Source organism: Maribacter orientalis (genome assembly GCF_900109345.1).
Lineage (GTDB): Bacteria > Bacteroidota > Bacteroidia > Flavobacteriales > Flavobacteriaceae > Maribacter > Maribacter orientalis.
Map to the genome: position 1 here is coordinate 115,343 of NZ_FNZN01000008.1, position 48,138 is coordinate 163,480.

Sequence of the window (48,138 nt, forward strand, 5' to 3'; positions counted from 1 at the left end):
CTTGACGACGTAATTGCAAATGCTACCAACACAGATTTTAATTCATATTTCTCAGAAAAAATTAAAGAGCCTATTGGTATGCAAGGTTTGTTTATAAAAGTTGGATACAATAATATTTTCTTTAGCTCAGCTAGAAGTATGGCTCGATTCGGAATTTTAAATTTAAACCAAGGCACCTGGGATGGTACGCCGATTTTAACGGATACAGCTTATTTTAATTCTATGACCAATTCTTCTCAAGACTTAAACCCTTCTTACGGTTATTTGTATTGGTTAAATGGAAAGAGCAGTTATCGAGTACCAGGTTCTGAAGTTGAATTTACAGGAAGCTTAATACCCAATGCACCTGCAGACTTATACGCTGGCTTAGGAAAAAATGACCAGAAACTATATATGGTACCAAGTTTAGATTTAGTAGTGGTACGAATGGGTGGAGCTAGTACTGAAATTCTATTAGGCCCTTCAGGTTTTGATAATGAACTTTGGGGACTGATTAATGAAATCATCCAATAAGTTCAAAATTGATGATCTCATGTAATTTTACAAATAACTTAAGAACGTTATTTAATATTAACTAGTAACAATTCTTATTTTTGTAAAAAAAATTGATGGATTTTAGAAAAATAGCCGAAAAAAGATATACCACAAAAAAATACGATGCTTCTAAGAAAATTTCGGAAGCACACATCGAAGATTTGAAGCATATTCTTAAGCTTAGTCCATCTTCTATTAACAGTCAGCCTTGGCTATTTACTTTTGTTTCACATAAGGAAACAAAAGATGCATTAGCAGAAGCATCTTTCTTTAACTCCCCAAAAATAAGCAATGCCAGTCATCTAGTCGTTTTTAGTGTTCAGGATAATCTTGAACAATTCGAACGTCATGTAGAAGAAAATTTAGCTGAAGGTTCTATAAATTACTACAAGCAATTTCTGAAAGACCAACCTGCTGAAAAAACCATTAACTGGCTAACTCAACAAGTTTATTTATCTCTAGGTTTCTTCTTAGCCGCCTGTGCTGCTATGGAAATAGATTCTACCCCAATGGAAGGTATTGAGCCTGAAAAATATAAGGAAATTCTCAACATAAAAAATCACAAGGTACTATTTTCTGTTGCTATAGGTTATCGTGATTCCGAAGATGGTAATCAACCTAGTATAAACGGTAAATCTAGATTAGCAATTGATAAGGTTATAACTTCAATTGAATAGCATAAGCGTTAGTTATTCTTCCCTCATTAATTCAAACAAAGTAATTTCTGGCCTAACATTAAATCGGACTTGAAGAAGGCATCCCAAAGCACTATTTATATAAAGTGTTCTACCGTCTTCCAAATCAATTTCTCCTGCATCATATTTTTTATTTTTAACAGGAAGCATTGGTGGTGGCAAAAATGGTGGTTTTACTTGTCCACCATGCGTATGCCCAGAAAGAATCCAACCTTTAAAATTATTCCAAATGGGCAGGTCACAAACATCTGGATTATGACATAGCGCAATATTTGCCTTTGTAGCATCATACTTCTTTGTCGCTTGTTCAGGATGAAAATTTATTCCCCAAAGGTCATCTATGCCTATGAAATTAATACCATTTAAGTCTATGGCATTATTCCTTAACACAGTAACACCCGCGGTTTCTAAACTTTTCGTAATACTTCTCGCCACAGATTCTTCAGCGTAATCGATACCATAATCATGATTGCCTAGAATTCCAATAGTTCCTAAACTTCCTGTGACTACATATTTAAGCACTTCCTGCAATTGTAAAATTTGATCATCATCATCATAATTTATATAGTCACCCGTATACACCACAAAATCTGGTTTTAGTTGCTGAGCTTCCTTAAAGGAATCTATGATGTATTGATAATCAAAACTGTTACCAATATGTATATCACTAATCTGCATTAAAGTTTTACCTACAAGCTCTTTTGGTAAATTTTTCAACGGCATTTTCACATGAACAAACTCCATCCAAAAAGGCTCAATCTGCCAACTATACAATGCGGTTAAAATACCTAAGCCAGCTCCCCACTTAAAAGTTTTCTTTATAAACTTTCTCCTTTTCATTATTAACTAAAGTTTTTAATTATCGTATCCTACAGGCATTACTCGAACGTTTGATTGTTTTTCAAAAGCGCTACCAATACTCAGCAAATTAGCTTCTGAAAATTGCTTGCCAATGAAGGTCAGACTGATTGGTTCTCCCGAAGCCTTATACCCCATAGGAACGGTTAGGGCTGGGTACTTGGCAACGGCCGCGTAACCCGCATGGTAATTATTGATTGATAATACAGCATCTAATTTATGTTGATCCATTACTGAATCAAAAAAAGCACGCCCATTTTTTTCGAGATTCAATTTTATTTCCTCTAATTCCTGCACTGATGTAGAATCAGAAATAATTCCCTCAAAAAGTGCTTGACCATAAGGAATTCTAGTTAACGAATCGGCCTTATTAAAGGATACCACATCAGCAATAGATGTAATTTTCACCAAATTTGCGTTCGAATATTCTTTTAAATAGACTGGTAAATCATTACGCATATCAATATTCAGAATGCTTAGAAAACCATCCATCGTAACCTCTGGAGGTGTAAACTCTATTATCGTAGCGCCGGCATTTTCAATGCCTTCAATTGTTTTTCTGTAAATACTATCTGTTTCCATCAACTCATTAATAGCTCCCAACCTCATTTCTTTGAATGGCTTAGGATGCAGACCAGCAGATAATATCCCCGGAAAATTGTTGTCAACTGATTTTGAATCCATTTCATCATAACCCAGCATAGCGGATAATAAAATAGCGTTGTCAACAATATTTTTCGTCATCGGACCTGGAGTATCTAAAGTACTAGAAATAGGAACTATCCCAGAGCGACTCAACAAACCGATTGTGGGTTTCAAACCTACTACCGAGTTTTGACTACTTGGAGATAATATTGACCCCGAAGTTTCTGTACCAACAGCAGCGACTGCATAATTGGCAGCAACAGCAGTACCACTACCCGAACTTGACCCACCTGTTTCAAAAACTCTACGCCCATAAGGATTCAGAGTTTGACCTCCATAAGCGCTATACCCAACAGGGCAACCAGAACATAAAAAATAAGCCCATTCACTTAAGTTCACCTTTCCTAGAATAAGTGCACCATTCTTTTTTAATTCTTCTACAATGAAAGAATCTTCAACCTCATTATCAGTTAACGCAATAGACCCAGCCGTAGTTTTCATGCCAGAGGTATTGATATTATCTTTTAATAAAATTGGCATACCATAAATAGGATGTTGTACCTTTAAAGCGGTTCCTAACTTTTTTTCTTCATCTAACCTTCGAGCCTCCTTAACAACATCTTTATTTAGTGCTATAATTGTATTTAAGGTAGTAGCATTATTCAATTCATATTTATAAATACGATACAAATAAAAAAGCACCAAATCTTCATAGGTCAGTTCATTCTCTTGTATGTGTTGACGAATAGTGAAAATATTCTGTTCCAATATCATAGGAACTAAAGCTTCATAATCAGCCTTACTTAACTTCGAAACTTCACTATACAAAGGTTTGAATACGTCATTTTTATCAAGCACCTTAGACTGAATCAATTTGTATTTCATACGACCTTTTTCATGGTCTGCATTTGCTGCTACTTCAGCTGAATCATTATATGGAGTCCATAAAATCAGTTCATCTTTCATTGAATCATGCTCATTTTTACATGCACTCAACATAATGATTATAACTAACAACAAATGCTTTTTCATAATGCTCATTTATTTTTCAAAAGTATCATTTTCCAATCTTTAATATTGTTAGCATTCAATCTAACAAACTCATCTTTATTTTCTTTACTAGCTAATTTCGATGATATTTCTGCCGCTTTAATAGCATCTGAGTACTTCTCTAAATCAGCTAAAAGCAAAGACCTAACTCGATGAAAATAATAGGTATTTCCTCCTAAATTTAAAGCCATATCAATATAACCAAGCGCTTTAACTTCGTAAACGCCCTGCTCTTGATAATATCTTGCAATTTCGTAGTACGTTTGAGCAGTTGGCGAGTTTAATAGTTTTTCCTCAATCTGAGCCTTCATAATTAACTCCGTGTCAATATGAATAGGAATAGACACTTTCGTATTACCCCACTTCCAAATCATGTTAATTTCATCATGAGTAATTTCATCAAACGAAATCAAAAAATTCTCTTGAAACTCTAACGTTTTCAATGGTATAACCTTTATCCTCAAAGCATCGTCTTGAAAATTATAATCCAATCGGCCATCACCCCAATGTGTGGTGTTATTATGAAATACAACTTGCCATTCATCTTGTTCAGGAAAAGCATATAAAGCATAGCTACCTTTTTGAAGGTCTTGCCCATCAATTAAAACATCAGAAAGGAATGTTATTTTGGTAGATTCATTAGCACCTACCCGCCAAATACGACCGTAAGGCACTAGTGCGGACTTTCCATTTACTTGCTCACCAAATAATAGGCGGCCCTTCGCAGATGGCCTAGAATATTCTACAGTGATTTTTGAAAGTCCAAATTCTTGTACTATTGTAGTAAAAGGGCTTGCCTTCGGATAATTGATTTGCGCCCAGCAAAAACTAGATGCAAAAAAACAAATTATGAAACCAACCTGCCTCAATTTTAAATTTTAAAGAAAGAATCTACAAACTCATATTTATTAAACACTTGCAAATCTTCGATACCCTCACCTACACCAATATACTTAACCGGTATTTTAAACTGATCCGAAATACCGATAACCACACCACCTTTTGCAGTGCCATCCAATTTGGTAATTGCCAAAGCTGTTACCTCAGTAGCCTTTGTAAATTGTTTTGCCTGTTCAAAAGCATTCTGACCTGTAGAACCATCAAGAACCAATAATACTTCGTGAGGTGTATTTTCTACCACTTTTTGCATCACGCGTTTAACCTTTGTCAACTCATTCATTAAATTGACCTTATTATGTAACCGCCCAGCTGTATCAATAATGACAACATCGGCATCTTGGGTTAAGGCAGAACTTAAAGTATCAAAAGCAACAGAAGCAGGATCACTCCCCATTTGTTGCTTAACAATTGGAACCCCAACCCTATCGGCCCAAACCTGTAATTGATCTATCGCTGCAGCCCTAAATGTATCGGCAGCACCTAATACGACTTTTAAACCTTGTTTTTTATATTGATAAGCTAGCTTCCCTATTGTTGTTGTCTTACCCACACCATTAACACCTACTACCATAATTACATATGGTTTCTTATCACCCGGTATGTTTAACCCTGAATTTTCACTTTGGTTAGTTTCAGATAATAAACCAGCAATCTCTTCGCGTAAAATTCCATTGAGTTCATCTGTACCTACATACTTATCACGCGCAACCCTAGCTTCAATTCTAGTAATTATTTTCAAAGTAGTATCGACTCCAACATCAGAAGAAACTAAAACTTCTTCTAAATTATCAAGTACATCGTCATCTACTTTAGACTTGCCAGCAACCGCCTTTCCCAATTTTGAGAAAAAGTTAGTTTTAGTCTTTTCCAAACCTTTATCTAAGGTTTCCTTTTTCTGTGAAGAAAATATTTTTTTAAATAAGCTCATTGTTAAAACTATGGTTATTCAAATATAAAAATTAAAAAGCCCCTTTCGTAGGAAAGGGGCTCAATAACTACTAAAAGTTACTTTTCTTATTTCTTGGCAATCCAAGCATCTACCAATTCTGGTGGCATTACTTGCTCTACAAAAACGTAAGCACCTGATTTTGGTGACTTAACCATTTTTATAGCCTTTGTCAATCTTTTAGAACTTGTCTGTAAACTTGCTACGGTCTTCTTAGCCATGACTTATATTTTTTGTGATTTTCTTAAATCGAAAATCTATTTAATTTCTTTATGAACGGTCATTCTCTTAAGAATAGGATTGAATTTTTTGATTTCCAATCTCTCAGGAGTGTTCTTTTTATTCTTTGTGGTGATATATCTTGAAGTACCTGGTTGACCAGATTCTTTATGCTCTGTGCATTCTAATATAACTTGTATTCTATTACCTTTCTTTGCCATCTTACGCTCTATTTTCCAGATTATTTAATAACTAATCCTTTTTCTTTTGCTTCTTTCAAAACAGCAGATATACCTTTCTTATTGATACTCTTTAAAGCTCTTGTAGATACTTTAAGAGTAATCCAACGGTCTTCTTCTGGAATGAAAAAACGTTTCTTTGAAAGATTTACATCAAATCTTCTTCTCGTCTTATTAATCGAAAACGAAACATTGTTTCCAAACATCGCCTTCTTTCCCGTAATTTCACATACTTTTGACATCGTGCTGGTTTTTTCTTTTAAACAGGGTGCAAATTTATATCATTTTTATCGTTCAGACAACTATAAACATCACATTTTTAAAATTTCTTTTTGAAGCAGCTCAAATGCCTTATTAACAGCCTTTTCTACAATACGCTCTCGAGTGCTTCCCATTTGAAATTCTTGAACTAAATGCACATCTGGACCATCAATCGCGATAAATATATTTCCAACCTCAGCATTTGAGTCTCCTTTTGTTGGGCCAGCATTGCCTGTTGTCGCAATTGCAAAATCTGTTTTCATCAATTTTCGCACTCCTTTTGCCATAGCACTTGCAACCTCTGCGCTAACAACAGAATACTTATCGATAATTTCTTGAGGCACCTTAAGTATATTTACCTTAGTTTCTGTAGCATAGCTCACTACACTACCTTTAAAGTAGTTTGAAGCTCCAGGTATTGAGGTCATGCTTTCGGCAATCTTACCACCCGTGAAGCTTTCGGCGGTAGCTACTGTTAAATTTCTTTTGGTAAGCAATTTTGCAATAACTTCTTCGATAGTTTCATCATCCTCTAAACCAAACATAATATCATTGATAAGCGGATAGAGTTTTTCACATTCAGCATCGATTAACGCAACCAAATCAGAATAGTCAGGTCCTTTTCCTGATAATCGCAATCTCACTTTGCCTAAATTTGGCAAGTAAGCCAACTTTATGGAAGGTGGAAGGTTGTCTTCCCATGTCTCTATTCGATTCGCAATTGAACTTTCACCTAAACCATATGTGACTATAGTTCTATGAATGATATGTGGCCTTTTGTAAAAAGCAGCTAATTTTGGTATGACCGATTCAACCATTAAATGCTTCATTTCAAAAGGTACACCTGGCATCGAAATAAATGTCACTTCATCTTTACGCATCCACATTCCTGGCGCTGTACCATTTGCATTGTGTAATACTTCTGCCCTACTAGGCACTAAGGCTTGTTTTCGATTGATATCTGATATAGGTGTACTAGAAATATACTTTGCGAACAAGTTCTCAACATGTGCCAGTACTGCAGTATTCTCTACAAGCTCATCATTAAAAAATTCACAAAAGGTATGCTTGGTAATATCATCTTTCGTCGGACCAAGTCCACCGGTCACCAATACGACATCTACACGTTTTGCAGCATCGCTAAAGGCATTTAAAATATGTTCCTTATCGTCTTGGATAGAGGTGATTTGATAAACTGAAATTCCAATTTTATTAAGCTCTTTGGCTATAAATACGGAGTTGGTATCAACTATTTGGCCTATGAGAATTTCATCACCAATAGTTATAATTTCTGCAAGCATTATAAATGGAAGTCTTTTTTTAATTCTGCAACAACCTGATTAATATCGGTTTTAAGCAATGGAAATTTCCTCACCATTTCATCCATATTGCCTTCTTCTTTTCCTAAGGTTTCCAATTCTAAGGCAATGGCACGTGTTTGCTCCATACCCAACAAATCAACATTAGGTTTTATTTTATGGGCCAACTGATAAACCTGACCATAGTCTTTGGCTATTAACGCCTTTTCCAATAAATCTAAATCCTCAGGAACTTCTTCCAAAAAAACAGATATTACAGAATTTATAAAATCCTGATCTCCCTCTGCCATCTCATTAATCTTATCCAGGTTATAAATCATTATTTAATTTTTAAGGTAAAAAGCTCTATATTTTCTAAGCTACCCGAAAGATAGTCATTTGGACTTATTTTGCCAACACCGGCAGGAGTTCCTGTGAAAATTACATCTCCTTTTTTAAGCATAAAGAATGTTGATACATACGCTATGATTTCATCGATTTTCCAAAGCATAAAACTGGTATTACCATTCTGCACTACCTCTCCATTCTTTTCCAACTTAAAATTCAAATCATTAAGGTCGTTAAATTGTGTTTTAGGGAGCCACTCCCCTATTACGGCAGCACCATCAAAACCTTTCGCCTTTTCCCAAGGCAGTCCTTTTTCTTTTAATTTCGACTGTAAATCTCGAGCCGTAAAATCTATACCTAATCCAATTTCATCATAATAGGAAGATGCAAACTCCTCGCTAATATGTTTTCCTACCTTTTTAATCTTCACTAAGACCTCAACTTCATAATGAATGTCATTAGAAAACTCAGGGATGTAAAAATCCTGTTGTTTGGGTAATACTGCGGAATCTGGTTTTATAAAAATGACAGGCTCTTCAGGTTTTTCATTTTTAAGTTCTGCAATATGTGCAGCGTAATTCCTTCCTATGCAAATAATTTTCATTAGGCGCCAATCTATAGTTTAACTTAATTTATTATTGAGCTTGCTCAACTTTATTTGGGTAAGTATCTTCTTCGTATATAACGGAAAATCTGCATTTAGCATCCACCCAAAATAGCCAGGCTCATTTTCTAACACCGCATGAACTTTTTTCCCTTTATGTTTTCCAAAAGAAAATACTTCTTCTCCTTCTTCATCCATAGCAATGAAACCAGCAAAATCTACCGATTCTTTTCTTCTTGAAAATTCGGAAAGTTTTTTAATATTATTTTCCAAGTCTGGGTATCTATCTAACTGAGAAAGCAATACTTCATATGTCGCATTGGTATCTGCAGCAGCACTATGGGCATCTAATAAATCTTTATCGCAATAGAACTTATAGGCAGCTTCTAAAGTTCGTTTTTCCATTTTATGAAAAATTGTCTGCACATCTACAGAAACTGTATTTTTCATATCAAAATCAATACCTGCACGCAATAATTCTTCAGCAAGTAACGGAATGTCGAACCGGTCAGAATTAAATCCGCCTAAATCACTGTCCTTTATAATCTTGTAAATTTCTTTAGAAAGTTCTTTGAAGGTTGGCTCATTAGCCACCTTTTCATTGGTTATGCCATGCACCGCAATAACCTCATCCGGTATAACCATTTCTGGATTTACTAACCATGTTTTACTTTCCTTATTTCCATTTGGAAATATTTTTAGTATTGCAATTTCAACAATTCGATCCTTTGCGACATTGACACCAGTTGTTTCTAAATCGAAAAAACAAATAGGTCTGGTAAGCTTTAATTCCATACGAGTCTAACTTTTAACAAAGATACCTTTTCGTTCTATGAACGCTATAGGACACCTCTGTTTAAATTTATTCTAAAAAAACACTTATGATGATAAGTATACTTGATTATCTATAAGCGGGTATTAATTATGTTATTAAAGGCAGATCCAAAAGTATAACTTATACCTACCCGAAAACCAAGTTCATAATCTGTAGCAATTTGCTTTTGTTGCAATAACACATCTTCAATAGATGCGTCACCTGCAGGCAAGTTAATTTGATCACGTATTACCTCAAAATTACCGGAAAAAGTAACTGCTAAGCCCTTAAAAACCCTAACGGATAATCTACTGAACAACTCTATCCTGTTTTTATTGAAATCTTCCAAAAATGTAGACCCTCGCAATCTACTATACACATTTCCCCATGGTTGCCTATATCGAAGCTGCACATCTAACGAGTGATTGAACACCCCTTCTTCCTGTAATCCAAATACGGTGGCATCAATATAATCATTATAGAAATACCCGATGCGATAGGCAAATACAAGCTCACGGCGCAGTACCTCTCGATAGGGAAAAATATTATACTCTAAAGCCGGATTTAGATAGCCACGAAAATTTAAATTAGTAAATGTATTATGCGTTGCACCACCAAAGACACCAACCGACCAATGATCCGTTAAACTTCGTACAACACTAGCATCTCCAGAATACCTTAAACGCTCACTGGTGAAAGTTTCACCATCTTGTTTGAACTCGCTTCTCGCCTCGTTCATTTCCAAATCTACCCTTATCCGCCATTTTTCAGTTACCCGATCACTTTCAAAACCAAGTTCATATTCAAACACTTTTCTGCTTGTTTCCTTGTCTAACTCTGCTTCTCCATATATTTCAAAGAGCCAATTGTTCCATGGATCTTCAATTTCAATATTCCTGATTTCACCCGTGTCATCTGTATTGATGGAATAGGTGATTTTTTCAGCCATATTTGATTCTAGAATATATTTCAACAACCCTGACTTAATTTTCTCCACCAAACCCTTCCTCACCTCATCGCTAGTCATGGTTGCCGTTGTTTCGTAAGCCAGTTTCACTAAAATGCTTTCGAAAACACCTATTCCTTTAAAGTCTAACGAATAGGTTCTACCACCACTACCGTTAGCTATATCGTAAATAAATAATTGGACATTTGCTTGAGATTGATCGCGTACGTGATTTACATAGCCAATTTCTTGACGGATATAATTTTTTTCGCAATCACAATCGGTAAAAAGACGCACAGGTTCTTTTCCCAATTCTTGTGAACGAACTGAATTAATGGATATTAAACAAATTAATAAAACGATAATTTTACTATAATAGCAAAGAAGCATATGAAATAAATAATTAAAAAAATTCTAAAGATAACAGTATTCTAAACTGCAGCAAATACTACTACCTTCTTAAAATATCGACTTTAATTAAATTTCACGGTTTGGATCCCAAGCCTCTAAATAATCTGCTATCGCCTTTGCAAACATACTACCTAGCGCACCATTGACAACTCTATGGTCATAACTATGCGATAAATACATTTTACTACGAATACCTATAAAGTCGCCTTCTGGAGTTTCAATAACCGAAGGCATTTTTCGAATAGCCCCTAATGCCAAAATACCTACCTGTGGTTGATTAATAATTGGAGTACCGAACACACTACCAAATGTACCTACGTTGGTAACCGTATACGTACCACCTTGTACTTCATCTGGCTTTAAAGCATTATTTCTAGAACGGTTGGCCAAGTCATTTATAATTTTCGCCATGCCTACCAAATTTAACTGGTCTGCATTCTTAATTACCGGAACAATAAGATTACCGTCTGGTAATGCAGCCGCCATACCTATATTAATATTTTTCTTTTTAATAACGGTATCTCCATCAACTGAGATATTCATCATCGGATATTTCTTCAAAGCCTTAGCAACGGCCTCCATGAAAATTGGAGTGAAAGTTAATTTTTCACCTTCTCTTTTAAAGAAAGCATCTTTCATCTTATTACGCCAATTTACAATGTTTGTTACATCAACTTCAATAAAACTTTGAACATGTGCAGATGTTGAAACACTATCCGTCATGTGCTTGGCGATCAACTTACCCATCCTAGTCATAGAAATCACCTCATCGCCTCTAGAAACCTGAACTTTTGGCTTATCAATCACTGGCTCATTAATTTTAACAGACGAAGGCGCAGAAGTTCTATCAGCTACAGTTGCAGCTGGTTTCACCTGCTCAGCAGTTGGTGCTTTTACATCATCAGAACTTGCTCCATTTTTTACATAGTTCAAAATATCATCTTTTGTAACCCTACCATCTTTACCAGTACCTGGTATAGTTTCGAGCGCTTCAAACGAAATACCTTCTTGCTTAGCAATATTCTTAACTAGAGGTGAATAAAATCGGTCTGAATCTCCTATGACCAAATCTGTGGAAGAAGTATCAGCTTTAGCTTTTATAACAGCCTGTTCAGCTTCAGAAACCATTTCTTCTTGCACAGCTACTTCAACATCTTTTCCATCAGTTATTTCTGCAGCTTCACTCTCTTCAACATCTCCATCTATCTCAATAATCGCCACGGTCTGACCAACTTTAACTATATCATCAACATTAAAGCATTTCTCTATCAAAACACCATCTACCTCACTTGGCACCTCACTATCAACTTTATCTGTAGCAATTTCAAAAATGGCTTCATCCATCTCAATAGTATCCCCTACCTCTTTCAACCATGACGTCAATGTTGCTTCTGCAACACTCTCTCCCATACGTGGTAGTTTCAATTCAAATTTTGACATATCGATAATTTATAGCTTGTTTTGTATATATTTTTTGCAAAAATAATAAAATTTATACCTTTTAATTGATATTATAGTGAAATTACAAGAACTAATCTTGTCTTAACGAACCTTCAAACGGAACTCTATTCACTATACTTCTACCTAAGGTTACCTCATCAGCATATTCCAATTCATCACCTACTGCAATACCTCGTGCAATGGTAGACGTCTTTACCTCTAAACCTTCAATTTGTCTGAAAATATAAAAGTTTGTCGTATCGCCTTCCATTGTAGAACTCAACGCAAAAATCAATTCCTTTATTACGCCTTTTTCTACTTTTTCAATGAGCGATTTAATTTTTAAATTTTGTGGTCCAATACCTTCCATAGGAGAGATTTTTCCCCCAAGAACATGATACTTTCCCCTAAATTGACCTGTGTTTTCTATTGCCATTACATCTCTAATGTCTTCAACGACACAAACCAAAGTATCATCTCTTTTAGGATTTGCGCAAATCTCACACATATGGGTATCTGAAATATTATGACAATTCTGACAAAACTGAATTTTACTTCTCAAACTGACCAATGATGATGAAAGATTTTCTGTACGCTGTTCTGGTTGCTTTAGCAAGTGTAATACCAATCGTAATGCAGTTCGCTTACCAATACCTGGCAATTGCGACACTTCATATACTGCATTTTCTAATAATTTAGATGAAAAATCCATAGGCTTTAATGGGTATAAATTTACGATTAAAGTTGAAAAATATACCGTACAGCGTGCACAAAATTCTTATTGAATTATAGTCATATTTTATGATACACTTGTAAATTAGGCTATACTTAAATAGCCTAGTAACCGTTAGTGATTTCTTTAGTATTCTCTTAACTATGTTTTTAGTTCTAATAACCAGCTTCAGACACTGTTAGAAGTAAAGCAAGTTTAATGGCCTCTGCACCATTCTTGTTCAACCACCATTCATTTAATGAATGTGCACCACCACCAATACCACCTCTGCCTATAGTTATTGCCGGAATTCCCAAAGAAATAGGAATATTGCTATTGGTAGACCCTCTAGTAAGACTTGGCGTAGCTCCAAATAAGGTTGTAGCACTAATAGCTCTTTGTACCAAAGGTGTGTCTATGGATAATTCTCCTGAAGGCCTATCTCCAATCTTAATTAATTCTAAAGAAATCTTGTCATCAATGCCAGAGTTATTGTATTCTTCTAAAGCTGTTTGCATTGATGCCTTAAAAAGGCTGTCAATCTCTACCAACCTATCTTTATCGACTGAACGCATATCTACTTCCATCCAAGATTCGAAAGGTATAGAGTTTACAGAAGTTCCTCCACCCATTCTTCCAATATTGAAGCTTGTTTTAGGTCCTTCGTCTGTATATTTTTTAGCATTGACAGAAAACTCCTTTATAGCATAACCTAAAGCATGATGTGGATTCGCTAATCCAAATGCTCCCCAAGAATGCCCTCCTTTTCCTGTAAATAAAGCCTTATACCTAACTGACCCCAAACCAGCGTTATTCACTCTCCCTATTGATCCACCATCAATGGATATCCATGAATCTATTTTAGGTGCACCATTTCTAAAAAGATGCTTAACCCCTCTTAAATCTCCTAATCCCTCTTCACCTACTGTTGCAACAAACCAAATATCTGCTTTCGTCTTTATATTAGAATTTTTCATTGCTTTAAAAATAGTCAGTAGCATCGCCAATCCCCTAGTATCATCTCCTATTCCTGGTGCGAATAATGTATCACCTCTTTGTTGCACATTTACACTTGTACCTTCTGGAAAAACGGTATCTAAATGAGCATCTAATGCTATTACTTTTCCACCTTCTGTTCCTTTTTTCAATGCGACAACATTACCAACTTCGTCTATTGAGACATTGTCTACACCTGCATCAACAAACATTTTCTCTAAGGCCTTAGCTCTTTCCCCTTCTAAAAAAGGTGGAGCTGCAATTTCAGTTAATTCAATTAAGTTTTTATTCGTTTCTTCTTCGATAGCATCTATATACTCAAAAGCACTTTTTATACTTTTATCTTTCAATAATTTTGCAAGTTCCTTGTCTATTTTCTTATTTGTTTTTAAAGCATCTTGACCATACACATTATTGGTGATACTAAAAATGAAAACCAATACCATTACAATTATCTTATCAGAAAAATTATTCAATCGCCTCATTATTTATGCTTTTAGAATTTGTACGATGAAAAGGTATCAAAAAATATTTCTACTAAAAAAATTCGAATACTTTATTAGCTATTAATTCGAGAATTGTCAATTTAAGCCCAACCTTTTCATCTTATCTTAATACCTCCTTTAACTTTTTGTAATTTGCCCTCAAAATAATAAATAATGAACGCCTCCCATATACTACTTTTGATTTCTGGCTATTTCGTTTTGCTTTTGATTATTTCATATTTCACTGGCAAAAACGATTCCAATGAAGATTTTTTTAAAGCCGGAAAACAATCGCCTTGGTATTTAGTTGCCTTTGGTATGGTTGGAGCATCATTATCTGGTGTCACTTTCATTTCGGTTCCTGGCTGGGTAGATGCTTCTCAATTTAGCTACATGCAAGTAGTGTTTGGTTACTTTCTAGGATATATGGTTACTGCATTCGTACTACTACCTATTTATTATAAACAAAATGTTACTTCTATTTATGAATATCTTGATGATAGATTTGGTTTTGTCAGCTATAAAGTTGGCGCCATATCATTTTTCATATCTAGGGTTTTAGGTGCTGCATTTCGATTATTCTTAGTAGCTATCGTACTGCAACAATTTGTTTTTGATGCTTGGAATGTTCCTTTCGAAATAACCGTCATTCTTTCTATATTACTTATTTGGGTCTATACATTTAGAGGTGGAATAAAAACTATCGTTTGGACAGATACTTTACAAACATTATTCATGCTTGTATCTGTCGGACTTTCTATTTATTTTATTTTGGATAAAATGGATTGGACCTTCATTGAGTTCTTAAATTCGCCAGAATTGGGGCAATACAGTAAAACTATTTTTACAGATGATTTTTCGTCAAAAAACCATTTGGTCAAATCATTTTTAGGCGGAATGTTTATTACTATTTGCATGACTGGCCTAGACCAAGATATGATGCAAAAAAACCTAACATGTAAAAATTTAGGGGAAGCTCAAAAAAACATGGTCAGCTTTAGTATTGTGCTCGTCGTAGTTACGTTTATTTTTATGTTGCTAGGTGCGCTTTTATTCATTTATGCCGACACACACAATATAGCAATACCACTCATGGATGGCTCACCAAAATCTGATTTACTTTTCCCCGAAATTGCCTTAAATAGTGGTTTAGGTATTACCGTTGCCGTAACTTTCATGCTAGGTTTAATAGCAGCGGCTTACAGCAGTGCGGATAGTGCACTAACATCGCTAACCACTTCATTTTGTGTAGATTTTCTCAACACTGAAAAAAAACCAAAAAAGGAAGCAAAGAAAATAAGGAGAATGACACATATTGGCATGAGTGTATTACTGATTATGGTAGTCATCTCATTCAAATATATTTTAGATAGAAATGTTATTGATGGTTTACTTACCGTAGCTTCTTACACTTACGGGCCGCTACTAGGTTTATTCTCTTTTGGTATTTTTACAAAGCATCAGGTAAAAGATAAATATGTCTGGATAGTTGCCCTAATCTGTGTTTCAATAATTCTTGTTTTAGCTAAACTACCAAATGAATATTTAGGTGGATATATATTTGGATATGAGCTACTACCTTTAAACGGTCTACTTACTTTCGTAGGACTTTGGCTTATTCGAAGTCGGCCAGCAGTGCCTAGTCTTAACGATATTGCTTAGGATTTTTTAATATCGACCGGTAGACAAAAGTACTAAGGTACAGGCCACATCGACTTCTATACCGTTCTTTTCAAGTAAACTATAAAATGTGGGATTTTCAGTACCCGGATTAAATATTACCCTACTTGGGGCTAAAGAAATTAGCTTATTAAAATATTCTTCTTGTCTTTTTGGGTTTAGATATAGGGTAATTGTATGAATATCATTAATTTTGTCAAAATTATTACTGATGTTGACTCCAGAAACCTCACCTTCCCTCAATCCGTAGGCTTGGGTTTCTATTCCAGAATCTACCAGTCTTCTTATTGCTAAGTTGCTATATCGAGCTGGGTTCAAGGAAGCTCCAAAAACAAGGGTCTTTTTCATCATATTAGAATGTTAAAATAGTACATATATGTAACTAATTGCGCAATATTTCGTCTATTAGTATAGTTAGATATTCTCTGAGTATTAGAATTTATTGTTGGTAACGCTATATGTTTATAGTTAATGGTTAGTGTTTAGTATAGCCTATCAGCATTATGAAGCCCGGCTTCCGATTTATTTTGGAATGTCCGGGTTTTTATCTTTCAAGACTCTCAAAAAAGCAAAATTTCTACACTATCTAAAATAAGTTACCCTCCAGCAGTAACAATAGATAAAAATATTCGTCTACTATATTGTATAGGTCTATTTAATAAAGAAGAATGGTTGGTTTTTTCTTGTTAAGTAAACTATATAGAACCCATGGCAAAACCATGGGTTCTTTATTTACCATCGTATGATCACACTACCCCATGTAAAGCCACTACCAAATGCGGCCAAAACTACAAGATCACCATCTTTAACTTTTCCTTCTTCCCATGCTTCTGTAAGCGCAATTGGAATAGATGCAGCCGTTGTATTACCGTATTTCATGATATTGTTGAATACCTGATCATCGGTAAGTTTAAATTTCTTTTGAATAAACTGCGATATTCTAAGATTTGCTTGATGGGGCACCAATAAATTTATATCAGTAGATTTCAGTTTGTTCTTTTCTAAACCTTCTATAATGACCTCGCTAAAACGCACAACTGCATTTTTAAACACAAATTGACCATTCATATAAGGAAAATAAGATTCATCATTTGGGTCATTATCCGCAATAATATCAGTAACCCATCTTTTGCCCATTCCTGGCGCAATCAATGAAAGTTCTTCAGCATGTTGACCTTCAGAATGCAAATGGGTAGAAAGAATTCCTTTAGAGTTATCTTCTTCTCTACTTAAAATAGCCGCCCCAGCGCCGTCACCAAAAATAACGGATACCCCTCTACCTCTTGTAGTCATGTCCAATCCGTGAGAATGGAGTTCAGAACCAATAACCAATACATTTTTATACATACCGGTTTTAATATATTGGTCGGCAATAGAAATTGCATAAACAAAACCTGAACATTGATTGCGAACATCTAAGGCACCAACAGTTTTAATACCTAAATCTCTTTGAACTAAAACACCTGGACCAGGAAAATAATAATCAGGACTTAATGTAGCGAAAACAATAAAATCAATATCATCTTTATCAATACCAGCTCTCTCAATAGCAATCTTTGCGGCTTTTACACCCATAGTTGTTGTGGTATCACCATCACCTGGCACCACATGCCTTCTCTCCTTAATACCTGTACGTTCTTGAATCCAGGCATCATTGGTATCCATTTTTCTTGACAAATCATCATTTGTCACTACGTTATCAGGAACATAATGACCTAAGCCAATTATTTTTGAATTATACATAGTAATATTTTTAACCTGAAGGATTTCAGGCAGAATTAGTGTTGCAATATAAACAAGAATTAATAATCAAGCTTAATAATGTAACAAACACCAGTAATAAGAATGTTGCTATAAATCTCAATCTAAGTATTTCTTAAAATTGTTCACCTTAATATTGGCTTTTAAATCGTGAAGTAAATTATATAACCCAAAAAAAGTACGGTTCATATAAAGAAAATGCTTTGATCCTCTATTTCCATTCATCTTTCTAATTTGCTTGTCAGAAGCAAATTGCTCTCCTAAATCTGCTATTTTACCCCAAAAAACCTCATCGCCGAAATCAAATTCCTCATTATGAAACGGAGATGTAAACAAACTCAGCAACTGATAAAAGAGTGCTTTAAAAAATTCTATTTCAACTGGTTTATCGGTTACCGTCAAAATTTCTAATTCATACAATTTATCTGTAAAAATCTTATCATTAGAAATATTCTCAGGATTTGCTAATTCGAAATAAGGTATATAAAACGAATCAGGAACCTCTTTGATGCAACCAAAATCAATGGCGATTAATTCATTCTCATCATTCACCAAAAAATTACCAGGATGTGGATCAGCATGCACTTTTCGTAAACCATGAATCTGAAACATATAAAAATCCCACAAAGCTTGTCCCAACTTATCCCCTGTTTCTTGTGAAAAATTTGTTTTCGTGAATTCACTTAGATGCTTGCCCGTCATCCAGTCCATTGTAATAATTCGTTCACTAGATAAATCAGTGTAGTATTGAGGAAATTTTATATTCGGTATACCTTTACAAGCCTTTGTTATTTCTATACTTTGAGCAACTTCTAGCAAATAATCCGTCTCCTCTATTAGTTTATTCTCTACTTCTTTAAAATATTTACCAGAGTCTTTACCTTGTAAATTAAACATTCGAATAGCTATAGGTTTTACTATAGCCAAATCACTACTAATACTCTGTGCAACACCAGGATATTGAATTTTAACCGCTAATGTTTTACCATCTTTGGTTGCCTTATGTACTTGACCTATACTTGCCGCATTTATAGAATCTTTTTCGAAAGTATCAAAAACTTCTTCTGGATATTTATCTAAGTATTTTTTGAATGTTTTACGCACTAAAGGGGCAGATAATGGTGGAACAGAAAACTGCGATAGAGAAAATTTTTCCACATAAGCATTAGGCAACAAATTCTTTTCCATACTCAACATCTGAGCTACTTTTAAAGCACTGCCCTTGAGAGATTTTAATCCGTCATAAATGTCTGTGGCATTATCCTCGTTCAGTTCGTCTTTCGTTGTATCAGGATTTATAATTTTCTTGCCTAAATATTTTGCATAATTACCACCAATTTTGGCCCCTGTACTAACTAGCTTACTAGCTCGTTCAATCTTTCCGGTAGGTATTCTATCAAGTGTTTTCAAATTGTAGGTTCGTTAGATTAGGCAAAATTTTCTTTGTAAAGAAATTTACCGAAATCGAGAATGTTCTCTAAGGGAGTATTATCGAATACATCAAATATAGTGTTGACAGATTTTTCTATTGCGACATCTGTCTTTTCAAAACCTGCCGAATCATCTGACTTCCAAAAATTCAATAAAAACATAAATTGTAACCAAGCACCTTCTGAGAATAACTGAGGATTATGCTTGGTGATTTTTGTATTTTTATTCTCATTACCAGCTACTATTAAACCTTTTGCGAACTCTTTTACATTTCTTCGCATGCCTTTAAGTTGCTCCATATTCTTAAGCGTATTAATAGACTGTTCCATTGCGAATAAAACATAACTTCTATTAAGGGTTAAAACCTCAAAAAAAGTATAGAAAAATGTGAGCATCTTATCTCTATTAGAAAAATCTTGATACTCTTTATTCTTCATCATAACACTAGATGCATTATCAAAAAAGGTAGTCCATATTCCCTTTTGCAATGTACTTATTGAGCCAAAATGTAAATAAAAATCAGATTCTTGTATACTGTTTACCTTACAAAACTTATAAACTGTCTTTGGCACTTCTTCATGCTCTAAAACATAGTCCATAAACATTGTAACAATAGATTCTCTCGATATTTTTTTTGCTTTTGTAGACATATTCAATAGTTTTTATAAAAGGTACAATGCAATTTTCATAGTTAGAAGTTTTTATGAAACATTAGCTTTTGTTTAGCAAAAACGTGCTATTAAAAAATAGCACGTTTCAAACAACCTAACCAATAAATAATCAACATGTGATTATGTGTAAAATTCTTTTTCATAGCACTTTTTCATAATCACAATACAAATATACATTATGTTTAACCTTTTATCGCAATAGATAAACAAAAAAATATGTTAAACTTTACAAGCACTTAAAACTGTCAGTTTGTCACAAACTACTATTGTGGTATTTTTTTTGACTTCACTGTATCAAACATTTATATAGCAATAGTCACTAGATTGGTGACATAAATAATATAACATATGGCAACAGGTAAAATTAATGTGTCTGTAGACAACATTTTTCCACTTATTAAAAAGTTCTTATATAGCGATCATGAAATTTTTCTAAGAGAATTAATTTCAAACGCTACCGATGCAACTTTGAAGATGAAGCATTTAACAACTATTGGCGAAGCCAAAGTTGATTACGGCAACCCTATTATTGAAGTTAAGGTCGACAAAGAAGGAAAAAAACTTCACATTATTGATCAAGGTCTAGGTATGACCGAAGAAGAGGTTAAAAAATATATCAATGAAGTTGCTTTTTCAGGAGCAGAGGAGTTCTTGAACAAATATGAAGATTCTGCCAAAGATTCAGGTATTATAGGCCATTTTGGTTTAGGTTTCTATTCTGCATTTATGGTTGCTAATAAAGTAGAAATTATAACTAAAAGTTATAAAGACGAGCCAGCCGTACATTGGTCTTGCGATGGTTCTCCTGAATTTGTAATGGAAGAGGCTCAAAAAGATACGCGCGGTACAGAGATTATACTTCATATAGCAGATGATTCTACCGAGTTCTTAGAAGATGGTAAGATAAAGAGCTTGTTGAGTAAGTATAACAAGTTTATGCCTATTCCGATAAAATTCGGAATGAGAACGGAAACCTTACCAAAACCAGAAGGAGCCAAAAAAGAGGATCCCGCACCAACAGTAGAAGTTGATAACATTATTAACAACCCTAACCCGGCCTGGACAAAACAACCTGCAGATTTAAAACCAGAAGATTATAAAAGTTTTTACAGAGAGCTTTACCCGATGCAGTTCGAGGAGCCTTTGTTCCATATTCACCTGAATGTAGACTATCCTTTTAATCTTACAGGTATACTTTACTTTCCAAAACTTTCTAATGACTTAAACCAACAAAAAGATAGAATTCAGCTTTATCAGAATCAGGTTTTTGTAACGGATAATGTTGAAGGAATTGTACCTGAATTTTTGACCATGTTACGTGGTGTTATCGATTCTCCTGACATTCCTTTAAACGTATCTCGTTCGTATTTACAGGCGGATGGTGCCGTAAAGAAAATATCTTCTTATATCACTAGAAAAGTAGCCGATAAATTAAACTCTTTATTTAAAAACAATAGAGAAGAATTTGAAGCAAAATGGAACGATATCAAAATCGTTATTGAGTACGGAATGCTTTCTGAAGACAAGTTTTTTGAAAAAGCAGATAAGTTTGCACTTTACCCAACGGTAGATGGTTCTTATTTCACTTTTGAAGAATTACAAGAAAAAATTAAAGCAATACAAACTGATAAAGATGGTAAGACAGTTATTCTTTATGCTTCTGATAAAGAAGCTCAACATAGTTATATAGAAACAGCTAAGGCTAAAGGATATGAAGTGTTGTTATTAGACTCTCCTATTATTGGCCACTTGATACAAAAATTAGAAAGTTCTAAAGAAAATATTTCTTTTGCTCGTGTAGATGCTGACCATATAGATAAACTGATTCAGAAAGAGGAGACTCAAATTTCTAAATTATCTGATGAGGAAAAGGAAACTTTAAAAACCGAATTGGAAAAAGTAATTGGAGAAAAAAGCAACTATACGGTTCAATTAGAAGCTATGGATAGTGATGCTTCACCATTTACCATTACAGAACCAGAATTTATGCGTCGTATGAAAGAAATGCAGCAAACCGGTGGCGGTGGCGGTATGTTCGGTATGGGTGCCATGCCAGAAATGTATAACCTAATCGTTAATACAAATAATGAGCTGGTCGGTGAAATATTAAATACCAAAACAGCCAAGAAAAAAGAGCGCTTGATCAATCAATCACTTGACTTGGCCAAGCTATCTAAAGGTTTACTAAAAGGTAAAGATTTGACAGAGTTTATTAAACGTAGTTATGAGATGGTGAAATAACCATTAGTATTACGCTATACTAAAAAACCGCTTCATAACTGAAGCGGTTTTTTATTTAATACCCCATAAGACTACCAATAGATAGGCTCAGTACCCAAATACTTTTCAGCAATTGGCTGATAATAATCCAGTACCTCATCTAAGTCATATACTTTCTGACTTTTGGTGTACAAATCGTATTTATTAAAATCTTTAATCAATTCTAAATAACCAGCATCTTTATCACTTAAGAGTTCTTTATAACTACCTCCAGAATGCCAAGGATAAAAGGAGTGGTAACGTATCATCACCATAGCCTCTTCCGGTAATTTATTTGTTCTATGATTGTTTAATACCTGATACAAATATTCATCATGGCCCCAAGCTAAATCTACATTATCTATACCACAGCCCTTTTCATAAATGCCTGTTGCTGTGTTATATTTTTCATTCTGCATGTCTTTATTAAGACTATTGAATTCAGGAAATACACATGTGCCTGGTAATGCGCAGCCTACTATAAATACATCTCCGACCATACCCCATTGTTCTGCTTGGCTCGTACCATCTTCATCAGACCCTTTTAAGAACATTACTTTACCCAGATCATGAATCAAACCTGTCAATTGCATCCAATCAGGTCTGCCATCTGCGCGTATAGCTTCTGCACTTTGTATTAAATGCTGAATGTTAGGTAAGTTAATATCCGGGTCACTTACATCAATAAGACTATTCAAATGACGCATGGCATCCCAAAGATCCATGGGCTTATCAAAAGTTAGATATTTTTTATGCATACGCTTTACATAATCTAAAGTTTGATTTTTTCTCATCTTACGATAATGTTCTTTTACTGCAACCGATACATCTGGTGCATTATAGTCTCTGAAAACTTTTTCTTGCATGAGTAAGAGATTAATTGTTAGATAAATTTACACATTCCCTAGAATTATATATAAAATCACTGTAAATAAAACTAAGAACAAGCTAAATGGTTTAGCATATTTCCAAGGTTTCAAATCTAATATTCCCGAGTCTTGCATCTCAAATTTCTTTTCCTTTGAAAAAAAGTACGAAGCCAAGTGCATGACTATTATATTCAGAATAAATTCTAATCCCCAAATGTGAACAAAATGAAGATTTACTTTAAATCCGAAATTCACGATGACATAAAAAAGCAATCCAAATAACAACCCAATTTTAGCTCCTGTAGCGGTAACCTTTGGAAATAAGAATCCTGCTATTATTACGCTAGCAATAGGAATGAAGAATATTCCGTTCAATTCTTGTAAAAGTTGATACAACCCTGCTGGAGCATTGGCTACAAAAGGTGCGATTGAAATCGCAAATACAGCAAGAATAGCTGATGTCAGTTTTCCTATTCTAACCAATTTAAGTTCGCTACTATTTTTATTTAGGTATCTTTTGAATATTCCCAAACTAAAAACTGTCGCCGCACTATTTAGGGCGCTATTAAATGTACTTAAAATAGCACCCATCATTACCGCAACAAAGAAACCTGTTAGCCAAAATGGCATTACTTTCTTCACCAACAATGGATAAATACTATCTTGATTATCGTAGTGGGTTTCTCCAAAATAATAAAATGCAATTAGCCCTGGTAAAACAATAATAAGTGGTACTAAAATTTTTAAAAGTCCTGTAAACAGTAACCCCTTTTGTGCTTCTTTTAAATTCACCGCGCCTAAAACTCGTTGTATAATCGACTGATGCATGGTCCAAAAATAAATCTGATTCACCATCAATCCTGTAAAAAGTACCTCGAATGGTAAAATTGCAGTTCGGGCTCCTTCACCGATACTCGATTCATTACTAATGACGTTAAATTTTTCCGGACTGTTATTAAACACCATTTCAAATCCACTAAAAATATTACCTTCACCTATACTCAACAATGCCAAAATAGGCACTAATAAACCCGCTACCAGAAGTCCAAATCCATTTATAGTATCGGTATAAGCAACCATTTTTAGTCCTCCAAATATGGCATATATCGCACCTAAAACACCTACAATTAATATGGTAATAAATATGCCTTGTTCTTGGCTAACTTCTAATAAATTGGATATTTCAAAAATCGCCTCAATATTTAAGGCTCCTGTATAAAGTACTATTGGCAATAGTGTAGCTACAAACGATATAATTAATAATAATGCTACAAGTGTTCGGGTTAATCCATCGAAACGTTTTTCTAAATACTCAGGTATAGTAGTCAATCCCATTTTCAAGTATCTAGGCGCAAAATATAAAGCACCTATTACTAACGCTAATGCAGAGGTCACTTCCCAAGCAATAATTATTGCACCATTTTTATAGGCAGAACCATTCATACCCACTAAATGCTCTGTCGAAATATTGGTTAACAATAGAGATCCTGCAATAACGATACCGGTTAACGATCTACCTCCTAAAAAATAACCATCTTGAGTGTTGAGTTTATCTTTACGTAGTTTCCAAGTTGCATAAAAGGCAACAAAGCCTGTAAAAAGTATGAATGTTAAAAATGCCATCAACGTAAATATAGAAAAATGATGTACACAGATTCGTAAATCATAATACTAAAACAGTATTCCTTTGATTTTAAGAAATTCAACCTATCCCTTTTTGAAACTCTAAAGATTGATTAACCATATTACCATAAATATTAGTGCTTTTTTTATCTTCACCACATGAAGGTAATTTCAACTAACACAGGAAGCTCAGTAACTTTTGAATGGAACGGTGAAAAAGAGCAAACTGGCATTTTCAAGTATCCCACTTCAAAAGGTTTATTCTTAAGACAAAACGATGTTAAAGATGACACCATTATAGACCGTGTTCACCATGGTGGCATCAATAAAGCCTGTTATTTATTCTCTTCAGATTACTATTCTTATTGGAAAAAATTATATCCTAATTTGAGTTGGGATTGGGGAATGTTCGGAGAAAATTTGACCATTGAAGGCCTTGATGAATTTAAAGTTCGTGTGGGCAATATTTATAGAATTGGAGAAGCTTTAGTTCAAGTTTCTCAACCGCGAGAACCATGTTATAAGCTAGGTATACGTTTCGAAACTCAAAAAATCCTCAAAGAATTCATCGCTCATAATCATCCTGGCACTTATGTTAAAATACTTGAAGAAGGCACCGTAAAAACAGGAGATGATGTTGTTTTAATTGAGAGGTCTTCAAATTCTCTTACGGTTCAACAATTTTATGAATTGATGTTTTTAAAAGAGAAGCCACGAGAACTTCTAACCCTATTTATGACCAATGAATCTGTACCTCAATATAAAAAAGACAGATTTAAGAAATACCTATCTTAAATTTAAAACAACACATTTAATGAAAAAAGCACTAATTATATTCACTCTAATTTTTGGGCTTAAAACTGAAGCTCAAATAAACAACAGTAAAGAAATAACCACTAATCCGACCATGCACAATGTCGGTTTCATTACCTTATTAACTCATTATTATGAGGACGGATTAAAGTTGAATCCATTAAACGCCACTTTTCAAGGAGATTACAGATACAATGACACCTTACCCAATTTTCTCGCTGCCGACTATAAGAAAGAACTGAAAAACTATTACTCCAGTTACTTAGATAAATCGAAGAGATTTGAAAAGGCTAAACTTTCAGAAAATGAGCGAATGTCATATGCCATTTTAAAATGGGAATGTGAAATTAACCTAGAAGGTTTAGAGTTTGAGAACTATACGCCAATCGATCAAATGTGGTCTATGAATTTAATGATTGGCCAATTAGCTGGCGGAAGCAGCGCACAACCTTTTAAAACTGTAGAGGATTATGACAATTGGCTAAATCGCTTAGTTGATTATGTGGTTTGGTTAAAATCTGCAAAGACTCAAATGGAAGCAGGAATTAAAGCGAAAAATGTACTGCCAAAATCTTTAATTAAAAAGGTATTACCTCAGCTGGCAAGTGTTGCCGATGCAGAATTGGAATTGAATTTATTCTACTCTCCTATTCAGAATTTTCCTAGTGAATTTACTGAGACCGAGCGAGCAAGGTTAACTTCTGATTATACCAAGCTTATTACCAATAAAATTGTACCAACTTATAAAGAGCTTTATAATTTTATGGCTAATGAATATATGAATGCTGGTCGAGAATCTAGTGGAATACAAGACATACCAAATGGTGATGCCTATTATGCCCATCAAATAAAATTATACACTACAACAACATTAACCGCATCAGAAATTCATGAAATAGGATTAAAAGAAGTTGCCAGAATCAGTTCTGAAATGGAAAAAGTCAAGAAGGAAGTTGGTTTCACCGGCACTCTGAAAGATTTTTTTAAAGAGGTTCGTACTAAAAAAGAATTGATGCCTTTTACCGACCCCCAACAAGTCATAGATAACTTCAATGACATACATAAAAAAATGACACCAAAAATAAATGCTTTATTCAGTAAGCAACCTAAAACTCCTTTTGAAGTTAGACGTACAGAAGCTTTTAGAGAAGCATCGGCAAGTGCCGAATATAATCCTGGCTCATTAGATGGTACTAGACCTGGTATTTTTTATGTTCCTATACCAAATGTATCATCATACAATATCTATTCTGATGAAGATTTATTTTTACATGAAGCTATACCTGGTCATCATTTTCAAATTTCATTGACCCAGGAGAACGAAGATTTACCTCAATTTAGAAAAACGTTATGGTATAGTGCTTATGGCGAAGGTTGGGCTTTATACACTGAGTCTTTAGGTAAAGAACTAGGTCTTTATCAAGACCCATATCAATACTTTGGTATGCTAGGTGCAGAAATGCATAGAGCAGTTCGTTTGGTTGTAGATACTGGCTTACATTCTAAAGGCTGGTCTAGGGAAGAAGCTATTCAATATTCATTGGATAATGAGGCTGAATCAGAAGCTGCTATTACCGCAGAAATTGAACGCTATATGGCAAACCCTGGTCAAGCATTATCATATAAAATAGGACAATTAAAAATTATGGAGCTTCGGTCTAAAGCAGAAGCTAGGTTTGGCAATGATTTCGACATAAAACTATTTCATGAAAAAATTCTTGAAGCTGGTTGTGTACCACTAGCTATTTTAGAAGATAAAATGATGAGTTGGATTAACCCAAATACAAAATTTTAATTATGATAAATCCTTGGCACTTATATGCAATGAGTGCGCTATATATTTTTGCAGGCATTATGCATTTTATAAAGCCAAAAATGTATTTAAGAATTATGCCTAGGTATCTTCCTTTTCACAGACCATTAGTATTATTAAGTGGATTTGCTGAAATAATGCTGGGTATTGGCCTGTTTTTTAGGTCTACAAAAGTAATTTCCCTTTACGGAATCATTGCTATGCTTGCGGTTTTCTTGCTAGTTCATTTTTATATGTTGACAGGCAAGAAGGCTGGCGCAGGTTTTCCTAGATGGATACTTTTATTAAGGTTACCCTTGCAGTTTGCTCTAATGTACTGGGCTTTTTATTACCTAAAAATTTAAACAAATAAAAAGGGGGCGCTCCCGTCCCCTTTTAATGAAATCAACTTAAATCAACTTAATTAACAACAAAATTTTCAGTGTACGTTTTGCCTTCAGACTTAACTGTTACTGTATATGTACCAGGGAAAGCATCTGCGAAATTGAACGCTTTTTCAACAATCATTTCGTCTGTTACTTCTTGTGCAAATACTGTTCTACTTTCAGCATCAAATATTTTTATGGACAACTTTGCTTTATCTAAATTTAAGTAGTTCAAAAAAATCATTTTGTTAGTCTTTCTAAAGAAAGGCTTTACATCTTCTGCTTTTTCAACGATGTTTACTGTATTGTTTTTTAAAACAATTGTATATGAATAGTTTTTAAAGTTATCGTCAGCTGAAAGATAATAGATACCATCTGTCAAATCTTTAAGATTTAATTTTTTGCTAAATAGACCTTCAGACATATTTTCAGAATAAATGACATTTAAGTCTGCATCCATTAACTTTACCTGTACACCTTTAGAAGAAGCATCCATAGTTAAAACCACACTTTTGGCTTTACCTACTGATAATAAGTTCAATTTAGGCTCTCTTGCCATGCCTGCTACTGTAGCGAACATAAAGGCAACTACTGTTGTGAATTTTACTAGATTTTTCATAATAAATTATTTTAAGGGTTAATGATAATTTATACTGCAAACATACAGTCGATAACTAGCTCTCACTACATCAAATTGTTCCAATACATGTGCTATTTTAACCTCTTTGCCTAATCTTAACACTACACATGTTAAAATTACACACATATAAGTTAATTTTGCAGAGACCTACTTATAATGGGTTATTTAATTTTATACTAGTAAACATAAAATAGCATGGTTAAACAGAAACCTACTTTCGAAGCTATAGAGCCAGATTTCGGGCATTCATTTACATACCAAAAATTTGATGAGCATAAATTGAATAAAAACAACCTATGGCACTACCACCCAGAATTAGAACTGGTATATGTAAATGGTGGCTCAGGTAAGCGACAAATTGGTAGTCATGTTTCTTATTATACTAATGGAGACCTAATACTTATAGGTAGTAATCTACCACATTGCGGTTTTACAGATGCCCTTACCGGCAATACAAGTGAAACAGTTGTGCAGATGAAGCTAGATTTCTTAGGACCAGATTTCTTTAAACTGCCAGAAATGAAGAAAATTGAAAGCTTATTTAATAGTGCCAGTGGCGGAATTGCCTTTTCTGGTAAGACAAAACGAAAAATAGGTGATAAAATGGAAGTTTTGGAATATCAGACCGATTTTCAAAGACTACTCTCTATACTTAATATACTGAATGAATTAGGAAATTCGGAAGATATGCGATTATTGAATGCGGAAGGTTTTTCATTCACTACCGATGTTAAGGATAATGACCGTATTAATATCGTATTCAATCATGTTAAGAATAATTTTAAAGAAGAATTGACTCTTGAAGAAATATCTTCTATGGTAAGTATGACCATACCATCGTTCTGTAGATACTTCAAAAAAATAACGAATAAGACATTTATACAATTCGTTAATGAATATCGTTTGGTTCACGCTTCTAAATTATTAGCAGAAAAACCAATGAGTATTACTGAGGTTTGTTTTGAATGCGGATTTAATAACTTTTCACACTTCAACAAATCGTTTAAAGCATTTACAGGGCAAAATCCGTCGGAATACAGAAATGAACTTAAAACAGTTTTGGTGTAGTACCGTTTCCTTTTAGGTTTTATATATTTATTGAATAGAAAGTCTATTAATGGCCATGACTATCTATCTAACAGAATTATTAAATAATACTTAAAGTTATACGCTCAATTCTGTCAAATAACAGCTGCTTAGTATCTTTACAATACTATGATAAAAGAATTCACAGAAAGAGAGTTAGACCGTATTATTGAAATGGCCTGGGAGGATCGCACACCTTTTGAAGCAATTACTTTTCAATTCGGTATTACCGAACAAGAAACTATTGAGGTGATGCGCCGTGAGATGAAACCTAGTAGTTTTCGAATGTGGCGCAAACGAGTTCAAGGCCGTACTACTAAACACGCCAAATTAAGAACTGATGATATTGATCGTTTTAGATGTTCTAGACAACGGAGTATCAGTGGAAATAAAATTTCAAAAAGATAAGCTGTATCTGTTACCTATTTAAACGTTTCATTCAAAACTGCAGCAAGACGTATGCCTCCTTTTTGTAATTGGTCTGCAACAGTATTCCACCAGTCATAACTATATCTATATCCTAATTTTTGGCCAGGTTCTACAGAACTATATACCTTTTCAGCCAATTGGTGCGACTCTTCTACCCAATCTAATAAACTTCCATCTTGTAAATACTTTACTTGTTGTTTAGACACTTCTGGATATTGAATAGCTAGCTCAGTAAAACTCATACCATTGTCATTAATCATATTTGAATCCCATACCCTATGTAAGTTAGTACCGTCACCAAACCATTGTAATTGTATGTCATTACCTCCCTTATCCTCTGCCCTACCCATATGCATTGGTTGATGTAAGTCACCGATAAGGTGAACTAAAAATTTCAAGTAGAAAGCTTTATCCTCTCTAGTACTGGTTTCATCTTTAATGATTTCTATACAGGTATTTATACCTTGCACTAAATCTCCATACTCATTTGGCTCAATTTCTGCATAGGTTTTATCGAAAGGAATATTTACATAATGCCAAGCACTAAATTTACTATAAGCACGGTCTGCCTTTATTTCATCACCAAAATTAGCCACAGCTGCCAAACTTTTACCATCTAGCAAATCTGCAATAGCACGCTTTGCTTTTTTACTCAGATGTTGCTCCGCAACTTCACCCACAACCCTATGGCCTGTTTTAGACCAAATCATATCATTTGCAAAAGTGAGGTTTGTTACTAGAAACAATAAAACCAATATATTCTTCATCGCTAAAAATTTGTCCAAAAATAGGATTTCATAGTTTAAGGTATTGTTAAAACTTCGGTAAGGTTAAATTTATATTAGAACTTGCAAACATGAAGAAAAAGAGAAATAAACCATCAAAACGAAAACTTTCTATTCTAAAAGTCATAGGCTTAGGAATTCTGGGGCTATTTACTTTTTTTTTACTTTTCATAGCAAGTATCAATTTGGGACTTTGGGGAAAAATTCCATCTAAAAAGGAACTTTCCAATTTCCAATATCAAATGGCATCAGAAGTATTTACTGCTGATAGTGTTCTTATTGGCAAGTATTACCTATATGACCGACAGCCTGTTGCTTTCGAAGAATTTCCTGAGCATTTGAAACAGGCTTTGATATCTATTGAAGACGAACGTTTTTATGACCACTCTGGTATAGATTTTAAAAGTTTGATTCGTGTGGGGTTAAAAACGATTCTCATGAATGATGATTCCGCTGGTGGAGGTAGTACATTGACTCAGCAGCTTGCTAAAAATCTTTACCCTAGAAAAGAACGGAACCAAACAAATATAGTAGTCGATAAGATTAAAGAAATGATTATAGCTAAAAGACTTGAGAAAATTTTCAATAAAGATGAAATATTAACCAATTACCTCAACACAGTATCTTTTGGAGATAACACGTTCGGTATTGAAAGTGCAGCATTAAAATTCTATAACACACGTACTAAAGATATTTCAACAGCGCAGGCTGCTACACTTGTGGGTATGCTAAAGGCTACCTATGGTTATAACCCAAGATTGTTTCCCGAAAGAAGTATTAGCAGACGTAATTTAGTTTTACGTGCTATGTATGGCAACAACTACATTTCAGAGGAACACGTATATCAGTTTACCCAAGAAGAACTTAAACTTGACTATCGAGAATTTGATTACAATGCAGGTATTGCTCCCTATTTCAGAGAAGAGGTACGTAAAGAAATGTTACGATGGGTAGCCGACCTAAATAATAATGGTTCCGATTACAACCTTTATACTTCTGGCCTAAAAATCTATACTTCCCTAAATTATAAAATGCAGAAATTGGCCGAAGGGGTAATGGTAGAACATATGACCAAATTGCAAAACGATTTCGAAAAGAGTTATGGCAAAAATGCTCCATGGATTAAGGATAAAAAATTGATGCAAAAAATCGCAAAAAGAACTTCTTCTTATAAAAAACTACAAAAAACGAACTTAGGACATGAACAAATTATAGATAGTCTTTATAAGGATAATAGAAAAAGAAACTTCATAGATTGGCAAGGTGATAATGAGGTAACGGCTAGTACCATGGATAGTATTCAACATTACACCAAATTTTTAAATACAGGCTCATTGACCATTGACCCTAATAATGGAGATATTTTGGTTTGGATTGGAGGTATAAATTTTAAACAATACAAATACGACCATATTTCACAAAGTAAACGTCAAGTAGGTTCTACTTTTAAACCTATCGTATATACTGCGGCATTAGAACAAGGTGTAGTGCCTTGTTCATATTTTTCTGCAGAAGAGGTTGAATATGATAATTTAAAGGGATGGTCGCCTGGTAATTCAGGAGATAAAGATGAAGCCTACCTAAATTATTCGATGGAAGAAGGCCTTAGCAATTCGGTTAATACAATTGCCGTTAAAGTTTTGGAGAAGGCTGGCATTAACAATGTATTGGATATGGCCAAAGATATGGGTATTGATGAAAAACTGCCCAATGAGGCGTCTATTGCTTTAGGAACAGGGGAAATAAAAATTATAGACTTAGCACAGGCATATACTAGTTATGTAAACAATGGTAAACACATAAAACCAAATTTAATTAAGCGTATTACGAATAACAAAGATTCAATATTAGTAGAATTCAAATCAAATTTAAGTTCTGAAGCTGCATTTTCAAAAGAGACGGGACAAATTATGATAGAAATGATGAAGTCAACGGTTAATTCGGGTACAGCTTCTAGATTACGAAGCACGTACGGGCTCAAAAATGACATGGCAGGTAAAACTGGAACTACCCAAAACAACAAAGATGCTTGGTTTGTTGCACTCACCCCTAGCCTTGTGCATTTAACTTGGGTTGGACTTGACCAACACGAAATCGGCTTTAGCAACACCAGTATTGGTCAAGGAGCAAATGCAGCTTTGCCTATGTTCGGACTTTGGATGAAACAACTAAATCAGAATAAAGACTTTGACAATTACACGAAAAGGAGTTTTCCAAAACCTTCAGCTTCCGTCATAGACGCTTTGAATTGCGATCCGGTAAAACGCGATGGATTCTTTAAGCGATTGTTTAAGAATCCAAATAAAAAGAAGACTAAAAAGTTTAATGGATAATATTAAAATTTCAAATTATAAAAATAAACACACCTTCTTTAAAATTATTTTAATATATTTATGATATCATTTTAATATCATAAATTATGAAAACAGAAAAAACTCACAGTGCACAGAATGGCTACGTAATGCTTTTTGTTGCTTTAGTTTTATTAATTGGAGGAATTGCACTTCTAAGAATTTATGTTGGTGCCTTTATGATAATTGCAGCATTAATTATGTGTGCAGGTTTTGTTCTAGTTAACCCAAATAGCTCACGAGTTTTACTTTTATTTGGAAAATATGTAGGTACAATTAAAGAAAATGGACTGTTCTGGGTAAATCCCTTATACACTAAAAAGAGAATTTCATTAAGAGCAAGTAATTTCGATAGTGAACGATTAAAGGTTAATGACAAATTAGGCAACCCTATAATGATCAGTACTATTTTAGTCTGGCGAGTGACCGATACCTATAAAGCTGCTTTTGATGTTGATGATTATCAAAATTTTGTGCGAGTACAAACAGATGCTGCAGTTCGCAAACTTGCGAGTATGTATCCTTATGATAATTTTGCAGATGAAGGCCTAGACGAGGATATTACTTTAAGGTCAAGTGTTAACGAAGTAAGTGAAGCGCTAGAACAAGAAGTTCAAGAACGTCTATCTATGGCTGGCATAGAAGTACTAGAAGCTCGTATTGGCTATTTAGCTTATGCGCAAGAAATAGCAAATGCTATGTTGAAAAGACAACAAGCTACTGCCATTGTGGCCGCTAGACATAAAATAGTTGAAGGGGCCGTTAGCATGGTAGAAATGGCTTTAGAAGAATTGAGTAAAAAAGATTTGGTAGCTTTAGACGATGAACGAAAATCTGCTATGGTTAGCAATCTTATGGTTGTGCTTTGTTCTGATAAGGATGTGTCGCCAATTGTAAATACAGGAAGCTTGAATCACTAAGATGATAACTGTTATTAAGTCTGGTAACCTAAACGCTTAATTTTTAAATGAGTAAGAAAAAACCTTTTGCATTACGGGTAAATGAAGAAATGCTGCAGGCTATTGAAAAATGGGCTGCAGATGAGTTTCGGAGCACCAATGGGCAAATTGAGTGGATGCTAATGAAGAGCTTAAAAGAGGCTAAAAGGGAACCTAAAGAAAATAAAGCAGAATAAGTTTAGCATTTATTTAACTAAACAAAAACTTAAATTTGGCCAACCAACAAATTACCGCCAAAATGGCCAAATACATTAGCACACTAGTGCTTTTTCTTTTTTGCTTTCTTAGTAGCGCCCAAACAACCAACAAATCATTTGTTGTAAAGCAAATTAACGCTACCATAGAACCAGATGGTATTCTTGATGAAACTTATTGGGAAACTGCCGATTCAGCCAATGAATTCTGGGAATATTTTCCATTAGACTCTATACAGGCTAGAAAGCAGACCGAAATAAAAATGTTATATGATGATGATAACCTTTACATCGGTATAACCGTTTACACTGCAGGTAAAGATTATGCAATACAGTCCTTAAAAAGAGATTTTAGAGCAGGTAATAGCGATAATATAACTTTACTATTCGACACCTTCAATGATGGTAATAATGCATTTCTATTTGGAATTAATCCTTACGGCGTAAGACGTGAAGGTTTAGTTTCTGGCGGTGGATTAAATTTAAATGGCTTTACCATTTCATGGGATGTTAAATGGAGGGGAGATGCTAAAATTTATGATGGTTACTACACAGCCGAAATGGTGATTCCATTAACCGCCTTCAAATTTAAGGAAGGTGAAACCAAATGGAGATTCAACAGCTATCGATTTGACACCCAATCTAACGAGAATAGTACTTGGATGAATATTCCACAAAATCAAAATATTTATGGCTTAACCTTTATGGGCGATATGGTTTTTGAAAAACCTTTAGGTAAATATCGAACTCCACTAGCCTTCATTCCTTATATTAACATGATTACTCAGAAGGACTTTGAATTGAACGAACCTACTACCAATATTAAGTTTGGTGGAGATGTCAAAATTCCTATTGGTAATAGTATGAATTTAGATATAACCGTAAATCCAGATTTTTCTCAAGTAGAAGTAGATGACCAAGTAACTAACTTAACTCGTTTTGAAGTATCACTGCCAGAAAAAAGACAATTTTTTGTCGATAACAGTGACCTGTTCGGAAGTTTTGGAGGTGGGAGAGATGCAAATCCGTTCTTTTCTCGCAGAATCGGTATCGCAAAGGATACTGCAGATAATTCAATAGAAAACAAAATTATTGGAGGTGTTCGTTTAAGTGGAAAGGTGAACAAATCACTTAGATTAGGATTCTTGAACCTACAAACGGCTGAAGATCTTGACTTAAACATTGCTTCAAATAACAATACTATGCTTGCTTTACAGCAAACTGTATTTGGCCGTTCAAATATTGGTATGTTCTTTATTAATAGAGAAACTTTTAAGGATTATGAATTTCAAGTCCCGGAAGACCGCTACAATAGGGTTGCAGGTTTAGATTACAACCTTATTTCAGACAATAATGTCTGGAACGGTAAATTCTATCTTCATAAATCTTTTGCTCACAATTCAGGTAACCAAGACTATTCATCTGGTGCCTTTCTTCAATATAATTCTAGAAATTGGAACTTTTTTGAAGACATAGCTTATGTAGGGGAAGATTTTAGATCTGATCTTGGCTTTATTCGTAGAACTGATATTATTAAAACGGCTACAATGTTCGAGCGTATTTTTTGGCCAGAGGATAGTGCCTTGCAAACCCATAGTTTTAAATTTTTCCCAATCATAACATGGAGTCCTGATAATGACTTCCAAAACACTGACCGTGAATTAATGAGTTCTTGGGAATCTAAATTCACAGATCTATCAGAAATTAATGTGAAATATAATAATTCTTACACTTATCTTTTTGATGAGTTTGACCCGACCAATATTGATGGAGCAATACCCTTACCAGGTGAATTAGGATATTATTACAATAGCATTTCCTTAGAATATAAATCTGATAGTAGAAAAAGGTTTGCATATGCTATTCAACCAGAAATGGGGAGTTTCTTTAATGGTGACCGCTTTTCTATAGAAGGACAAATGTTTCTAAGGTTCCAACCCAAGGTGTTTTTATCTTTGGCTATAAACTACGATAAAATCACCTTACCTGCACCTTACTCTAGCGCAGACATTTGGCTGATTAGCCCTAAAATAGATGTTACATTTAGTAAGTCGGTGTTTTGGTCAACATTGGTTCAATACAGTAACCAACGCGATAATCTTGGCGTAAATTCTAGATTACAATGGCGTTTTGCACCTTTATCTGATTTGTTCATTGTGTATAATGACAACTATTTTGTGAATTCATTTGAACCAAAGTATCGATCGATAAATCTAAAATTCACGTATTGGTTGAATATATAATTATAAAACTACCCAAGAGATTATGATAATTTTAAAGAGAACTACATTATGAAAAAAGTGTCCCTTAGTTTTATATTCTCATTTTTCTCATTAATTATTTTTTGTCAAGAGGAGGTTAAATCCTTTACCGTTAAATTTATTGAAGAAAGTATTATTGCAGATGGCGCTTTGGACGAACCTATTTGGGAATTTGCAGAAAGTGCAAATGAATTGTGGGAATATTTCCCTTTAGATTCTATACAGGCAAGAGAGCAATCAGAAATTAAGATGCTTTATGACGACAAAAACCTTTATATCGCTATTAAGGCAAGTTCTGTTGGCAAGAACTATTCACTACAATCTTTAAAACGAGATTTTAGAGGAAGCGGAAGTGACAGTTTTTCATTGGTATTTGACACTTTCAATGATGGCACAAATGCATTTTTATTTGGTATAAATCCTTACGGAGTTCGCAGAGAGGCCTTAATTTCAAACGGAGGGGGAGATCGGCGTGATTTTAATCTTTCTTGGGATGTAAAATGGAAAGGTGATGCCAAAATGTATGATGGTTATTTTACCGCAGAAATGATTATCCCTTTTACCTCTCTGAAGTTTGAGGAAGGCTCCAAAAAATGGCGGTTTAATAGTTACAGGGTAGATACCCAATCTAATGAACGCAGTACTTGGACAAGGATTCCACAAAACCAATTAATTTATAATTTGGCTTTTATGGGAGATATGATTTTTGAAAAGCCTTTGGGTAAATCAAGAACTCCATTGGCTATAATACCCTATATCAATACACTTTCACAAAAAGATTTTACCAATAATGAAAGTTTAAACGATTTTAATTTTGGAGGAGATGTAAAGGTATCGGTAGGCAACAGCCTTAACCTAGACATTACGGTAAATCCAGATTTTTCACAAGTAGAGGCAGACGATCAAGTAACGAACCTAACCCGATTTGAAGTCTCTTTACCCGAAAAAAGGCAATTTTTTATTGATAATAATGACCTTTTTGCAGGCTTTGGTGATCAACGAGATGCTAACCCCTTCTTCTCTAGGCGTATTGGAATCGCCGAAGACACCGCAGGCAACACCATTGAAAATAAAATTATCGGGGGTTTAAGACTAAGCGGTAAACTCACAAAAGATTTACGTGTAGGCCTATTGAATATTCAAACTGCTGAAGACCGCGTAAATGAAATTGCATCTAACAATAATACAATGATTGCGTTGCAGCAAAGGGTATTTTCTAGATCCAATATTGGTATGTTTTTCATTAACAAGCAATCATTTAAAGAATATGATTTTGTTACTCGTGAAGATGAATTTAATAGAGTTTTAGGCCTTGACTATAATTTAGCCTCAAAACAAAACCGATGGAACGGTAAGTTCTTTGCCCATAAATCATTTAGCCCCGATGATAATGTAGGTAATATAGCAAGCGGAATGAATATGCGCTATAACGCTAGAAACTATAACTTTTACAGTAAAACCGTTTATGTGAATGAAGATTTTTCATCTGATTTAGGTTTTGTACGAAGAACCGATATATTTAAAGGAATTTTAAGTGCACAACGTGTCTTTTGGCCTAAAAGTGGTCCTATTCAAAATCATGCTTTTGAAATATTTCCCATATTTATTTGGAGCCCAAAAAATAATTTCCAGAATACAGATTATGAATTTAGAAGTGCATGGTCCGTTAATTTTAACAACCAATCTCAGGCTGAATTAGGTATGTCCAATAACTACACCTACTTATTCGATTCATTTGATCCTACGGATACTGATGGAGCCACACCTATACCAGGAAATGAAGGTTACCATTACAATAATGTTAGAGCAAATTATCAATCTGATATGCGTAAAATTTTCTCCTACAGTGCAGAAACAACTTTAGGTCGTTTTTTTAACGGAGATAGAGTTTCATTAGAAACCAAAATGACTTTACGAATTCAACCTAAGGCTTTCATATCCATATTATTGAATTATGACCAAATAACTTTACCTGATCCATATCCTAGCGCAGACATATGGCTTATAAGTCCGAAAATAGACCTTACTTTTAGTAAATCTATATTTTGGTCGACTTTAATTCAATATAGCAACCAACGCGATAACCTTGGTTTCAACTCTAGACTTCAATGGCGTTTTGCTCCTTTATCTGATTTGTTCATTGTGTATAATGACAATTATTTCGTGAATTCTTTTGAACCAAAATATAGGTCCATAAATCTTAAATTCACGTATTGGTTAAATATTTAAAATGAGATATAAAATTCTGTGTTCTGATTTAGATGGAACATTACTTTCCACTAAGAGCGATGTTTCAACATATGCCATCGAACAGATCAACAAGATTAAGAATGATACGCGTATTATTTTAGTTTCGGCCAGAATGCCAAATGCAATGAGATATATTCAAGAAAGTTTAGGCATCACCAATCAAACTATCATATGCTATAATGGTGCTCTTGTCTTATCTGGACAACAAGAATTAAATTCTGTAGTTATTCCTATTAATTTATTAAAGGAAATCTATAGTATCTGTATTGATTTAGATGCTGATTTAGGTCTTTATTACTCTAATGAATGGTATGTACCCAAAACTTCTATAAGGGTGGAAAAAGAAACGAAATACACCAAAACGACACCTACATTTGAATCAACTTCTACAACTTTGTCGAATTGGGAACAAAGAAAAATTGGTGCACATAAAATCATGTTAATGTGTACTAAAGAGAGTGCAGATAAATTAATGCCCCGGCTAAAAGAAAAATTTAGCGATGAGCTAAATCTTTATCGTTCTAACGATACTCTAATCGAGATTGCTCCAAAATCCGTTTCAAAACTTTCGGCCATAAAATTAGTAATGGATAGCAATGAGTCATTAGAAGATATAATTGCTTTTGGTGATAACTATAATGATATAGAAATGCTTGAAAATGTTGGTTTCGGTGTGGCTGTTGAAAATGCTCGTGAAGAAGTTAAAGCGATTTCTAAGTATGTCACTTTAAAAAACACCGAAGACGGCGTTGCCCATTTTATTGAAGAACACTTGGTTAATTAACTATATTTGAAAATAGCAACTCACCAAAATATTTATGCACTACCTACTAGCTTCACCATTAATTAGCAATGATACCGTAGTCTTTGGATTGCTTGCACTTTGTTTAGGTTTTATTTTTTACACTTCTAGCTTAAAAACCGGTTTTTGGAGCAAGTTCTATTCTATAGTACCCGCAGTACTTATGTGCTATCTATTACCTGCAATACTTACTAGTACAGGTATAATTTCAGATGAAATTTCCAATTTATATTTTATGGCAAGTAGATACTTACTGCCAGCTGCATTAGTGTTAATGACATTAAGCATAGATATAAAAGCGATTTCCAATTTAGGTTCAAAAGCCATCATAATGTTCTTGACAGGTAGTGTCGGTATTATTATTGGCGGTCCTATTGCTATACTCATTGTTTCTATATTTTCACCTGATACCGTTGGCGGAAATGATTTTGACGCCATCTGGAGAGGCCTTTCTACCATTGCCGGTAGTTGGATCGGTGGCGGAGCTAACCAAGCCGCAATGCTTGAAATATTTCAATACAATCCTGAAAAGTATGGTGGTATGGTATTGATAGATATTGTTGTGGCCAATGTTTGGATGGCAATAGTTTTATTAGGAGTAGGTAAAACAAAACAAATTGACAAATGGTTAAAAGCCGATACTACAGCGATTGAAACCTTAAGAATAAAAGTTACCGAGTTTACTGAAAAAATAACACGTGTACCTACTTTAAACGATTATATGATAATGCTTTCTTTAGCATTTACTGCCGTTGGTATCGCTCATTTCTTCGGAGATGAAATAAGCACGTTTTTAACTAGTAATTTTGAAGCAGTTAGCAACCAAAAAAGTTTTCTATCTTTCTTAGGCTCTAGTTTCTTTTGGATGGTAGTTATCGCTACTGGTTTGGGTATTGCACTCTCATTTACCAAAGCCAAAAACTATGAAGGTGCCGGCGCAAGTAAAATTGGCGGAATGTTCATTTATATTTTAGTTGCTACTATAGGCATGAAAATGGATTTAGGTAAGGTTCTTGAAAATCCTGGCCTAATTGTAGTTGGTTTTATTTGGATAAGCATACATGCCGCACTCATGATTTTGGTAGCGAAATTGATTAAAGCACCTTATTTCTTTCTAGCAGTAGGTAGCCAAGCCAATGTTGGTGGCGCAGCTTCAGCACCTGTAGTGGCAGCTGAATTTCATCCGTCATTAACTTCTGTTGGTGTGCTATTAGCTGTTTTAGGTTATGTTGTCGGAACTGGCGGAGCATTACTTTGTGCCTATTTAATGGAGGTTGCCTCAAAATTGCAATAACCATATTTTTAATAACAAATTAATAGTAGCCAATCATTTCTATTAAAATTTATAGATATTTGCGGCCTAAATTATACGAATGAAAAGATTAATAATTGTTTTAGTTTCTATGCTAGTGTTAAGTTCTTGTGGCGATAACGCAGAAGAAGCATTAATTGTAACGGGTAAAATTAAAGGACTAAAAAAAGGTATGCTTTATCTACAACATGTACCTGATTCTGTTTTAGTTACGGTTGACTCTTTAGCAATAAATGGTGATGGTAATTTTACTTTTAAGAGTAAATTGGAAAGTCCTGAAGTGTATTATCTATATTTAGACAAGAAAGATTATAATGACATTAATGACCGAATCACTTTTTTTGCTGAACCTGGTACTATTACCATAAATACAGATTGGAATACTTTTGATACTACCGCAAAAATTTCGGGTTCTAAAAGTCATGAAAAATTAGAGGAGTATAGAATGACCATGTCTGGTATCAATATGAGAAATATTGAAATCATGATGAACGCTGCACAACCTGAAAATCAATTATCTCAAGTAAGTATCGATTCTTTAGAAAATATCAGTAATAGAAATTTACAAAGAGGTTATGCTTTTGCTATCAACTTTGCACTCAACAATAAAAATTCATTTATAGCACCGTATATCGCTTTAAAAGAAATACCAGATGCAAATGTCAAATATTTAGATTCCATTTATAGTGTTCTTTCACCCGAAGTTGCGGGCTCAAAATATGGCGAGGAGTTGGCCGTATTGTTGAAAAAAAAATAATAGTATTCACAAAACAGTTTGAAACAAAAAAGCACCCTATTAATAGGATGCTTTTTTTATTGATTCAAAATAGAAATTTTAACTTAAGCTAACTTGTTAAGTTTTTCTACTAATTTATTAGCTTTAGTTTCCAAATCATTTCTTACTTCATTGAAATGAGCCTTCTTGTTTTCAACTTTACTTTCGTTCACCTTAACGATAAGTTCATCAAAATTCGAAATAGCTTCATCTATAATAGCTGAACCTTCTTTAGAATTGTTCTTTCCGTTTGCAGCATCTACTATATAAACACCCTCGATAATGTCACCAAGAACATTATTAATATCTTTCTTTAAATTTTTTATACTTGCCATTACTAATTATTTTTTTGCAAAAATACAAAATTTGAGTTCCTGAAGAGTAAATTATACTCTAAATAGTCACTTCTAGAAGTTTAGCCGCTTTAGATTGTAATGAAATCTTTTTGGTAATAGCAGGTAACAGCACTGTTTCTCCCTTTTTAATAGATACTTCGCCTTCTGCAGTTTTTATTACCGCTTTGCCACCAACACACATAAATATGGTAAATGAATCACGTTTTGTAGTATCTAGCTCAAGGTTTTCCGTTAGTTGAATGAAACTTGTTTTAAAATAAGGACAGTCCACCATTTCGCTGACTTTATTTAATTCTTGGCTATAAGTAACTTTAAAATCGTCCTTTTTTTTATAATCTACCGCATCAAGGGCAAGCTCTGTATGCAATTCGCGCAGATTACCTTCTTTGTCTTTACGATTAAAATCGAACACACGGTAGGTTACATCTGAAGTCTGCTGGATCTCTGCCAACATCACTCCCGCACCAATTGCGTGAATTTTTCCGGTATTTATAAAAAATGTATCTCCTTCTTTAACCTGTTCATAATTAAGAAGGTCCAATAGTGTATCATTATCAATACTTTTTGCATACTCTTCTTTAGTGACATCTTTATTGAACCCTACTATCAATTCTGCCTTTGGGTCAGCATCCATTATATACCACATTTCCGTTTTACCGAAAGAATCGTGACGTTCTTTGGCCAAATCATCGTTAGGATGCAATTGTATTGACAAATCTTGCTTGGCGTCAATGAACTTAATTAATATTGGAAATTCTTTTCCAAACCTTTCCACGACACTTTTACCTAATAGTTCTTCACTATTAGATTCAATTAAGTCTTGTAACGATTTACCTTCTAAAATGCCATTTGCGATTACAGAAATATCTCCTTTAACCGTAGACAACTCCCAACTCTCGCCGGTAATTTCGCTCTCAATCGGTTTACCTAGTACTTCTTTAAGTTTTGTGCCACCCCAGAGTCTTTCTTTAAGAATTGGTCTGAATTTAAGCGGGTATAAGGTCATAATTTAAATTTTAAAAAATCTTAATCCAATAACGTAAAATAAAGAATTTTCTTACATTATATTACGAAAAAATTACCCGGAAAATGTTACGAAATTTCTTGGTGTTTCATAAAGAACAATTTCCAAGTCATTCGAAGAAGAAATATGAGGTCTCAATTTTCTCCAAATAACTACAGCTATATTTTCGGCAGTTGGGTTTAAATTTTTAAACTCCTCTACTTCTATATTAAGATTTTTATGGTCAAGGTAATCTTCAATCTCTTGTTTGATTAAATCTTTTAACACCTTCATATCCATAACAAAACCTGTATCTGAATCAATCTCCCCAGTAACACTTACTATTAATTCATAGTTGTGACCATGGAAATTTGGATTGTTGCATTTACCAAAAATTTCGGTATTCTTTGCGTCATCCCATTCTTTTCTATACAATCGATGTGCCGCATTAAAATGAGCTTTCCTACTAACCTTAACTTTCATTGTTCGCTGTTGTATTAAATAAATGTTGGTAGAATTTTTCAAAAATAATTTTAAACCAGACCGTATATTCCTTAGGGTTATTGGTAATATCTTTTTTAACCAATTCTGGTGACATCCATTTCCAAGCCTCTACTTCTTCGGGGTTAATTTTTGGCTCTGTATTAAAATTCCCAATCATTACATGATCATACTCATGCTCGGTTAAGCCATTATCGAATGGAGCTTTGTAAATAAAGGAGAAAAGTTCTTTTAATTCTGCCTCAAAGCCCATTTCTTCTTGAAGTCTTCGCTTACCGGCATCTAAATTCGATTCACCTACCCTTTGGTGACTACAACACGTGTTAGTCCATAATAAGGGTGAATGATATTTTGATGCTGCACGTTGCTGTAACATTATTTCACCATCGTCATTTACAATAAAAACTGAAAATGCCCTGTGAAGTAAAGCTTTTTCGTGAGCTTCCATTTTAGGCATGGTACCAATCTGTTCGTTTTCTTGATTTACAAGAATTACCTCTTCTTCCTTCATTAGGTAAAAATAAGGCGTTTAACTTATTCTACGAAAAGTAGAACATATAATATTACGTTAATAGATTAATCTAGAAGAATCGGGGAGATTTCAAATTATTTTTAGTGGAAATAAAGTCATATCTGAAAATTACTTCAAAAGAACCGTCGTTAAAGGCTGCATTACCTAACTCTGTTGTTTCTTTATCGTAAGCAATACCTATTAAGAACTTATTTGAAATATTAAACCCAGCCATAGCACTAATTGCAGCATCCCATCTGTAACCTGCACCAATAATAAATTTGTCATTCAGCATGAAATTCGCTGATAAATCTACTTGTAAAGGTGCTCCCGTTACCACCTTAGTAAGTAATGTCGGCTTAAATTTTACAAATTCATTCAAATCCCAAACATACCCTGTTATAAGGTATAAATTCATTTGCTCTTTTGCAGTTGATAAATTAGTCTCTTGAAAATGTGTTGTTTCTAAGAAACGTGGGACTGATAATCCTAAATAAAATTTATTGGTATGATAATATACTCCTGCACCTATATTAGGTGAAAGCCTATTATCAATATCTTGCTGTAAGGTTGGGTCTGTTGAATATTGATTTAATTCTGAAAATCTAATATCTAACAAATTAGCACTTGCCTTAAGTCCAAAACTCAACCTACCTTCTGTCGATGTCCATACGGTATATGAAAAATCTACGTCAAAATTAGTTTCTGATGTCGGTCCTATTTCATCATTTACAATCGACAAACCTAAACCTACTCCTCTATATCCTATAGGCGAATGAATATTAAAAGTTTGTGTTGTTGGTGCGCCATCTAAACCTACCCATTGTGATCTATGTAGTGCAGCAATACTAATGTGCCCTCTTGAACCGGCATAACCAGGATTTACACTTACCGTATTATACATATACTGAGTATATTGCGCATCTTGCTGGCCATAAGAAAATATACCAAAACAGAATGTCACGATAGCGACAATCTGTTTTAAAATGCTCATTTTATTTATGGTTATATGTGATTTCAACATTCTTCTTATCTATTAATATATATGTAACCAGAAAGTGATTTTGTTTCCCCGTTGGGTAATTCATAATCTAGAATATAGAAATAGGTACCTACCGGCAGTTTACTATCAGCATCTACTGTTACCCTCCCTTCAGATGTGCCATTAAAAACATTCCCTTCTGTATTATATGCTCTGGTCATATAAACTGACACACCCCATCTGTTATAGATTTTTAATGTATTATTTGGATAGTTTTGTAAGCCAGATATTCTTAATTCATCATGAATACCATCACCGTTAGGTGTAATAACGTTGAAAACTTCAATTTCTTCTTCTAGCTGACCTAAATCTGAATCTAAATAGTTTGGAATACCATCATCATCTGAGTCATCATCAAGATAATTACCGTTAAGGTTTATATCCTCATCAATAGTTTCTATACCATCGTCATCATCATCTGTGTCTCTATAATCAGATTCTTCATCGCCATCTGTATTTGGTAATTGCGAATATGGATTATCAATTTCGTCGTTCACATCTGTGTCTACAGAAATAGAACCTTCAAATCCGTCATCTAGACCATCATTATCCTTATCGGATCCTATTCTTACCACATCTGCAATACCATCTTGGTTATGATCATGACCTTCTATTTCGTCAAGAATATTGTCATTATCACTGTCTTCATCTAAATAATCAGGAAGATTGTCTCCATCGGTATCTACTGGAAAAATCCCCATTAAACCGTTTGTTTCATAAGCATCATCCAAACCATTATTATTTGCATCAATGCCTGAAGGTGCAATATATTCTGCTGTTGCCTGAGCTTCAACGTTATCTGGTATGCCATCACCATCACTATCAATATCTAGGTAGTCTGGAAAACCGTCACCATCAGAATCTGTAGGATCTGTAGCAGGATCATTATCTCCATCTAAATTCAAATCTTCAAAACTATCTACAATACCATCATCATCGCTATCCATATCAACACCTAAAGGATTAATTATTATGGTTATTGTTGATGTACTGCAATTACCTAAAGCATCACAAACCGTATAATCAAAAGCGTCTGTTCCTAAATAATTATTATTTGGAAAATAGGTAGGTATATCATCTGATGGATCATTAGGAGTACCATTGTCCTCTACAGTTATCGAACCATTAGTAGGTTGGGTAACACTAAAAGTTCCGATAATTGGTAAATCATTATCATTATTTTGCCAAGCATCAATAGTTCTAATCTCATTAATATCTATGGCAATAGAGTCATCGTTTGTATCTAGTATTGGTAAAATTTCTATAGTAACCGTCTCTGTACTACAGTCTCCATAACTATTACAAACAGTGTAGTCAAAACTATCCGTACCATTAAAATCTAAATCAGGAGTATACGTAACAGTATCATCTAATGGATTATTTGGTGTACCACCATCATCTATTGTAACTGTTCCATTAACCGGATCGGTAGTTGTTAGCGCACCTATGTTAGGTAAATCTGCATCATTTGCATAAATATCAATGATTACAGGAACTTCTTCATCCGTAGTTACTAAATCATCTTCCAAATCGGCTGCTTCAGGTAAACAAACGACCGTGAAATTAGGAAGACTAAACGTATTGCCCGCCTTGGTTACCAGTGCCGTGTATTTCACAACCGCATCTGTAGCAATAACCATTGGCCTCAATTGATCTCCACTAACTGGAGGATTCCAGCTTACCGATGCAGTGCTTGGCACATTAGAAGTAACATCCATAGTCACTTCATTATTTGGATTATTACAATCGGTAACTATAAAATAGCCCGTCGCATTAGACCCACATAAAGTACCATCATAAGTAGCAAAATAAATACCTGGCTGTGTTACCTCATAATAGGAATCTGTACCAAGCACTGTTGCCGTATCCGAAGCTTCATACCATCGAAAGTTATTTTGATCACTATCTGTTGGTGCCTGAAGTAAAAACTGGGCATTGGATACCAAAACTCCCAGTATTGTAGTAACAATACTGAGAAATATGGTTTTATATAGATGCGTTTTTTTCAAATCGATTTGGGATCTATTCTTTAATGGCTATTTATTGAGCAACAAACACAACATTAATCAATGTGTTATAGTCTGTTGGACTTGCTATAACATCATATGTCATTACTCCAACATTGTTTACACTAACATTAGCAAATACTGCAGGATCATAATACGTTACGTAATAGTACAACTCGTTATTTGCATATGTTGGTATTGCTACCGGTGCCCCTGCACTAACTACAGTCGGCGTACCATATTGAGCAAGATATTCTGCATGTAAATCGATTGTTCTACCTGTACCCGTTGTAGCTACATCTACCTCTATTGAAGGTGGATAAAATATATCTGGTCTTGTATTCGCAATTACATAAGGTGTAGCTGTACTACCATCGCCAGTTACACTAATATCGGTACCAGCTGTTACCACCGTTGGGTCTGCAGAAGGAACTGATAGATTATAGTTAATTCCACTAGGGGTAACTGTTACCGAACCATCTGTTGATGTTATAGTCTGTATTTCATTTGAAGCATTTGAATCGGCATCACGAATGTCTATCGTTGTATTTGTACCATCGTTAATCTGAATCTCAACGCTCTCATTAGCAATAACTACAGCACTTGTTAAGTTCTGGTCATCGGTATCAACATATGCACTCAAGTCTACTGTACCACCATCCTCTAATGTTAAGATATTTCCGGCTGCTAAAGTCAAGGCTTGGTCATCGGTACTGCCTGCTGCTAATTCTGCTAGCGCGCCCTCTACTTCTGTTGATGTAAAGTTACCTGCTGCATCGGTAATAGCAACCTCTGCTCCGGTTTGATTATCCGTATTGTCTAAAAAGGCGGTTAAGTCTACTGTTCCCCCATCCTCTAAAGTCAATATGTTACCTGCTGCTAAAGTCAAGGCTTGATCATCTGTTCCTGCTGCGGCTAATACTGTGGTGAAGTCTACAGTTTGTGTCCCTCCATCTTCCAAGGTTAAGGTCAATACATTAGTGGTATTATCTAAACTGAAAGTTGTAATCGTTTGATTATCCGTATTGTCTAAAAAGGCGGTTAAGTCTACTGTTCCACCATCTTCTAAGGTCAATATGTTACCTGCTGCCAATGTCAATGCCTGATCATCTGTTCCTGCTGCGGCTAATACTGTTGTGAAGTCTACTGTTTGTGTACCTCCATCTTCCAAGGTTAAGGTCAATACATT

47 protein-coding genes (1 of these 47 running past the window's edge) are annotated in these 48,138 nt (G+C 34.4%); 17 read left to right on the top strand and 30 right to left on the bottom strand.

What is annotated here, in order from left to right:
- Nucleotides 1–513 carry the end of a serine hydrolase domain-containing protein gene (locus BMY56_RS15365; RefSeq protein ID WP_218144574.1) on the top strand. The gene continues 570 nt to the left of window position 1, outside the view, so 513 of the gene's 1,083 nt are visible here — the last part of the coding sequence; its start codon lies beyond the left edge, outside the window; it ends in the stop codon at nucleotides 511–513.
- A 95-nt stretch (nucleotides 514–608) separates the two neighbouring features.
- Entirely contained in the window at nucleotides 609–1,211 is a 603-nt protein-coding gene (locus BMY56_RS15370) for a nitroreductase family protein (RefSeq protein ID WP_091626218.1), read from the top strand.
- 12 nt (nucleotides 1,212–1,223) lie between these two features.
- Here BMY56_RS15370 and BMY56_RS15375 read toward each other — a convergent pair whose 3' ends face one another.
- The 15 genes from BMY56_RS15375 to BMY56_RS15445 all read right to left on the bottom strand — a co-directional run bounded on the left by BMY56_RS15375 (nucleotide 1,224) and on the right by BMY56_RS15445 (nucleotide 14,401).
- Nucleotides 1,224–2,069, bottom strand: coding sequence for a metallophosphoesterase (locus tag BMY56_RS15375; protein WP_091626220.1), 846 nt, complete (start codon nucleotides 2,067–2,069; stop codon nucleotides 1,224–1,226).
- Nucleotides 2,070–2,084: 15 nt separating this feature from the next.
- Nucleotides 2,085–3,764 (bottom strand): amidase family protein, encoded by a 1,680-nt coding sequence (locus tag BMY56_RS15380; RefSeq protein ID WP_091626330.1) that lies wholly within the window; start codon nucleotides 3,762–3,764, stop codon nucleotides 2,085–2,087.
- Between the two features lie 5 nt (nucleotides 3,765–3,769).
- On the bottom strand, nucleotides 3,770–4,651 hold the full coding sequence (locus BMY56_RS15385; protein WP_177170985.1) for a DUF2911 domain-containing protein: 882 nt from the start codon (nucleotides 4,649–4,651) through the stop codon (nucleotides 3,770–3,772).
- A gap of 2 nt (nucleotides 4,652–4,653) precedes the next feature.
- Nucleotides 4,654–5,610, bottom strand: a complete 957-nt coding sequence (gene ftsY, locus BMY56_RS15390; RefSeq protein ID WP_091626223.1) for a signal recognition particle-docking protein FtsY — start codon at nucleotides 5,608–5,610, stop codon at nucleotides 4,654–4,656.
- A gap of 86 nt (nucleotides 5,611–5,696) precedes the next feature.
- Nucleotides 5,697–5,849 carry a DUF4295 domain-containing protein gene (locus tag BMY56_RS15395; RefSeq protein ID WP_071340023.1) on the bottom strand — a complete coding sequence of 51 codons (153 nt, stop codon included), beginning with the start codon at nucleotides 5,847–5,849 and terminating at the stop codon, nucleotides 5,697–5,699.
- A 36-nt stretch (nucleotides 5,850–5,885) separates the two neighbouring features.
- Nucleotides 5,886–6,068 carry a 50S ribosomal protein L33 gene (gene rpmG, locus BMY56_RS15400; protein WP_058105695.1) on the bottom strand — a complete coding sequence of 61 codons (183 nt, stop codon included), beginning with the start codon at nucleotides 6,066–6,068 and terminating at the stop codon, nucleotides 5,886–5,888.
- A gap of 20 nt (nucleotides 6,069–6,088) precedes the next feature.
- A complete protein-coding gene (gene rpmB / locus BMY56_RS15405; RefSeq protein ID WP_091626225.1) occupies nucleotides 6,089–6,328 on the bottom strand; it encodes a 50S ribosomal protein L28 in 240 nt (79 codons plus the stop codon).
- A gap of 69 nt (nucleotides 6,329–6,397) precedes the next feature.
- On the bottom strand, nucleotides 6,398–7,648 hold the full coding sequence (locus BMY56_RS15410; protein WP_091626228.1) for a competence/damage-inducible protein A: 1,251 nt from the start codon (nucleotides 7,646–7,648) through the stop codon (nucleotides 6,398–6,400).
- Complete coding sequence (locus BMY56_RS15415) at nucleotides 7,648–7,986, bottom strand: Hpt domain-containing protein (RefSeq protein WP_091626230.1); 339 nt, start codon at nucleotides 7,984–7,986, stop codon at nucleotides 7,648–7,650. The genes BMY56_RS15410 and BMY56_RS15415 overlap by 1 nt, the downstream gene beginning before the upstream one ends.
- Nucleotides 7,986–8,597, bottom strand: a complete 612-nt coding sequence (locus BMY56_RS15420) for a fumarylacetoacetate hydrolase family protein (protein ID WP_091626233.1) — start codon at nucleotides 8,595–8,597, stop codon at nucleotides 7,986–7,988. Before BMY56_RS15420 ends, BMY56_RS15415 begins: the two co-directional genes overlap by 1 nt.
- Before the next feature lie 18 nt (nucleotides 8,598–8,615).
- Nucleotides 8,616–9,392: a 3'-5' exonuclease gene (locus tag BMY56_RS15425; protein WP_091626236.1), complete on the bottom strand. Its 777-nt coding sequence runs from the start codon at nucleotides 9,390–9,392 to the stop codon at nucleotides 8,616–8,618.
- A gap of 110 nt (nucleotides 9,393–9,502) precedes the next feature.
- A complete protein-coding gene (locus BMY56_RS15430) occupies nucleotides 9,503–10,747 on the bottom strand; it encodes a DUF481 domain-containing protein (RefSeq protein ID WP_091626238.1) in 1,245 nt (414 codons plus the stop codon).
- An 87-nt stretch (nucleotides 10,748–10,834) separates the two neighbouring features.
- The gene (locus BMY56_RS15435; RefSeq protein ID WP_091626241.1) at nucleotides 10,835–12,208 is read right to left on the bottom strand and encodes a dihydrolipoamide acetyltransferase family protein; all 1,374 of its coding nucleotides are present in this window, start codon (nucleotides 12,206–12,208) and stop codon (nucleotides 10,835–10,837) included.
- Between the two features lie 91 nt (nucleotides 12,209–12,299).
- Nucleotides 12,300–12,920 carry a recombination mediator RecR gene (gene recR, locus BMY56_RS15440; protein ID WP_091626244.1) on the bottom strand — a complete coding sequence of 207 codons (621 nt, stop codon included), beginning with the start codon at nucleotides 12,918–12,920 and terminating at the stop codon, nucleotides 12,300–12,302.
- A gap of 176 nt (nucleotides 12,921–13,096) precedes the next feature.
- Nucleotides 13,097–14,401 carry a M20/M25/M40 family metallo-hydrolase gene (locus tag BMY56_RS15445; protein ID WP_245737240.1) on the bottom strand — a complete coding sequence of 435 codons (1,305 nt, stop codon included), beginning with the start codon at nucleotides 14,399–14,401 and terminating at the stop codon, nucleotides 13,097–13,099.
- Between the two features lie 174 nt (nucleotides 14,402–14,575).
- Here BMY56_RS15445 and BMY56_RS15450 point away from each other — a divergent pair, with 174 nt between their 5' ends.
- Nucleotides 14,576–16,063 carry a sodium:solute symporter gene (locus tag BMY56_RS15450; protein WP_091626247.1) on the top strand — a complete coding sequence of 496 codons (1,488 nt, stop codon included), beginning with the start codon at nucleotides 14,576–14,578 and terminating at the stop codon, nucleotides 16,061–16,063.
- Between the two features lie 6 nt (nucleotides 16,064–16,069).
- Here the strand turns inward: BMY56_RS15450 and BMY56_RS15455 are convergent, their stop codons facing one another.
- The 4 genes from BMY56_RS15455 to BMY56_RS15470 form a co-directional block, all read right to left on the bottom strand.
- Nucleotides 16,070–16,429 carry a CoA-binding protein gene (locus BMY56_RS15455; RefSeq protein WP_091626249.1) on the bottom strand — a complete coding sequence of 120 codons (360 nt, stop codon included), beginning with the start codon at nucleotides 16,427–16,429 and terminating at the stop codon, nucleotides 16,070–16,072.
- A 384-nt stretch (nucleotides 16,430–16,813) separates the two neighbouring features.
- Nucleotides 16,814–17,824 (bottom strand): 3-oxoacyl-ACP synthase III family protein, encoded by a 1,011-nt coding sequence (locus BMY56_RS15460; RefSeq protein ID WP_091626252.1) that lies wholly within the window; start codon nucleotides 17,822–17,824, stop codon nucleotides 16,814–16,816.
- Between the two features lie 117 nt (nucleotides 17,825–17,941).
- A complete protein-coding gene (locus BMY56_RS15465; protein WP_091626255.1) occupies nucleotides 17,942–19,252 on the bottom strand; it encodes an ABC1 kinase family protein in 1,311 nt (436 codons plus the stop codon).
- Between the two features lie 17 nt (nucleotides 19,253–19,269).
- The gene (locus BMY56_RS15470) at nucleotides 19,270–19,923 is read right to left on the bottom strand and encodes a TetR family transcriptional regulator C-terminal domain-containing protein (protein ID WP_091626257.1); all 654 of its coding nucleotides are present in this window, start codon (nucleotides 19,921–19,923) and stop codon (nucleotides 19,270–19,272) included.
- A gap of 369 nt (nucleotides 19,924–20,292) precedes the next feature.
- Here BMY56_RS15470 and htpG point away from each other — a divergent pair, with 369 nt between their 5' ends.
- Nucleotides 20,293–22,185, top strand: coding sequence for a molecular chaperone HtpG (gene htpG / locus BMY56_RS15475; RefSeq protein WP_091626260.1), 1,893 nt, complete (start codon nucleotides 20,293–20,295; stop codon nucleotides 22,183–22,185).
- Between the two features lie 71 nt (nucleotides 22,186–22,256).
- Here the strand turns inward: htpG and BMY56_RS15480 are convergent, their stop codons facing one another.
- Both BMY56_RS15480 and BMY56_RS15485 read right to left on the bottom strand, forming a co-directional pair.
- Nucleotides 22,257–23,069 (bottom strand): inositol oxygenase family protein, encoded by an 813-nt coding sequence (locus BMY56_RS15480; RefSeq protein ID WP_091626263.1) that lies wholly within the window; start codon nucleotides 23,067–23,069, stop codon nucleotides 22,257–22,259.
- A gap of 27 nt (nucleotides 23,070–23,096) precedes the next feature.
- Nucleotides 23,097–24,695, bottom strand: coding sequence for a solute:sodium symporter family transporter (locus BMY56_RS15485; RefSeq protein ID WP_091626265.1), 1,599 nt, complete (start codon nucleotides 24,693–24,695; stop codon nucleotides 23,097–23,099).
- 159 nt (nucleotides 24,696–24,854) lie between these two features.
- Between BMY56_RS15485 and BMY56_RS15490 the strand changes: the two genes are divergently transcribed.
- Genes BMY56_RS15490 through BMY56_RS15500 form a run of 3 tightly spaced genes read left to right on the top strand, consistent with a single transcriptional unit; the run spans nucleotide 24,855 to nucleotide 27,665 of the window.
- Nucleotides 24,855–25,490 carry an MOSC domain-containing protein gene (locus BMY56_RS15490; protein ID WP_091626268.1) on the top strand — a complete coding sequence of 212 codons (636 nt, stop codon included), beginning with the start codon at nucleotides 24,855–24,857 and terminating at the stop codon, nucleotides 25,488–25,490.
- Nucleotides 25,491–25,509: 19 nt separating this feature from the next.
- Nucleotides 25,510–27,303, top strand: coding sequence for a DUF885 domain-containing protein (locus BMY56_RS15495; protein ID WP_091626338.1), 1,794 nt, complete (start codon nucleotides 25,510–25,512; stop codon nucleotides 27,301–27,303).
- Between the two features lie 2 nt (nucleotides 27,304–27,305).
- Nucleotides 27,306–27,665, top strand: a complete 360-nt coding sequence (locus BMY56_RS15500; RefSeq protein ID WP_091626271.1) for a DoxX family protein — start codon at nucleotides 27,306–27,308, stop codon at nucleotides 27,663–27,665.
- Nucleotides 27,666–27,720: 55 nt separating this feature from the next.
- Here BMY56_RS15500 and BMY56_RS15505 read toward each other — a convergent pair whose 3' ends face one another.
- Nucleotides 27,721–28,305, bottom strand: coding sequence for a T9SS type A sorting domain-containing protein (locus BMY56_RS15505; protein WP_091626274.1), 585 nt, complete (start codon nucleotides 28,303–28,305; stop codon nucleotides 27,721–27,723).
- A gap of 216 nt (nucleotides 28,306–28,521) precedes the next feature.
- Here BMY56_RS15505 and BMY56_RS15510 point away from each other — a divergent pair, with 216 nt between their 5' ends.
- On the top strand, nucleotides 28,522–29,394 hold the full coding sequence (locus BMY56_RS15510; protein ID WP_091626277.1) for an AraC family transcriptional regulator: 873 nt from the start codon (nucleotides 28,522–28,524) through the stop codon (nucleotides 29,392–29,394).
- A gap of 147 nt (nucleotides 29,395–29,541) precedes the next feature.
- Nucleotides 29,542–29,820, top strand: a complete 279-nt coding sequence (locus tag BMY56_RS15515) for a TIGR03643 family protein (RefSeq protein WP_091626280.1) — start codon at nucleotides 29,542–29,544, stop codon at nucleotides 29,818–29,820.
- Nucleotides 29,821–29,834: 14 nt separating this feature from the next.
- Here BMY56_RS15515 and BMY56_RS15520 read toward each other — a convergent pair whose 3' ends face one another.
- Nucleotides 29,835–30,608 (bottom strand): S1/P1 nuclease, encoded by a 774-nt coding sequence (locus BMY56_RS15520; protein ID WP_091626282.1) that lies wholly within the window; start codon nucleotides 30,606–30,608, stop codon nucleotides 29,835–29,837.
- Between the two features lie 89 nt (nucleotides 30,609–30,697).
- Between BMY56_RS15520 and BMY56_RS15525 the strand changes: the two genes are divergently transcribed.
- The 8 genes from BMY56_RS15525 to BMY56_RS15560 all read left to right on the top strand — a co-directional run bounded on the left by BMY56_RS15525 (nucleotide 30,698) and on the right by BMY56_RS15560 (nucleotide 41,512).
- Complete coding sequence (locus tag BMY56_RS15525; RefSeq protein ID WP_091626285.1) at nucleotides 30,698–32,959, top strand: transglycosylase domain-containing protein; 2,262 nt, start codon at nucleotides 30,698–30,700, stop codon at nucleotides 32,957–32,959.
- Between the two features lie 86 nt (nucleotides 32,960–33,045).
- Nucleotides 33,046–33,897, top strand: a complete 852-nt coding sequence (locus tag BMY56_RS15530; RefSeq protein ID WP_091626287.1) for an SPFH domain-containing protein — start codon at nucleotides 33,046–33,048, stop codon at nucleotides 33,895–33,897.
- A gap of 47 nt (nucleotides 33,898–33,944) precedes the next feature.
- Nucleotides 33,945–34,112 (top strand): type II toxin-antitoxin system antitoxin, encoded by a 168-nt coding sequence (locus tag BMY56_RS15535; RefSeq protein WP_091626290.1) that lies wholly within the window; start codon nucleotides 33,945–33,947, stop codon nucleotides 34,110–34,112.
- Nucleotides 34,113–34,174: 62 nt separating this feature from the next.
- Entirely contained in the window at nucleotides 34,175–36,373 is a 2,199-nt protein-coding gene (locus BMY56_RS15540) for a DUF5916 domain-containing protein (protein ID WP_091626341.1), read from the top strand.
- A 48-nt stretch (nucleotides 36,374–36,421) separates the two neighbouring features.
- Entirely contained in the window at nucleotides 36,422–38,620 is a 2,199-nt protein-coding gene (locus BMY56_RS15545; protein WP_091626292.1) for a DUF5916 domain-containing protein, read from the top strand.
- Nucleotide 38,621: 1 nt separating this feature from the next.
- Nucleotides 38,622–39,425 carry a Cof-type HAD-IIB family hydrolase gene (locus tag BMY56_RS15550; protein WP_091626294.1) on the top strand — a complete coding sequence of 268 codons (804 nt, stop codon included), beginning with the start codon at nucleotides 38,622–38,624 and terminating at the stop codon, nucleotides 39,423–39,425.
- A 34-nt stretch (nucleotides 39,426–39,459) separates the two neighbouring features.
- Complete coding sequence (locus BMY56_RS15555) at nucleotides 39,460–40,737, top strand: DUF819 family protein (RefSeq protein WP_091626297.1); 1,278 nt, start codon at nucleotides 39,460–39,462, stop codon at nucleotides 40,735–40,737.
- A gap of 79 nt (nucleotides 40,738–40,816) precedes the next feature.
- Complete coding sequence (locus BMY56_RS15560; protein WP_091626299.1) at nucleotides 40,817–41,512, top strand: DUF4369 domain-containing protein; 696 nt, start codon at nucleotides 40,817–40,819, stop codon at nucleotides 41,510–41,512.
- Between the two features lie 83 nt (nucleotides 41,513–41,595).
- Here BMY56_RS15560 and BMY56_RS15565 read toward each other — a convergent pair whose 3' ends face one another.
- From BMY56_RS15565 to BMY56_RS18700, 7 genes are all read right to left on the bottom strand, one after another.
- Complete coding sequence (locus tag BMY56_RS15565; RefSeq protein ID WP_079512533.1) at nucleotides 41,596–41,865, bottom strand: hypothetical protein; 270 nt, start codon at nucleotides 41,863–41,865, stop codon at nucleotides 41,596–41,598.
- Nucleotides 41,866–41,923: 58 nt separating this feature from the next.
- Nucleotides 41,924–42,892 (bottom strand): type I phosphomannose isomerase catalytic subunit, encoded by a 969-nt coding sequence (locus BMY56_RS15570; RefSeq protein WP_091626302.1) that lies wholly within the window; start codon nucleotides 42,890–42,892, stop codon nucleotides 41,924–41,926.
- Between the two features lie 72 nt (nucleotides 42,893–42,964).
- Nucleotides 42,965–43,372 carry a 6-pyruvoyl trahydropterin synthase family protein gene (locus BMY56_RS15575; protein ID WP_091626305.1) on the bottom strand — a complete coding sequence of 136 codons (408 nt, stop codon included), beginning with the start codon at nucleotides 43,370–43,372 and terminating at the stop codon, nucleotides 42,965–42,967.
- Nucleotides 43,362–43,901 (bottom strand): isopentenyl-diphosphate Delta-isomerase, encoded by a 540-nt coding sequence (idi, locus tag BMY56_RS15580; RefSeq protein ID WP_091626308.1) that lies wholly within the window; start codon nucleotides 43,899–43,901, stop codon nucleotides 43,362–43,364. The genes BMY56_RS15575 and idi overlap by 11 nt, the downstream gene beginning before the upstream one ends.
- A gap of 70 nt (nucleotides 43,902–43,971) precedes the next feature.
- Nucleotides 43,972–44,895 carry a PorP/SprF family type IX secretion system membrane protein gene (locus BMY56_RS15585; RefSeq protein WP_091626343.1) on the bottom strand — a complete coding sequence of 308 codons (924 nt, stop codon included), beginning with the start codon at nucleotides 44,893–44,895 and terminating at the stop codon, nucleotides 43,972–43,974.
- Between the two features lie 35 nt (nucleotides 44,896–44,930).
- A complete protein-coding gene (locus BMY56_RS15590) occupies nucleotides 44,931–46,952 on the bottom strand; it encodes a T9SS type B sorting domain-containing protein (protein WP_245737241.1) in 2,022 nt (673 codons plus the stop codon).
- Between the two features lie 31 nt (nucleotides 46,953–46,983).
- On the bottom strand, nucleotides 46,984–48,138 hold a 1,155-nt coding region (locus BMY56_RS18700), incomplete at its 5' end, for a hypothetical protein (protein WP_177170986.1).

What these genes read in the sequence shown, in the direction of transcription:
- BMY56_RS15370 (WP_091626218.1), top strand. Translation starts at nt 609, where the DNA reads ATGGATTTTAGAAAAATAGCCGAAAAAAGATATACCACAAAAAAATAC.
- BMY56_RS15375 (WP_091626220.1), bottom strand. Translation starts at nt 2,069, where the DNA reads ATGAAAAGGAGAAAGTTTATAAAGAAAACTTTTAAGTGGGGAGCTGGC.
- BMY56_RS15380 (WP_091626330.1), bottom strand. Translation starts at nt 3,764, where the DNA reads ATGAAAAAGCATTTGTTGTTAGTTATAATCATTATGTTGAGTGCATGT.
- ftsY (WP_091626223.1), bottom strand. Translation starts at nt 5,610, where the DNA reads ATGAGCTTATTTAAAAAAATATTTTCTTCACAGAAAAAGGAAACCTTA.
- BMY56_RS15395 (WP_071340023.1), bottom strand. Translation starts at nt 5,849, where the DNA reads ATGGCTAAGAAGACCGTAGCAAGTTTACAGACAAGTTCTAAAAGATTG.
- rpmG (WP_058105695.1), bottom strand. Translation starts at nt 6,068, where the DNA reads ATGGCAAAGAAAGGTAATAGAATACAAGTTATATTAGAATGCACAGAG.
- rpmB (WP_091626225.1), bottom strand. Translation starts at nt 6,328, where the DNA reads ATGTCAAAAGTATGTGAAATTACGGGAAAGAAGGCGATGTTTGGAAAC.
- BMY56_RS15410 (WP_091626228.1), bottom strand. Translation starts at nt 7,648, where the DNA reads ATGCTTGCAGAAATTATAACTATTGGTGATGAAATTCTCATAGGCCAA.
- BMY56_RS15415 (WP_091626230.1), bottom strand. Translation starts at nt 7,986, where the DNA reads ATGATTTATAACCTGGATAAGATTAATGAGATGGCAGAGGGAGATCAG.
- BMY56_RS15420 (WP_091626233.1), bottom strand. Translation starts at nt 8,597, where the DNA reads ATGAAAATTATTTGCATAGGAAGGAATTACGCTGCACATATTGCAGAA.
- BMY56_RS15425 (WP_091626236.1), bottom strand. Translation starts at nt 9,392, where the DNA reads ATGGAATTAAAGCTTACCAGACCTATTTGTTTTTTCGATTTAGAAACA.
- BMY56_RS15430 (WP_091626238.1), bottom strand. Translation starts at nt 10,747, where the DNA reads ATGCTTCTTTGCTATTATAGTAAAATTATCGTTTTATTAATTTGTTTA.
- BMY56_RS15435 (WP_091626241.1), bottom strand. Translation starts at nt 12,208, where the DNA reads ATGTCAAAATTTGAATTGAAACTACCACGTATGGGAGAGAGTGTTGCA.
- recR (WP_091626244.1), bottom strand. Translation starts at nt 12,920, where the DNA reads ATGGATTTTTCATCTAAATTATTAGAAAATGCAGTATATGAAGTGTCG.
- BMY56_RS15445 (WP_245737240.1), bottom strand. Translation starts at nt 14,401, where the DNA reads ATGAGGCGATTGAATAATTTTTCTGATAAGATAATTGTAATGGTATTG.
- BMY56_RS15450 (WP_091626247.1), top strand. Translation starts at nt 14,576, where the DNA reads ATGAACGCCTCCCATATACTACTTTTGATTTCTGGCTATTTCGTTTTG.
- BMY56_RS15455 (WP_091626249.1), bottom strand. Translation starts at nt 16,429, where the DNA reads ATGAAAAAGACCCTTGTTTTTGGAGCTTCCTTGAACCCAGCTCGATAT.
- BMY56_RS15460 (WP_091626252.1), bottom strand. Translation starts at nt 17,824, where the DNA reads ATGTATAATTCAAAAATAATTGGCTTAGGTCATTATGTTCCTGATAAC.
- BMY56_RS15470 (WP_091626257.1), bottom strand. Translation starts at nt 19,923, where the DNA reads ATGTCTACAAAAGCAAAAAAAATATCGAGAGAATCTATTGTTACAATG.
- htpG (WP_091626260.1), top strand. Translation starts at nt 20,293, where the DNA reads ATGGCAACAGGTAAAATTAATGTGTCTGTAGACAACATTTTTCCACTT.
- BMY56_RS15480 (WP_091626263.1), bottom strand. Translation starts at nt 23,069, where the DNA reads ATGCAAGAAAAAGTTTTCAGAGACTATAATGCACCAGATGTATCGGTT.
- BMY56_RS15485 (WP_091626265.1), bottom strand. Translation starts at nt 24,695, where the DNA reads ATGGCATTTTTAACATTCATACTTTTTACAGGCTTTGTTGCCTTTTAT.
- BMY56_RS15490 (WP_091626268.1), top strand. Translation starts at nt 24,855, where the DNA reads ATGAAGGTAATTTCAACTAACACAGGAAGCTCAGTAACTTTTGAATGG.
- BMY56_RS15495 (WP_091626338.1), top strand. Translation starts at nt 25,510, where the DNA reads ATGAAAAAAGCACTAATTATATTCACTCTAATTTTTGGGCTTAAAACT.
- BMY56_RS15500 (WP_091626271.1), top strand. Translation starts at nt 27,306, where the DNA reads ATGATAAATCCTTGGCACTTATATGCAATGAGTGCGCTATATATTTTT.
- BMY56_RS15505 (WP_091626274.1), bottom strand. Translation starts at nt 28,305, where the DNA reads ATGAAAAATCTAGTAAAATTCACAACAGTAGTTGCCTTTATGTTCGCT.
- BMY56_RS15510 (WP_091626277.1), top strand. Translation starts at nt 28,522, where the DNA reads ATGGTTAAACAGAAACCTACTTTCGAAGCTATAGAGCCAGATTTCGGG.
- BMY56_RS15515 (WP_091626280.1), top strand. Translation starts at nt 29,542, where the DNA reads ATGATAAAAGAATTCACAGAAAGAGAGTTAGACCGTATTATTGAAATG.
- BMY56_RS15520 (WP_091626282.1), bottom strand. Translation starts at nt 30,608, where the DNA reads ATGAAGAATATATTGGTTTTATTGTTTCTAGTAACAAACCTCACTTTT.
- BMY56_RS15525 (WP_091626285.1), top strand. Translation starts at nt 30,698, where the DNA reads ATGAAGAAAAAGAGAAATAAACCATCAAAACGAAAACTTTCTATTCTA.
- BMY56_RS15530 (WP_091626287.1), top strand. Translation starts at nt 33,046, where the DNA reads ATGAAAACAGAAAAAACTCACAGTGCACAGAATGGCTACGTAATGCTT.
- BMY56_RS15535 (WP_091626290.1), top strand. Translation starts at nt 33,945, where the DNA reads ATGAGTAAGAAAAAACCTTTTGCATTACGGGTAAATGAAGAAATGCTG.
- BMY56_RS15540 (WP_091626341.1), top strand. Translation starts at nt 34,175, where the DNA reads ATGGCCAAATACATTAGCACACTAGTGCTTTTTCTTTTTTGCTTTCTT.
- BMY56_RS15545 (WP_091626292.1), top strand. Translation starts at nt 36,422, where the DNA reads ATGAAAAAAGTGTCCCTTAGTTTTATATTCTCATTTTTCTCATTAATT.
- BMY56_RS15550 (WP_091626294.1), top strand. Translation starts at nt 38,622, where the DNA reads ATGAGATATAAAATTCTGTGTTCTGATTTAGATGGAACATTACTTTCC.
- BMY56_RS15555 (WP_091626297.1), top strand. Translation starts at nt 39,460, where the DNA reads ATGCACTACCTACTAGCTTCACCATTAATTAGCAATGATACCGTAGTC.
- BMY56_RS15560 (WP_091626299.1), top strand. Translation starts at nt 40,817, where the DNA reads ATGAAAAGATTAATAATTGTTTTAGTTTCTATGCTAGTGTTAAGTTCT.
- BMY56_RS15565 (WP_079512533.1), bottom strand. Translation starts at nt 41,865, where the DNA reads ATGGCAAGTATAAAAAATTTAAAGAAAGATATTAATAATGTTCTTGGT.
- BMY56_RS15570 (WP_091626302.1), bottom strand. Translation starts at nt 42,892, where the DNA reads ATGACCTTATACCCGCTTAAATTCAGACCAATTCTTAAAGAAAGACTC.
- BMY56_RS15575 (WP_091626305.1), bottom strand. Translation starts at nt 43,372, where the DNA reads ATGAAAGTTAAGGTTAGTAGGAAAGCTCATTTTAATGCGGCACATCGA.
- idi (WP_091626308.1), bottom strand. Translation starts at nt 43,901, where the DNA reads ATGAAGGAAGAAGAGGTAATTCTTGTAAATCAAGAAAACGAACAGATT.
- BMY56_RS15585 (WP_091626343.1), bottom strand. Translation starts at nt 44,895, where the DNA reads ATGAGCATTTTAAAACAGATTGTCGCTATCGTGACATTCTGTTTTGGT.